This is a genomic window from Streptoalloteichus hindustanus, from assembly GCF_900129375.1.
Lineage (GTDB): Bacteria > Actinomycetota > Actinomycetes > Mycobacteriales > Pseudonocardiaceae > Streptoalloteichus > Streptoalloteichus hindustanus.
In genome coordinates this window covers 513,942-570,216 of the sequence record NZ_FQVN01000004.1, presented here as the reverse complement: position 1 = coordinate 570,216, position 56,275 = coordinate 513,942, and the positions used below count along the sequence as shown (strand labels likewise).

Below are 56,275 nucleotides of genomic sequence, written 5' to 3'. Positions count from 1 at the left end.
CGGGAAGGCCCCCGTCCGCGCCGGGGTTCCGCCATCCGGGAGCACACCGGGAGGGGACTCGGCCGGGGCGCGGCGGCACGGGACCCGGCCTGGCGCCCACCCCTTCAGGCCGCCCGCCGACGCCGGTCGACCACCCACCACACCACCGCGCCGAGGGCGACCACCACCAGCCCGGCCAGCACCGAGGAGACCGGCAGCGTGACCACCAGCGCCCCGCACCCGACCACACCCACCACGGGCACCCACCGCGGCGGACGCCCCTCCCCGCGCCGCAGCGTCATCGCCGCGACGTTGGCGACCGCGTAGTACAGCAACACCCCGAACGAGGAGAACCCGATCGCCCCGCGCAGGTCCACGGTCAGCACCAGCACGACCGCCGCCGCGCCCACCGCCAGCTCCGCCCGCCGCGGCACCCGGTACACCGGGTGCACCACCGCCAGGCCGCGGGGCAGCCACCCGTCGCGCGCCAGCGCCAGCACCGTGCGCGAGACCCCCAGCACCAACGCCAGCAACGCGCCCACCGACGCCACCGCCGCGCCCGCGGTCACCACCGGAGCCAGACCCGGGGCGCCGGCCGCCCGCACCACCTCCACCAGCGGCGCCGCCGCGCCCGCCAGCCCGGGCGCGCCCACCACCAGCACCGCGGCCGCCCCGACGGCGGCGTACACGACGAGCACCACACCCAACGCCAGCGGCACCGCCCGCCGGATCGTCCGCTCGGGGTCGACCACCTCCTCACCGAGGGTGGCGATGCGCGCGTAGCCGGCGAAGGCGAAGAACAACAGCCCCGCGCCCTGCGCCACCCCGTACACCGAGGTGTCCCGCGCCGGCGGCCACAGCCGGTCGAGCTCGGCGTGGCCGCCGGCGAGCGCCACCACGACGACCAGGGCCAACACCAGCAGCACCACGGCCACCAGCACCCGGCTCACCCGCGCCGAGCGCTGCACGCCGAAGCAGTTGACCGCCGTCAGGACCACCACCGCGGCCGCCGCCACGACCGGAGCGGCGCCGGGCGCCAGGTAGTGGCCGGCCGTCAACGCCATCGCCGCGCAGCTCGCGGTCTTGCCGACCACGAAGCACCAGCCGGCCAGGTACCCCCAGAACGCCCCCAGCCGCTCCCGCCCGTAGACGTAGGCGCCACCCGAGGTCGGATAGCGCGCCGCCAGCCGCGCCGAGGACGTGGCGTTGCAGAACGCCACCAACCCCGCCACCACCAGCGAGATCCCCACCCCGGTCCCGGCGGTGGCCGTGGCCGGGCCGAACCCGGCGAAGACCCCCGCCCCCAGCATCGCGCCCAGCCCCACCAGCACGGCATTCCCCGTGCCCAACCGCCGCGCCAGTCCCGGCCCCGCGCTCTCGCCCATCGGCGCACCTCGATTTCCCACACCGCCAGAACCGCACGATGATCGCGTGCTGGGCGCTGGGCGTCCGCCCAGCCCGGAGAGATCGGCCGCAACCGGCGAAGCGCCGGGCGCGCTCGGCCTGGCACGAATCCCTTCCCGCAACCGGCGACGCCATCGCCGCCGCGACCCCGCCCGTCCCTGCCGCCGAATCGCGTGGCGGAATCCGGCCGACCTCGTGCTGGTCAACGCCCACGTCCGCGCCACGGCCACACCCGCACCGGCCCTCGGCCAGGGCAGGCCATTGGTGCTGCCCGGCCTCAACAACGGTCGCCTGCACGCCTGCGTGCTGGGCTGGACGGCCGTCACTGGCCTCGGGTGTGTCCTTTCCCGCCGTGCGGTCGATCGGGGACGTGGCCGCCACCGTCGCCGAAGGCCGCCCACCCACCCGGGACGACCTCGGGTGGCCGCGGTCGGCCGCACGGGGCCAGACCGACGAGGAGTGCCAGCGGGAGCTGGTTGCGACGTTCTGCCTGGCCCAGCCCGCCATCCTGCGCGCGCTGGGCAAGGGGAGTTCGGCCGCAACCGTCGTCCCCGCCGTTCCGGACCAACGTCGACGACATCCCGCTGTGTGGCGACTCGACACCGTCGCTGGGCGGGACCGCGCCGGGGCCGGGGAAAAGGCACGATCGCCACTGGCGAGGTCGCCGCCGGGCGCGTTCTGGGCGCTCCGCTCAGGGCAGGCGCAGCACGCGGGTCGGTTTGACGTCGACGCCCTCCAGTTCCCGGGGGACCGGCACCCCGTAGCGGGCCAGTTCCTCGAACGCCTCCCCGGGCAGGTGGGCGCGGCCCGGGTCGCCCACCACCACCTCCGCGCCGGCGCGGCGGGCGCGCCGCAGGAACGGCAGCACCCGCGCGGCCATCGGCCGGTCGTAGAAGACGTCGCCGGCGAAGACCACCTGCGCCCCGTCGGCGTCACCGGTCAGCACATCGCCCACGACCACCCGCACCGGCACCCCGTTGGCCTCGGCGTTGAGGCCGATCGCCGCACCCGCCCACGGGTCGACGTCGTTGGCGGTGACCTCCGCCGCCCCAGCCAGGGCGGCGGCCACCGCCACCACCCCGCAGCCCGCGGCCAGGTCCCACACCCGCCGGCCGCGCACCAGCTCGGGGTGGTCCAGGACGTGCCGGGCCAGCGCCTGGCCGCCGGCCCAGGCGAACGCCCAGAACGGCGGCGCCAGCCCGGACCGGCCGACCTGCCGCTCGGTGGCCTCCCACACCGCGATCGCCTCCTCGGCCAGGTGCACCCGCACCTCGGGCACCAGCGGCGGGGCGCCCAGCCGGGTGTGCGCCCGCACGAACCCGGCGGCGCTGTCCGCGCTGTCCCTGCTGTCCGGTTCCGATCTCGTCATGCCCCCACCCAACCCGACAGGGCGTCCCCGGCCGCAACCAGGGCGGCGCCGCCGGCCCGTCGCGGATTTCCCTGACGGCGCAAGCACAAACCGGGGGCGCGTCGAGGTGTCGCGGAGCCGTGGCAAGATCAGCCGGGTGCGCTTCCACGCCGACCTGCACATCCACTCCAAGTACTCCCGGGCCTGCAGCAGGGACTGCGACCTGGAGCACCTGACGTGGTGGGCGCGGCGCAAGGGCATCACCCTGGTGGGCACCGGCGACTTCACCCACCCCGCCTGGTTCGACCACCTGCGGGAGAACCTCGTGCCGGCCGAGCCCGGCCTGTTCCGGCTGCGCCCCGAGCTCGACGCCGCGATCGGCCGCACCCTGCCGGCCAGTTGCGCGGGCGAGGTCCGGTTCCTGCTGTCGGTGGAGATCTCCACCATCTACAAGCGGGACGACCGCACCCGTAAGGTCCACCACCTGCTGTACGCGCCGGACCTGCAGGTCGCGGCGGCGATCAACGCGCGGCTGGCCCGCATCGGCAACCTCGGCGCCGACGGCCGCCCGATCCTGGGCCTGGACTCCCGGCACCTGCTGGAGATCACCCTGGAGGCCGGCGGCTACCTGGTGCCCGCCCACGTGTGGACGCCCTGGTTCGCGGTGCTGGGCTCCAAGTCCGGCTTCGACGCCGTCGAGGACTGCTACGCCGACCTGGCCGAGCACGTCTTCGCGGTGGAGACCGGCCTGTCCAGCGACCCCGCGATGAACTGGCGGGTCTCCGGCCTGGACCGCTACCGGCTGGTCAGCAACTCCGACGCGCACTCGCCGCCCATGCTGGGCCGGGAGACCACCGTCTTCGACACCGACCTGGACTACTTCGCGGTGCGCCGCGCCCTGGAGACCGGGCAGGGCTTCGCCGGCACCGTCGAGTTCTTCCCCGAGGAGGGCAAGTACCACCTCGACGGCCACCGCAAGTGCGACGTGCGGCTGGAGCCGGCCGACACCCGCGCCCGGGAGGGCCGCTGCCCGGAGTGCGGCAAACCCCTGACCGTGGGCGTGCTGCACCGCGTGGAGGAGCTGGCCGACCGGCCCGAGGGCGCGCGGCCGGCCGGGGCGGGGGAGTTCCGCAGTCTGGTGCCGCTGCCGGAGATCATGAGCGAGATCCTCGGCGTCGGCCCGCGCAGCAAGACCGTCCTCGGTGAGATCGCCACCCTGACCGCGGCCCTGGGGCCCGAGCTGGCCATCCTCGACCAGGTGCCGGTGGCCGACATCGCGCCGCACTCGGCGCCGCTGGCCGAGGCGGTGGCCCGGCTGCGTCGCGGGCAGGTGATCCGCGACGCCGGCTACGACGGCGAGTACGGCACCATCCGGCTCTTCGAGCCCGGCGAGCTGCGTCGCGCCACCCTGCACGCCGTGCCCAGCCTGTTCGACGACGAGGCGTTCCCGGACCCCACGCCGACCCCGGCCGCCCCGCAGGCCCCCACCCCTGCCGCCACCGCCAGTCCCGCCCCCGCCGGGCCGGAGGCGAGCACGGGGGAGCAGGGCATGCCGGAGGCGTCGCCCGACCCGACCGGCGGCGTGGCCGGGGACGACGAGGTCCCGCGCGCCAGCCTGTTGGACGGCCTGGACCCCGACCAGCGCGCCGCCGCCGCGACCACCACCGGCCCGCTGCTGATCATCGCCGGGCCCGGCACCGGCAAGACCCGCACCCTCACCCACCGGCTGGCCCACCTGGTGGCCACCGGGCAGGCCGCGCCCGAGCACTGCCTGGCCATCACCTTCACCCGCCGCGCGGCCGAGGAGATGTCCGAGCGGCTGGCCGCGCTCACCGACCGGGCCCGCCACCTGACCGTGGCCACCTTCCACTCCCTGGGCCTGCGGATCCTGCGGGAGCAGCACGCCCGCGCCGGGCTGTCCGCCGACTTCGGCGTGGCCGACGAGGCCCGCCGCCTGGCCCTGCTCACCGAGCTGACCGGCGACGAGCGGCAGGCCCGCCGCGCCGCCGCCGCCCTGTCCCGCCCCGGCGACGAGGCCGACCCGGAGCTGGCCGAGCTGCGCCAGCGGCACACCAAGGCCCTGCGCGAGCGGGACCTGGTCGACCTCGACGACCTGGTCCGCCTCCCCGTGGAGATCCTGACCGCCGATCCGGGCCTGACCGCGGCCTACCGCGACCGCTACCGCTGGATCTGCGTGGACGAGTACCAGGACGTCGACGACACCCAGTACCAGCTGCTGCGGCTGCTGGCCCCGCCCGACGGCAACATCACCGCCATCGGCGACCCCGACCAGGCCATCTACCGGTTCCGGGGCGCCGACGTCGGGTTCTTCCTCCGCTTCACCACCGACTTCCCCGGCGCCCGCACCGTCCAGCTCACCCGCAACTACCGCAGCACCCCGCCCATCCTGAGCGGCGCGCTGCAGGCCATCGCCCCCACCAGCCTGGTGCCCGACCGGGTGCTCACCCCCGCCGTCGAGCACCCCGACAGCCCGCCGCTGGGCCTGCACCAGGCCGCCGACGAGCAGGCCGAGGCGGCGTTCGTGGCCCGCACCATCGACCAGCTGCTGGGCGGCTCCTCGTTCCACTCGCTGGACAGCGGCCGGGCCGAGGGGCACGACGGCCACGAGCTGTCCTTCGCCGACATCGCGGTGCTCTACCGCACCGACAGCCAGGCCCGCGCCCTGCTCGACGCGCTGACCCGCGCCGGCGTGCCCGTCCAGAAGCGCTCCCACGACCGGCTGGCCGACCGGCCCGGCGTCCGCGACATCCTGCGCGAGCTCACCTTCCGCCCGGACACCAGCGGCGGCGAGCCGGTGGGGGAGCGGGTGGTCGACCGGGTGCGGCTCGCCGCCCGCGCCGCCCTGGCCCTGGCGCCGGAGCGGGACCGCGAGGCGCACGCCGCCGAGGTCCACTCCGCGCTGGACCTGCTCGGCCCGCTGGCCACCCGCTGCGGCCACGACCTGGACCGCTTCCACACCGAGCTGGTCACCGGCGCCGAGGTCGACACCTGGGACCCGCACGCCGACCTGGTGTCGCTGCTGACCCTGCACGCCGCCAAGGGGCTGGAGTTCCCGGTGGTCTTCCTCGTCGGCTGCGAGGACGGCCTGCTGCCGCTGCGCTGGCCCGGCGCCGAGGACACCGAGGCCGCCGAGGCGGTGCGGGAGGAACGCCGGCTGTTCTTCGTCGGCATGACCCGCGCGCGGCGGCACCTCTACCTCAGCCACGCCGCCCGCCGCGCCCGGCACGGCAGTGCCCGCCCCGCCGCGCCGTCCCCGTTCCTGGCCGACATCGACCCCGCCCTGTGCCAGCGGGTGGGGGACCCCGCGCCCCGGCGACGCCCCCGCTCCCAGCAGCTCCGCCTGCTGTAGGCGGGTGCGCCGCGGGCGAACACACCGCCGTCCGCCACCACGCCTACCCTCGACCCCGACACGACGCGACGTGGTGGAGGTGGGGGCGGACGATGAACGGTGAGTCCACAGTGGACAGCGGTGGTCCGGGGGCGCGCCGGGTCCTCGGCTCCCGCGCCGTCGTCGAGGAGCGGCCGGCGACGGGCCCCGCCGACCCGGCGGGACCCGTGACCGCCCACCACCCCACGCCCACGCGAGCCCTGTTCGACTCGCTGGTCGGGCAGTGGGCCCTGTCCCGCACGATCTCCGGGTTCGGGGTCTTCGACGGCACCGCGCGGTTCCGGCCGATCCAGGCCGACGTCCTGCGCTACCGGGAGGAGGGTGAGCTGGTGACCGCGACGGGCGAGCGCGGCCCCGCCTACCGCGAGTACTTCTACCTGCTGCGGGGCGAGCGCATCCTGGTCTGCTTCACCGACACCGAACCCGGGGGTCGCGTCCTGCACGATCTGCTGCCGGCCGGCTCCGGGGCGGGGCCGTTGTCGGCCAGCGCGGTCCACCACTGCGGCCGCGACGTCTACACCGGCCACTACGACTTCCGCGCCCCGGACCGGTTCGACGTGCGGATCGAGGTGCGCGGCCCGGCCAAGGACTACACCATCCGCAGCACCTACCGGCGGGCCTGAACCCGGCACTCGGTCGGCGGCGTGTCGGCGCCGGGTCGGGGCCGCCCGCCGGCGGCCGGGGCTCAGCCTCGACCTCAGCCGAGGGTGCGCAGCTCGCCCTCCACCGGCACGTCCGGGCGGGCCGCGTTGGCCACCAGCACCAGGTCCCAGCCGCTGTCGCGGCGCCGCCACTGGCCGCCGGCCAACGGCAGGCGCGCCACGTTCGGGGCCGGTCCCCGCGTCCAGTCCAGCCGGCCCGCGACCGTCTCCAGGCAGGTGGCGGCCAACGTCCGGGCCACCGCGTCGCGGTCCCGGGGGTCGGCCGTGGCCGTCACCGCGTGCACCGCCACCTCCACCAGCGCGTGCGCCAAACCGAGTGGTTGCAGCCACGGCCGTCCGGTGACCTTCTCGTAGCCGCGCGCCAGCTCCTCGGCGCTGCGGCCGCCCAGCGAGGAGCGCGTGGCGCCCCGGGGTGTCCACGACACCACCGTGGCCACGCCGTCGACGTCGGCCTGGGCGGCCCCGAAGGGGTAGGTCAGCCACCGCGACGAGGTCAGCAGGCGCAGCCGCAGTCCCGCCTCCGTGGTGGCCGCCCAGAACCGCGCCAGGTCCTGCGGGGTGCCCGCCGAGGTGACCACGTCGGCCCCGCTGGCGGCGAGGGCGGCCACCTGCTCGGCGAAGTCGGCCCGCGCCTCCCGGTAGGCGCCCAGGTCCACCAGCTCGACGCCGGCCGCCCGCGCGGTGGCCACGAACCCGCCGCCGGCCGAGCGCAGCGCCCGGCCCTGCACGTCGTCGTTCCACAGGCAGCCCACCCGGCTCGCCCCGGCCATGCGCCACATCTCCGCGAAGGCCCGCGCGATGTCGTCCAGCCCCCAGGCGAAGTGGAACGCCCGGTCCGGGCCGCCGCTCTGCTCCCGGAAGACCTGCCAGGGCAGCATCGTCGACACGGACGGCACCCCCGCCCGGGCGCAGGCCCGGGCCACCGCCGGCACCGTGTGCGAGCCGGCCAGGGTGATGACGACGCCGACCTCGGCGCGCCGCGCCAACTCCTCGGCGGCGGCCACCGCCCCCTCGGAGGTGGAGCCGCTGTCGAGCACGGCCAACGCCACCGGGTGGTCCGGCCCCCACCGGGCGAGGAGATCGTTGATCACGAACAGCAGGGCCTCGCCGAGCGAGCGCAGCCGCCCGGTGCGGTGGACGACGACACCCACGGTGGGGACACCGGACGCGGCGGGGGAGGAGTCGAGGGTCACTGCACGGACTACGGCCCCGCACGCCACGGCCACGATCGCCCATCCGGCTGACCACGGGGCGCCGGCCGTTCGCCGGTGCGCGTTGACCCGTTCAGGGGCAGGGGCCGTGCGGACCGCTCACCGCGGGTCGGGCAGGTGGGTCACCACCTCGCCGATCACCTCGGCGTAGCGGCGGAACAGGCCCGGGGTGGGGTCGGCGGCCGGGTGGTCCCGCAGCCGGGCCCAGCAGCGGGCGACCAGCTCCCGGGCCCGGGCGCCCGGCCAGGGGCGGGGCAGCAGTTCGGGGGGCAGCAGCGGGTCGGGCTCCGTGGCGCGGGTGAACTCCGCCGCCAGCTCGATCGCGATCGTCAGGAGCTCCGCGCGGCCCACGCGGGCGGGCTCGGTCAGCCGGTCCAGCCAGCCGGCGGCCAGGTCGGCGAGCTGGTCGTGGGCGCGGGCGAGCTCGGGCAGCGGCCACAGCCGCGCCGCCAGCGCCCGAGGCTCGGCCACGTCGCCCACGCGCAGGTCGGTGGTGGTCAGGGTGGTGACGCGGTCGGCGACGTCGAGTCGGGCGGCCTCGGCGGCCACCAGCTCCTCCCACGGGTGGGCCGAGACGTAGACGCCGCCCTGCAGCAGCGCGCCGCCCAGCCCGACCACGGTGTCGCGCAGGGCGTCGCGCGCGGCCCTGGCCGACTCCGGGACGGCGAAGGTGACCAGGTGCCACACCCCGTCCCAGGGCGCCTCGCCCCGGTCCTGGGCGTACATCAGGCGCACGAACTCCACGTCCGGGTCCAGCGCGTGGCCGCTGGCCCCGGCGGCCCGCAGCACCGCGCCGCGGCCCCGGCCCTGCTGGACGAACCTGCCCTCGGCGACCAGGCGCTTGACGCACAGCCGCACCTGTTGGTCGCTCATCCCGAGGGCGGCGGCGACCGGGTAGAGCTCGGTCGCGGCCACGGTGCCGTCCTCGCGGACCATGGCCTCCACCAGCGTCCGGGTGGTCAGTTCCGTCCGCTCGGCCCGCCTGGTCGACATGTCACCACCTCCCCACAGCGACGCTAGCACGTTCGTTCTGGTTACGATCGTTCCGTGAATGAACGAAACGAGGGGTGCGCGGCCACCCCGCACCGGCCCCGCCGCCGCCGCCGCCGTCGTCGTCGGCGCCCGCTGCTGCTCGGTGCGCTGCTGACCCTGCTCGCCCTGGTCCTGACCGCCGGCGCGGTGGTGGTCGTCGGCAACAGCTACGACCTGCGCGAGGAGCAGGTCACCATCACCGGCGGCCCCCAGCCGCTGACCGGCGTGCTCGCCCTGCCCGCCACCGGCTCCGGCCCGCACGGCCTCGTGGTGTTCGTCCACGGCGACGGCCCCCTCGACGCCACCCACGAGACCTTCTACCGGCCGCTGTGGGAGGCCTTCGCCCAGGCCGGCTACGCCTCGCTGTCCTGGCACAAACCCGGGGTGGCCGGCGCGCCGGGCGACTGGCTGGACCAGAGCATGGACGACCGCGCCGCCGAGACCGTCGCCGCGATCACCTGGGCGCGGACGCGACCCGAGATCGACCCGCGCCGGATCGGGCTGTGGGGCGCCAGCCAGGCCGGCTGGGTCATGCCCAAGGTCGCGGTGCGCCTGCCCGAGCTCCGCTTCGTCATCGCGGTCTCCCCGGCCATCAACTGGCAGCGCCAGGGCCGCTACAACCTGCTCGCCGAGCTCGCCGACCAGCAGGCCCCGCCGGAGCGGGTCCGCGCCGAACTGGAGCGCAGCGAGACGACCCTGCGGCTGCTGCGCGAGGGCGCCTCCTTCGAGCAGTACCGGGCCGCGGTCGGCGACCCCCGGGAGATGACCGCCCAGCGGTGGCGGTTCGTGGCCAGGAACTTCACCGCCGACGCCTCGGCCGACCTGGCCGCGCTGCGCGTGCCGGTCCTGCTGGTCCTGCCCGGCCACGACCGCAACGTCGACGTCGCCGACACCGAGGCCGGCTACCGCCGGCTGCTCCGCGACCCCGCGACGCTCCAGGTCCGGCACTACCCCGACACCACCCACTCCCTGCTGCCCCGACAGGTCGAGTCCTGCCCGGTCCGGGCGTTCCTGCTCGCCGTCGCCGCGCCCCGCGCGCTCTACGCCGACGGGGTCCTGGATGACCAACGCCAGTACCTGCGCGACGTCCACTGACCCCCGCCGAGCCCACCGAGCGCGGAATTCGACACCGGAGAGGAGCCACCGTGCGCGTACTGGCACTGGGCGGAGCAGGCGCCGTGGGCGCGGCGGCGGCCCGCCTCGCCGCGGCACTGCCCGGCGTGCGGCGGATCGAGGTGGCCGACCGCGACCTGGCCGCCGCCCACCGACTGGCCGGCCAGATCAGGGCGAACGGAACCCCGGCCCAGGCCCGGCGGGTCGACATCGGCGATCCCACCGCCCTGCGCGCCGCGCTGACCGACGCCGACGTCGTCCTGAACACCGCCGGCCCCTTCTACCGGCACGGACCCACCGTGCTGCGCGCCGCCATCGACACCGGCACCCACTACCTGGACGTCTGCGACGACGGGGAACCCACCCTCGACATGCTCGACCTGGACGGCGCGGCCCGCGCGGCCGGCGTGCGGGCCGTGGTCGGCGTGGGCGCCAGCCCCGGCCTCAGCAACCTGCTGGCCGCCCGCGCCGTCCGGGACCTCGACGCCGTCCACGACCTCCACACCGCCTGGCCGGTCGACGTCCCCCGCGCGCCGGGCCGGGCGGCCGGGACACCACTCGGCCCGCCCGCCCGGCCCGGCGCCGCGCTGCTGCACTGGATGCACCAGATCAGCGGAGAGATCCCCGTCGTCGAGGACGGCGTAGGGCGGCGGCGACCCCCGCTGCGGCCGGTCACCCTGAGGCTGCCGGGTGGGCGCCGGGGCACCGCCTACACCGTCGGCCACCCGGAACCGCTCACCCTCGGCCGCAGCTACCGGCCCACCGGCCACGCCACGACGCTCATGGTCGTCACCCCGACCACCGCGGCCTACCTGGACGTGTTGCGCCGCGACCTCGACGCCGGTCGACTCACCCCCGCCACCGCGGCGGCCGCCCTGGCCGCGCCGTCGGCGCGCCGCATGGCGCGTTCCCTGCGCCGCCTGCACCGCTTCGCCGGACCCCGCTCGCTGCCCCCGTTCTTCGCCGTGGCCACCGGGACGCGGCGGGGCCGGCGTCGCACCGTGCTGGCGCACCTGCCCGGCGCCTCCGCGTTCCTGGCCCACGACATGGCCACGGCCACCGCCGTCCCCCTGGCGCTCGGCCTCGCCCAACTGCTCGACGGCATCCCCGCCGCGCCGGGGGTGCGCCCGCCCGAGACCGCCCTGGACGTCGACCGGTTCCTCACCGACCTGGCCCGTCACGTCCCCGGGCGCGGCGGGGTGGTGGTCGAACACCGCGACGGGTAGCGCCCCCCCGGCCGGGGGGGCGCCGTCAGGTCAGGCGGTGGGGCGGGGGAGCAGCGCCTCGGCCAGCTCCCGCCACCGGGGCATCGCCGAGGCTCCGGGCTCGATGCCGATCACCTGGACGCCCACGTGGTCGGCGCCGGCCGCCAGGTGCTGGCGCAGCCGGCCGACGATGGTGTCCAGCTCGCCCCAGACCACCAGGTCGTCGACCAGCCGGTCACTGCCCCGGCCGCCGTCGATGTCGGCCTCGGTGTAGCCCAGGCGCAGGAACTTGGCGACGTTGAACTCCGTGGTGAGGTGCAGGTGCAGGTGCTCGCGTGCGATCTCCCGCGCCCGGTGCGGGTCGGTCTCGAACAGCACCGCCTGCTCCACCCCGAGGAACGGGGCGGCGCCCAGCACCTCCCGCGCCCGCGCGGTGTGCCCGACCGTCACGTGGTAGGTGTGGGCGCCGACAGCCCGCTCGCGGGCCAGCTCCAGCATCTTGGGCCCGTAGGCGGCCAGCAGGCGGCGCACCGGTGACCGGGGCGCGGGGTTGGGGCTGGTGGTGGCGTCCATGGCGTCCAGGTACTCGCTCATCGCGCGCAGCGGCCGCGTTCCGGGGCGCCCGCCGCCGACACCGAGACCGAGCAGGTGCCGGTCGGGGTAGGCGTCGGCCAGCAGCAGCGCCGCCCCTTGGGTCCAGCGCGGCTCGCGGGCCCAGATCTGGGCGATCCCGTTGACGACGCTGAGGCGCTCGGTGCAGGACAGCAGGAACCCGGCGTGCGTCATCGCCTCCCGACCGAGCAGCTCCGGAACCCAGATCGCCGGCCAGCCCAGCTCCTCCAGCTCCTGGGCGGAGTCCCGCACCAGGCTCGCCGGCTGGTCCTCGAAGTCGAACGTCCAGACCCCGAACCGGCCCAGATCCCTGCCCGTGACCTCACCCATGCCCACTCCTGACCCGCGCGGGGCGGTCCGCCCGCCCTCGTAGATCGAAGTATCGCATAAAGTCGATATGATGTTGGGGGGTGGGTCGACACCCGACACCGAGAGACCGGGCCGAGAGGCAGCCGATGGCTACAGCGAACGCCCAAGCACCTCGACCAGCCAGGCGATGCGGTCCTCGTCGCGGCGGTAGTGCGTCCACTTGCCGACACGGGTGGAGCGGACCAGCCCGGCGCGCTGGAGCGCGGCCATGTAGGCCGAGACCGTCGACTGGGCCAGACCCGTCTTGGCCTGGATGTGGCTCACACACACCCCGACCTCCCGCGGATCGGCCAACGCCTCCTCCACGGGGAAGTGCCGCCCGGGCTCACGCAACCACCGCAACACCTGCAGCCGCACGGGGTTGGCGAGCGCCTTGAACACCTCCAGCAACTGCTCGTCGGCGTCGGCGGGGGATCGCGGGTCGTCGTGGGCCATCAGGCCGAGTCTAGGGTCCGCTCCGACGATTCGAGGAACCTCGATCCCCCCGCCCGCGCCCCGTGCGAGTGCCACCACCAGGGACGGCCACCACCGGGTCGCTGTCTTCGCCCACCAACACGTTTGCCGACCACGACCAGGACCGGCAAGCATGCGTGCCGTGCGACTCGCCACGGCGCGACCCGGCCTGGAACTGCGCTCCCTGCTGCCCACCGACGGCGCGACCTACGCCGCACTGATGGCGGCCAACACCGCCCACCTCACCCGACACGGCGACTACACCGACATCGTGACCGCCTCACCCGCCGACCACACCGCCACCCTCGCCGCCAGCGACCCCCGACACCACTTCGGCATCCACGAAGCCGGCCACCTGGTGGGCAGCGCGACCCTCGTACCCCGAGATCCACCCCGCTACGGGCTGGGCTACCTGCTGGCCGAACACGCCTGCGGCCGGGGCATCGCCACCCTCGCCGTGCACGCCCTGGCCCGACACGCACGCGACAACCTGGCCGCCACCGACCTGTTCGCCGGCGTCACCCACGGCAACCTCCCCAGCGTCGCCCTGCTCCGCCGGCTCGGCTTCCACCGCGTCGCGACCTTCCCCACCCACGACCGCTACCACCTCGACCTCGCGGCACTGCCCGACGTCACCGCCTGACCCCGGCCACAGTCCGTACCGGCCGCCGCCGCGCGACCGGGTCCACTTCCCCGCACCCGGCTGATGACCCGACACCCCCGGCGTGGCGGCCGACCACCACCCTCCGGACAGCCCGATACTGCGCGCCTGCCACTCGGGCCGCAGGAAAGGGAACAACGGTCATGCACGGCACCACCACGGGCAACGCGCCGACCAGCGCGGCCCGCCCACGGGCGCGACGACCCCGCCACCGCAACGGCACCCGCTTCGGCTACACCCTGTCCTTCACCGTGGGCGGCCTGGAGGGCGAGCTGATCGCCAACACCCACGAGGACGGAACCCTGCGGGAAATCTTCATCTACGTCGGCAAACACGGCTCGACCCTGGCCGGGCTGCTGGACAACCTCGCCGCCGCGGTGTCCATCGGCCTGCGCAACGGGGTACCGCTGGAACGCTACGTCGACGAGTTCGCCGGCGTCGGGTTCTCACCCGCCGGCATGACCGACGACCCCGACGTCCGACGAGCCAGCTCCGTCATGGACTACGTCATGCGCCGGCTCGCCCGCGACTTCCTGCGCCAACCCGTCATCGTCCACGACGCCACCGTCGGCTGACCGCGCGCGGGGGCGTCGCCGACCCGACGCCCCCACACCCCCCACGGAAAGCCGGGGGACAAGCCCACCACGCCGAGCGTGGCGACCCACACCACCCGCGGCCACACCAGCGGGGGAGCGCCAGAACCCGCCACCCCCCGCAACATCACCCACCACAACAAGAGCCGCGTGACTACCAGTCACACCCACGTCACACAGCCCGACACGCCCACCACTCGGCCCGCCACCAACCGGCCGCAGCCACACGGGCTCGACCCGGCCACCCCCGCCACGCGAACGCGCCAACGAAACCCGGCGAACCGCGGCGGACGGCGAACCACAGCACCCCAAGAGCAGCTCCACCCCAGGAAGAGGGCACTGCCGACCCCGCCACCACCCGCGTCCCGACCTCTTTCCCCGGCCCAGCCAGTACCCCCAGACACCCCAACAGCACTGGGCGTTTTCGTCGGCAGCCTGAAAGAAGTCGCAACCCCCCAAACCATGATCGCTAGATTCCCCGACGCTGCAGCTCCACCACGCACACAGCACCACCCGACGACCACATCCACCCACCGCCGGCACGTGACGGCCACCGGCGCGCACGCCGCGCCCCGCCCGACCCACAACCGGCGGCACCTGGGGAAACTGGGGAACCAAGTGAACATTCGGCGCTGGCGCGCCACAGCCCTCCCGCTGTTGGTCGCGCTGTTCATCCCACTACTGGCCACCCCCGGAGAAGGCGCACAGCCCGACCGGCGCTACACCATCCCGGGACTCCACCAACCGGTCAACCTCATCGTCGACCGCTGGGGAGTGCCCCACATCTACGCCCGCAACACCGACGACCTCTTCCTGGCCCAGGGCTTCAACGCCGCCCGCACCAGAACCTTCCAACTCGACCTGTGGCTGCGCCGCGGCCTCGGCCGCCTCGCCGAGGCCTTCGGCCCCGACTACGCCGACCAGGACCGCGCCACCCGCCTGTTCCTCTACCGCGGCGACATGAAGAAGGAGTGGGACAGCTACGGCCCCGGCGCCCGCGCCGCCGCCACCCGCTTCGCCGACGGCGTCAACGCCTACCTCTCCTGGCTGGAGGACAACCCCAAGTCCCTGCCCGAGGAGTTCCAGCGCCTCGGCCACCGGCCCGCCCGCTGGACCGCCGAGGACGTCGTCCGCATCCGCAGCCACGGCCTGAGCCGCAACGTCGACTCCGAGGTCGCGCGCGCCCACATGTCCTGCGCCGCCGACCCCCGCACCGACAAGATCCGCACCCGCCTCCAGCCCGACGTAGACCCCGTCGTCCCCGCCGGCCTCGACCCCTGCGCCATCCCCGACGACGTCCTCGACGTCTACGACCTCGCCTCCCAGTCCGTCGACTTCAGCGACACCACCAAGACCCTCCGCCGCACCAAGCGGCGGCTCCCCGCCCGCGAGGGCAGCAACAACTGGGTCATCGGCCCCAACAAGACCACCACCGGCCGACCCATCGTCGCCAACGACCCGCACCGGGCCCAGGCCGCGCCCTCCCTGCGCTACCTCGCCCACCTCTCCGCCCCCGGCATCGACGCCATCGGCGCCGGCGAACCCGCCGCCCCCGGCATCAGCCTCGGCCACAACGACAAGGTCGCCTTCGGCCTCACCATCGCCGGCATCGACCAGGAAGACCTCTACGTCTACGACCTCGACCCCGCCGACCCCACCCGCTACCGCTACGGCAACGGCTGGGAGAAGATCACCGAGCACACCGAGAAGATCACCGTCGCCGGCGAGAAACCCCGCGAGGTGACCCTCGCCTTCACCCGGCACGGCCCCGTCATCAAGACCGACCCCACCAACCACAAGGCCTACGCCCTGCGCACGGTCTGGCTCCAGCCCGGCACCTCGCCCTACTTCGGCAGCATCGCCAACCTCCGCAGCGACACCGCCAAGGAGTTCGACGCCAACCTGCGCCACTGGGGCACGCCGTCGCTCAACCACGTCTACGCCGACACCAAGGGCAACTTCGGCTGGACCCTGGCCGGCCTCGCGCCGCGCCGCCCCAACCACGACGGCCTGCTGCCCGTCCCCGGCGACGGACGCTACGAGTGGGACGGCTTCCACCCCAGCTCCGACCTGCCCCGCACCAGCAACCCGGCCTCCGGCATCATCGCCACGGCCAACAACTACACCCTGCCCGCGGACTACCCCGCCAAGGAGCGCAAGCTCGGCTTCGAGTGGGAGGGCCCGGCCCGCCACGACCGGATCGTGGAAGTCCTCACCGCCAAACCCAAGACCTCCGTCGAGGACTCCACCAAGCTGCAGAACGACCGGGTCTCGCTGGTGGCCCGCCGACTCACCGCCCTGCTCGCCCCGCTGACCAGCAAGGACCCCGCCACCAGCGCCGCACTCCAGATGCTGCGCGGCTGGAACGGCGACGAGCACACCAACTCCACCCAGGCCACCCTCTTCGAGATCTGGTTCTCCCGCCACCTCAGCTCGGCCTTCGCCAAGGCCGTCCTCCCCGCCGACGCCGCCGAGCTCGTCTCCTACCCCGACTACACCGTCATGCTGGAAGCCCTGGAGAACCCGAAGTCCTGGTTCGGGGACGACGCCGTCGCCAAGCGCGACCAACTCCTGCTCACCACGCTGGGCCAGGCCCACGCCGACGCCACCAAGCTCCTCGGCGCCGACACCAGCAAGTGGAAGTGGGGCGACCTCAACAAGATGACCTTCCGGCACCCCGCCTCGGCCCGCCTCAGCTCCGCCAAGCCGTCCTTCGACGTCGGCCCGCTCCCGCACGGCGGCTCGTGGTACACCGTCAACCTGTCCGACTACGACCCGGACAGCTTCGACGGCGGCGCCGGCGCCTCCGTCCGAGTCGTGATGGACGTCGGCAACTGGGACGCCGCCCAGGCCATCAACGCCCCCGGGCAGTCCGGCGACCACCGCGACCCCAACTACCGCGACCTCGCCCCCAAGTGGAACAAGGGCGAGTACTTCCCCCTGCTCTACACCCGCTCCGCGATCGAGAAGAACGCCCAGTACCGCATCCAACTGAACCCCAAGAAGTGACCTGACACCAACAAAGTGGGGCCCCGGGCGGCGTCGCGCCCGGGGCCCCACCGTCGTCACACCACCGTCAAACCAGGGGAGAGGACCACACCCCCACCACGGTCACCACGCCGCCTCCCGCGTGAGGTCAGGACACCGCCACACCAGCCCCACCCCGACGACACGGACGATGATCACGCACATACGCCGCGGCGGCGAGCCCAGCACACACCTGCGCACCCACCAGAGAACGCACAGGAGAAGCCGGCGGCACCTCCCGCTCCAACCGAACCGCCTCCGCCTCGAACTCCGCGGCCACCTCAGCCCGAGCCCCGACCAACCCCGCCACCGCCGCACCAGCCGGCCGATCAGCCAACTCGACGTCCAACATGCGCACGAACATCCCCCGCACACGCTGCACCACCCCACGCAGGAACACGACACGGTGCCACTCCGCGACAGTGGCCACCTCGTCCCCATCCACCAGCGCCGCCAGAGCATCCCGTTGCTGCGCCGCCAGAAACCCGTACATCTCCAGGCTGTGCCGCACCGCCCGACGCAGACGCGTGTCCCGCCGCAACACCGGCTCGAACCCCGCGAACCGCTCAGCCAACACCGCCGAAGCACCCAACACCTCGACACACGCGGCGAGCACCTCCGCCCGCGTCACCGACGACAAGGACAGATCACCACTGCGCGGATCGTCGAACGGCGCCACCTCCGACAACAGGCAGAACGTCCCGAACCGCCGCAGATAGTCACTGATGAGACCACCGTGCCCGGCCAGCAGGGGAGCCGACGCCGGGTCCGCGACCCCACTCTCCGCCAGGAGGTCATACACACCCGTCATGCTCGGCAACGGCCCGATCCCCGGCGCGAACACCGAGTCACCCGGATTCGGCCCGGGCAACGGCGACAGATGCAGACCGAACCAGGACGGCAACTCCTGCAGCAACGAGTACAACGGCGCACACCGCTCACTGACGTAGTAGAAGGTCCCCCCGATCTCGGCGTTGTGCAGCGGATAGCAGAAGTCCGGCTCGGCCTCGTCGATCACCGCCATCAACGCCCGCGTCTCCGCCGGCGGACGGTCGAACACCAGACCCCGGTAGCTGATCGGGAAGTTCAGATCAGCCTCCTCCTCCATCGCCTCCCGGAAGAAGTGCCGGTGGTAGCTGGTCAACGTGATCGGCGGCGAGAGCCACCCCTCGTTCAACCGCAGCCCGTCGGGATCAGCCACCTTCACGAAGTGCCACGTGAAGTCCAACTCCGCCCGCAGCGACACGTCCTCGCACAGCCGCCGCGCCAGGTACTCGATCGTCAACGTGCCCACCGGCTCGTTCGAGTTGGGCACCCCGTACACCACCGCCGAGCGCGCCCCGTCGCCGACCGTGAGGCACTCGATGTCATCACCCGCGCTCGACCGCCCGACGGTCCGTAACCGGACCACGTCCGGGAACTCGGCGGCGAGCTCCCGACTCGACGCGGACAACTCGTCGAGCGAGGGATAACCGGAGTAGTCGGGAACGTCCGCGGCGATCGCACGAAGATCCATCAGAACTGCCCTCCCAGGCGTGGGGACGTGGCCCGGCCCCGCATCGCCCGGTCGCGGATCACCGCGACGGCCTCTCCGCACAGGCACCCGCGGCGCCCCAGATCGAATCGGACACTACGTTGCGTTTCGCACACCGTCAATTGATCTTGAGCTATTTCCGCCCCCGTAGAGCGGCTTTCGCGTAAATCGTTGCAATGACAGTGAACGTGGATGCAACGCCCAGGACCAAACCAGGGGAGAGGCGCGCACGACGGGAGACCGTCAGGCGGAAGAAACCTCCACCACCGGCTCCGACAGCAGGCAGAACTCGTTGCCCTCCGGATCGGCCAGGACAACCCAGTCCACATCGGACGGCTGGCCCACGTCGACCCGACGCGCTCCCAGCGCGAGCAGCCGATCGAGCTCGTCCGACGTCGACAGCCCATCGGCCCGCAGATCCAGGTGCAGGCGGTTCTTGACCGCCTTCGCCTCGGGCACGGCGTAGATGCCGATCGTCGGCCACGACGCCTCGGCGCCGCCGATGGTGAGGCCGTAGTGCTCCCGTTCGATGATGCTCCAGCCGAGCACCGCACACCAGAAATCGGCTACGGCCTCGGGGTTCACGGCACTGATCACGATCGTGGCTAGTCGGCTCGACATGGGGGCATTGTGGCGTCCCGGCCAGCACGTGGTCGACGGAAATTCCACCAGCGATCGGCGCCGCCAGCCGGCGCGGCAGGAAGGGAACTCGCGCACCGGCGGCACCACCTCGCACTCGGGGTCGCGGGTGGTGCCCCGGTGCCGTGACCGGGTCGCGGTCACGGCACCGGGCTCGCGGTCACTGGGGTTGGAAGGAGCGGATCTGGTAGCTGCCCTGGAGGTTGCCGCCCGCCAGGGACGGTGTCGAACCCACCCTGTTGTTGTAGTTGGTGCTGGTGTAGTACTGGACACGGTGGTTGGTGTTGTTCCACACCGAGCGGACTTTCTTACCCCGGCGGATGAACGAACAGTCGTCGGCGGTGTTGGCCACCTTCTTCTGCCTCCATTGGCAGCGAGTGCCGCCGCCGTCGTAATCGCTGTAGATGCAGAAGTAGCCGGCCGCGCAATTGAAGGCGCGTGGTGAGACGTCCGGCGACGCGGCGGCGTGGGCCGGAACGGTCAGGGACGCGGCGGCCAGGACAGCGGCGGCGGCCAGCGCTTTCGTGATGAACATGGGCGAATCCTCTGCTCGTTGACAGAATACGGACGTGTCTTCCGGTCTCCCGGACGACGACAACAGCCGTTGGGCATTGACCTGCCCGTGCCGATCCGGGTGAGTGCGTGTCAGTGGTGACTTCCGTACACGTTCACGATCCGTTCACGCGGTTCGTGCCCCATCGACCTTGTCGTTCACATCGGCGTCCGGCAACAGGGGCGGCATCTCCCGGACTGTCCGCACCTGTCCGGCCTGGAGCGGACGCCGTCCGGCCCCGCGTCCGGCCATTCCGGACGAGGTCCGACCGACGCCGGACGGCACTCGGACGGATGACGCGGCGCCGCAGCGGGCTGCGGCAGGGTTGACGACGTGAACGACAGCGGCGGAACTGTCTCACCACAGAATGTGCGCACTGCCGCAGACCTGGTGGAGTCGATGCGGCAGCTCAGGAAACAATCCGGGCTGAGTTATCGGGAACTGGAGAAACGTGCCGCCGCACGCGGCGACGTGTTGGCGCGCAGCAGTATCGCGGACGTGTTAAGCGGAAAAAGGCTTCCCCGCGCCGAATTGCTGACCGCGTTCGTGCTGGCCTGCGGGGACGACCGGGTGGAACCGTGGTTGCACGCCCTCGACAGGGCCGGCGCGCAAGAGACGTCCACGGACGCCTCTCCTGAACCACCTGCCCCTGGCCGAAAAATCCGCGCGTGGCACGTGCTGCTGATGTCGGCCGTGATCGTGATGGCGCTGGTCGCCGTGATCCGGTCGACCCTGTCGGGGAACGACACCGTCGACGGTCCGACGACGTCGACGGGCGCGGTCCGGCCGAGTCTTCCCACCGGCTGGATCCGTCTCCGCCCGATCACGGCCCCCCATCTGTGCCTGACCGACGGCCGGGTACGCGACGGACGCCACACCCCCCTGGTGGCTGTGCAACGCCCCTGTAACCGGGTGGCTCCCCAGCTCACCCGGTTGGAACCGGTGGGTGGCGACCTGTACCGGATCCAGTGGCACCACCCCGACCACGGCGTCGGTTGTCTGAAAGCCCTTTCGGAAGGACCCGGTGTCGGGCTGCTGGAACCCTGGGACGCGTGCGCGGAGAGCAGTCATTTCCACGTCGAGCCCTCCGGTGAACCGGCCGGGAACACCTACGTCCTGCGGGTCGAGGGACAGGGGTGCGTCGGCATCGCTGGCTCGGACACCACAGAGGGCGTCGAGGCCGTCGTGAGCCGCTGCCTCGGCAAAGGCGGACAGGTGTTCATCATCGAACCGCTACCTTGAGGCATTTGGCACGGTGGCAGGGGAGGGACGGTAGCCGCCGCAGTCGCGGCCGTCGTGTGCGTCGTCCGGATCGGTCACTGACATCTGGCGCGCGCCGTCACTGACAGTTCGCGTGCGCACGCGTTGACATGTTGCGGTGCGCCCAGCTCAAGCGCTGACAGTTCTGCTGCGCGTCACAGGCCACTGGTCAACTTCGCTGCGCCCTGCAACAGCCCGGACTAGGAAGGTGAGGGTGGGTGGGTGGGGAGCGGTCCAACCGGCTTACTTAACATAATGTACATTATCGGCAATGCGGTGACCTGCGGGAATGGTTCGAACGGGGTCTCTGTGGCAGTTGCTCCCGATCGCCGGTCCATGTGAGTCGCCGCGGCCCGCTGTCTGTGTGCGCTCGTCCGCCGTGATCAGCGCGGAGCCGACGGCCGAGGCCTGCCTGGCGCACGGCAGGCGGTCAGCCAGCAGACGAAGCGCGGCCGTGGCAGCTCGAAGGCGGCGCAGGGCTGGCCCGGGAACCGCACCCCTCGGGCAGGCTGGGTGGCTTCGGCGGTCCAGCGGCACCACCGATAAAACGTCACCGTGACGTAATGGCGTGGGCTCCCGTGGGTCTGGCGTGACAGGTCCGAGCAAGACGGTCTTGCGCCCTGGAAGCCCGTGACCGGCCTCTCGGTTCCATTCGCAGGCCGCCGTGTCCAGCACGTACGAGGCCGACCGGCGCAGCGCGAATCAGGCCGGCGCACCCAACGGAGTTGATCATGAGCGGAGCTGTCGCTGCCGAGCCGCGGTCAGCGCGACGACAACGTCAACGAAGTCGGGAACGGAGCCGAGAGTGGGCGCGGTCCCCCAGCGGAAGCGGAGCCGCCTCCACTCATGTTTCATGCATAATCCCAATTATGCATGAAACAGGAAGGTGAGAGTCCGGCACTGTTTCAGGCCGCCGTTCAGCGTTGTCGTGCGCGTCGCGGCGTACCCGTAGCTGCCGGGGCGCACAAGCACTGGACGAGTGATCAACGAGCGTTCTCCCTCGCCTCTCGCCCCTCCCCGGCGCCCTGGCTAGGCCGGAATCCCCGCGCTCTCCCGCTCCGGGGCCGTGAGGCGGGCGGCGTGGGCGAGGCGGCGGTAGGAGTCGAGCATCTCGGCGCGGTCGAAGGTGCTCATGGTGATCAGGAACTCGTCGACGCCACCCCGGGTGGCGAGGGTGTCCAGGGTGGCGATGACCTCGTCCTCGGTGCCGTGGACCTGGCCGGCCACGGCCTCCTCGAACAGGGCGCGCTCGCGGTCGCTCATGTCCAGCGCGAGGACGTCGTCGGCGGGCTGGAGGGGTGGGAACACGCCGTGGGTCCGGGAGTGGGCGGTGGACCAGGCCTCGGGGGCGAGCAGTCGGCGGGCCTGCTCGCGGGTCTCCCCCACCGCGACGGTGACGGCGGCGATGACCTCGGGGCGGGGTGACCAGGTCGAGGGTTGGAAGCGGGCGCGGTAGCGCTCGGCGACCTCGATCCAGCGGTCGCCGCCGAAGACCGCCAGGACCAGGGGAAGTCCGAGGTCGGCCGCGTGGTCGGCGGCGGCGCCGGTGGCCAGGACGAAGGGCGGGACGCGGAGTCCTTCGGCGGGGTGGGCGTGGACGCCGGGATAGCGGTCCTGGTCGCCGGTGAAGTAGCCGAGGAGTTCGGTGAGGTGGGTGTCGAACTGCTCGGCGTCGGCCTTGTCGGCGCCGAGGGCGCGGCGGATGCCGTTGGTGAAGCCGACGGAGCGGCCCAGGCCCATGTCGATGCGGTCGGGGTGGAGCGCGGCGAGGACGCCGAACTGCTCGGCCACGACGAGGGGGCGGTGGTTGGGCAGCATCACTCCCCCGGTGCCGACGCGGATGCGGGAGGTGGCGGCGGCGACGGCGGCGGCCAGGACGGTGGGCGCGGATCCGGCGACGCCGGGGACGCTGTGGTGCTCGGAGACCCAGAAGCGGTGGTAGCCGAGGGCTTCGGCGTGTTGGGCGAAGCGGACGGTGTCGCGCAGGCTCTGGGCTTCGCTCTGTCCCTGGCGGGTGAGGGAGCGGTCGAGGATGGAGAACCGGGTGGGGAGCACGTCAATGTCAACGCCCGGTTGGAGTGGTGATTCCCGGGTGGGTGTGGTGAGGGGTGCCACGCGGGGTGGCTGGTCGTGGGTGGGTTGGGTTGGTGGTTACTGGGCGGTGCCTTGGAGGAGCCAGCGGTCGATGGGGACTTCGAGGAGGACGCGGGGTCCGAACGGTTCGACTTCGGTCGCGGGGTCCCAGCCGTCGTACTTGGTGGAGATCGCGGCCAGGACGTCGTTCGGGAGTGTGTGGTGGTGGACGCGGGCTCGTCCTTCGGCGACGCAGGGGTTGTCGCCGTCTTCGAGTGCGAGGCTGACTCTGGGGTCGTGGGTGATGTTGCGGACCTTGAGGTTCCGGGCGCCGCTGCTGATCCAGAAGGTGTTGTCGCGGTGGACGAACCAGACGGGTGTGACGTGGGGTGATCCGTCCTTGCGGAGTGTGCAGAGCCAGATGTTGCGTTCTCGCTGGAGTCGGTTTGTCAGGGTGGGTTCTGGGGTCTGCATGTCGACAGCTTGCCGAAGTGTCTCGGGGTGTTGGTGTGCTGTTCGGGTCTGTGTTGGACGGTCGTGGGTGGTCGCTGGGTTGGCGCAGTGTCGGGGTGCTGTGGTGGGTTCGGGGTGACGGCCGGTAGTGGGGCCTCTCCCCCGGGCTGGGGTGTGGATGGTTCGGGGGTGGGACGTAGGCTTGGCGGACGTGACCGCTGCGCAGCTGATTTCCTTTGCCCGTGGTGCCCCGTCGTTGGACATTGTCGATGTGGATGGTCTGAAGGCGGCGGCTGTTCGCGCCTTCGAGGCTGATCCGGTGGGTGTCACCGCCTATGGTCCGTCCGCTGGCTATGCGCCGTTGCGGGAGTGGGTGGCGGAGAAGCACGGTGTGGCCGCTGATCAGGTGTTGGTGACGAACGGGTCGTTGCAGGCTGACGCGTTCCTGTTCGAGCACCTGGTGTCGGCGGGTGACCACGTGGTGGTCGAGAAGCCGACGTATGACCGGACGTTGCAGAACCTGCGCGCGATGGGCGCGGTGGTGCACCCGGTGACGGTGCGGGATGACGGCATCGACGTGGCGGAGCTGCGGGCGTTGTTGGAGTCGGGGGTGCGGCCGAGGTTGGCGCACGTCATCCCGAACTTCCAGAACCCGGCCGGGGTGACGTTGTCGCTGGAGAAGCGGCGGGTGTTGCTGGAGCTGGCCGGGGAGTTCGGGTTCACGATCTTCGAGGACGACCCGTACGTGGACATCCGGTTCCGGGGTGAGCCGGTGCCGTCGATGTTGGAGCTGGACGCGGGTGCGGGTCGGGTGGTGCACGCGTCGAGCTTCACGAAGACGGTGTGCCCGGGTGTTCGGGTCGGTTATCTGGTGGGTGCGGCGTCGTTGATCGGTGCGATCGCGGCGAAGGCGACGAGCCTGTACATCTCGCCGGGGATGGTGTCGCAGGCGGTGGTGCACCAGTTCTGCGTGTCGGGGGCGTTGGACGCTTCGATCAAGACGGTGCGGACGGCGTTGGCGGAGCGGGCGTCGGTGTTGGCGGGGTCGTTGCGGCGGCATCTGCCGGAGGCTCGGTTCACGGAGCCGGATGGTGGCTACTTCCTGTGGGTGGAGTTGCCGGAGGACGTGGATGCCGCGGCGTTGGTGCCGGTGGCGGCCGAGCGTGGGGTGGCTGTGGTGAAGGGCGGTGACTTCCTGGTGGAGGGGGGTCGCAGCGCGCTGCGGTTGGCGTTCTCGGCGGTGACGGTGGAGCAGATCGACGAGGGTGTGCGTCGGTTGGCGGAGGCGGTGTCGGTGGTGCGGGCCGCCGGCTGAGGTTCTGTTTTCCGGGTTGTGTGGGCGCCCCCGGTGGTGCGTGCGTGGGCACGTGTCGCCGGGGGCGTCGTGCATGATCGGGTGTGGTGGTCGGTTGGTTGTGCTGGGGGTGGCGTGGTGCGGTTGGTGGAGGCTGAGGAGGCGTTCTTCGTGGCGCGCCGGCCGCGGAAGGATTCGCCGCACACGACGGCGGCGTATCGGCGGGATGTGGCGGGTGTGCGGGCGCGGTTGGCGGAGGTGTTGGGTCGTGCTGGTGAGGAGTTGTTGCTGTCGGAGGTGACGGCGGAGGCGTTGCGGCGGGCGTTCGGGTTGTTCGCGGACACGCATGCGCGGAGTTCGGTGTCGCGGGCGTGGTCGACGTGGAACCAGTTGTTGACGTTCTGCGTGGTGGAGGGGTGGATTCCGGGGAATCCGATGGGGGCGGTGGCGCGGCCGAGGACGCCGGAGCACTCCCCCAAGCCGTTGCGGGGTGAGGACACGCCGGAGCGGTTGTTGGAGGCGGTGGCCTCGGGTGGGCGGCGGGCGCGTGATCCGTGGCCGGAGCGGGATTTGTTGGTGTTGGCGTTGGGGTTGTTGTGCGGGTTGCGCTCCAGCGAGATGTTGGCGTTGACGGTGGGGTGTGTGGTGGGGCGGCCCGGGGAGAAGCGGCTGCACGTGCGGGGGAAGGGGAGTCGGGATCGGTCGGTGCCGATCGAGCCGGCGATGGAGCGGGTGGTGGAGGCGTATCTGGTGTCGCGGCGGCGGCGGTTTCCGGGGGATCGGGTGGGTGGGTCGTCGCCGTTGTTGGTGGATCGGTCGGGTGCGGCGATGGGGCGGGGTGCGTTGCAGTACCTGGTGACGTCGTGTTACCGGTGGGCGGGGTTGCACGATCGGGTGCCGGCGGGGGCGAGTTTGCACGCGTTGCGGCACACGTTCGCGACGCGGTTGGCGGAGGACGGGGCGCACGCGGCGGAGATCATGCGGTTGTTGGGGCATGCGTCGTTGGCGTCGAGTCAGCACTACATCGAGTCGACGAGTCGGGAGCGTCGGTTGGCGGCGGCGGCGAACCGGACGTACCGGAAGTTGGGTGAGGTGGCGTTCGGCGGGGATTAGGGTGTGCCTCTTCGGGCTGGTGGGTGCGGTGACCGGGGCTGGCGCGGGGGCCGGTGGTTGTCGTCGTCGGCCGTCATCGGGGTCGTGGGCCGGGGTGTCTGGTGCGGGTGGTGGTGGGTCGTCATCGTCTGACTGGTTTTCGGGTGCAGGGTGTTCACAGTCCTGCGGTTCAGCGTGAGTTCGTGCGTCCCTGGCGGGGTCGTTCGCTGTCGTTGTGGGAGTCGCGGGAGGACGCCGAGCGCGCTGCCGGGTTGTGGAACACGGTTCGGGCCGAGCAGGCGGGTGTGCGTCAGCAGCGTCGTCGTGATCTCGTTGTTGTCCTGGGTGGGCTTGCCGGGCTGTACGCGTGGGTTGGGTTGCGGTATGCGGTTCCGAGGTTGGCCGTCGAGTTGTTCGGTAGTCCGCCGGATCTGACCGGCGTTGTGGGCGCTGTGCTGCGTGATCGGCGTGAGGTCGAGGTGGTCGGTGCTGTTCTGGTCCTGTTGGGCGTGGTGGTCGAGGATCTCGGGCCGGAAGCCGCTGATGAGGTTTACCGCGATCACCTGCGCTGGGGGGACGTGGTGACTGCCGCGGCCGCCGCACGTGACGTGCTGGCGCGTCCTTTCGAGGGTGTCGGGGGCTGAGGGCGCGGTCCGCGCTGGAGGGGTCGCCCGCGGGTGTGGGGTGAACCCGGTGTCGGGGTGAGGACGCCGGGGTTGTCGGTGTCGTGACGCAGAATGCCTGGTCGTGCAGGTGGTGGTGGCGCCGCGCCCGGACGGGGGTGGCCGGTTGCGGCCGGTGGGCGTGGACGGGGAGCCGCTGGGGCCGGTGGAGGAGGTCGACGACCTCGCCGGGCGGGTGGCGGAGTGGGAGCGGGTGGCGGGTCCGCGGTGGGTGTGGCCGGCCACGGCCGAGGTGTACCCGGAGTTGTTGCGGGCCGGGGTGCGGGTGCGGCGGTGTCACGACCTGGGGTTGGCCGAGGGGCTGTTGTTGGGGTGGGCCGGGCGGCACGGTGAGCCGCGCTGGTGGGGTGCGGCGTGGGCGCGGTCGCGGGGTGGGCCGGTGCCGGCGGATCCGCCGGCACCGCGGCGGGAAGAGTCGCAGCCGGCGTTGTTCGAGCCGGTGGCGGCGGGGACGCCGGATGTGGACCCGGTGGACGCGATGACGGCGGTGTGGGTGGACCAGGCGCGTCGGGTGGCGGGGGTCGATCGGCCGGAGTTGATGCGGTTGTTGGTGGCCGCGGAGTCGGCGGGGTCGTTGGCGGCGGCGGAGATGTCGCATCACGGGTTGCCGTGGCGGGTGGATGTGCACGACGCGTTGTTGACGGAGTTGTTGGGGCCGCGGCCGGCGGTGGGGGCGCGGCCGGGGCGGTTGGTGGAGTTGGCCGACCGGATCGGGGCGGCGTTCGGGGGGCGGGCGGTGAACCCGGACTCGCCGGCGGAGGTGGTGCGGGCCTTCGCCCATGACGGGGTGGCGGTGCCGTCGACGCGGTCGTGGGTGTTGCGGGGGGTGGATCACCCGGCGGTGGAGCCGTTGCTGCGTTACAAGGAGCTGTCCCGGTTGTTCTCGGCGCACGGGTGGTCGTGGCTGGAGTCGTGGGTGCGGGGTGGGCGGTTCCGGCCGGAGTACGTGGTGGGTGGGGTGGTGTCGGGGCGCTGGGCGAGCCGGGGTGGGGCGGCGTTGCAGTTGCCGAGGGTGGTGCGTCGGGCGGTGGTGGCCGATCCGGGGTGGGTGTTGGTGGTGGCGGACGCGGCGCAGGTGGAGCCGCGGGTGTTGGCGGCGTTGTCGGGTGATCGGCGGTTCGCGGAGGTCGCTGGGGAGGGTGACCTGTACGCGGGGGTGGCCGCGGAGGTCTTCGGTGGGGATCGGCAGCGGGCGAAGGTGGCGTTGTTGTCGGCGATGTACGGGGGTACCTCGGGTGGGGCGGGGCCGTTGCTGGCGGTGTTGCGGCAGCGGTTCCCGGAGGCGGTCGAGTTCGTGGAGGCGGCGGCGCGGGCGGGTGAGGAGGGGCGGATGGTGCGGTCGCGGTTGGGGCGTACCTCTCCCCCGCCGTCGGCGGGGTGGCGGGCGGTGGTCGAGCAGGGCGCGGATCCGGGGGCCGGGGAGGTCGAGGAGCGGCAGGCGCGGCGGGTGGCGCGGGGTTGGGGGCGGTTCACGCGGAACTTCGTGGTGCAGGCGAGCGCGGCGGAGTGGGCGTTGGTGTTGGTGGCGGTGTTGCGGGGGCGGTTGGCGCCGTGGGCGGGGTCGGCGGAGTTGGTGTTCTTCCAGCACGACGAGGTGGTGTTGCACTGTCGGCGGGAGGTCGCTGACCGGGTGCGGGAGGAGGTGCGGGCGGCCGGGGTGGAGGCGACGCGGTGGGTGTTCGGGGCGACGCCGGTGCGGTTTCCGCTGGGGGTGTCGGTGGTGGACTGCTACGTCGACGCCAAGTAGGCCCCGGGCGCGAGGAGGCTCGACGTCGAGTAGCTCCGAGGCGAGGTGGGCCCAGCCATCACGGGGGTGGCGTCGGGGGTCAGGGGTCGCGGTGGGCGCCGGGGGTGTGTCCGAAGGCGCGGCGGAAGACGTGGATGAACGCGCTGGCCGAGGACCAGCCGCAGGCGTGGGCGACGGTGGTGACCGGGGTGTGCTCGGCGAGCAGGGCCAGGGCGTGGTGGAGGCGGAGTTGGGTGCGCCACTGGGGGAAGGTCATGCCCAGGTCGGAGCGGAACAGGCGGGCGAGGGTGCGGTCGCTGGCGCCGACCTGTCGGCCCCAGGCGGCGAGGGTGCGGTTGTCGGCGGGGTCGGCGTGCAGTTGGGCGCACAGCGCGCGGAGTCGGGGGTCGGTGGGGGCGGGCAGGTGCGCGAGTTGCCGGGGTGAGGCGCGGAGCTGGTCGAGCAGGACGGCCCGCAGGCGTTGTCGGGCGGGGCTGTGGTCGTGGGGGTCGCGGGTGTAGGCGAGGATCAGTTCGCGCAGCAGGGGGCGCACGGTCAGGACGGTGGGGGTGTCCAGGCCGAGGGGGTTGTCGGTGGCGGGCAGGCCGACGAAGTGGAGTTCCAGGTCGCCGTGGGCCTGGTGGGCGTGCACGGTGCCGGCGGGGACCCAGATGGCGTGGGTGGTGGGGGCGATCCAGGTGCCGGCGTCGGTGGTGATGGCCAGGACGCCGCGGGCGGCGTAGACGATCTGGTGGTCGTCGTGGTGGTGCGCGTCGATGACGGCGCCGGGTGCGAGCCACTGGGCGCGGGTGGGCGCGACCGGTTCGTGGCGGGTTTTCGTCATTGGATGGCAGCTTAGCGAAAGCACGACGGGTGCCTGAGCGGCGAGCATGGCCGGGTGTCGAGAAACAGAACGGTCGTCCTGCTGTCGGTGGGGCATGCCTGTGTGGACGTCTACCAGGGCGCGGTGGCCGCGCTGGTCCCGCTCTTCGTCGCCGAGCGCGCCTACACCTATGCCGCGGTGTCGGGGATCGTGTTGGCGGCGTCGCTGCTGTCGTCGGTGGCGCAGCCGGTGTTCGGGGCGTTGACCGATCGGTGGGCGATGCCCTGGTTGTTGCCGGTGAGCACGTTGCTGGGCGGGGTGGGGATCGCGGCCAGCGGGGTCGCGGGATCGTACGCGTGGACGCTGGTGTTCGTGGCGGTCTCCGGGATCGGGGTGGCGGCCTACCACCCGGAGTCCGCGCGGGCGGCGCGGGTGGCCAGCCGGGGCAGTCACCAGGCGATGGGTTGGTTCTCCCTGGGCGGCAACATCGGGTTCGCCGCCGCGCCGGTCGTGGTGGCCGGGGTGGGTGCCCTGGGTGGTGTGCGGTTCTCGCCGGTGCTGGTGCTGCCGGCCCTGGTGGGCAGCGTGTTGTGCCTGCCGGTGCTGCGGGCGCTGACAGGACGGGCGCAGGGAGGTTCCCGTGCCGGCGCCTCGGCGGGGGTCGACGACTGGCGCTCGTTCATCAGGTTGACGCTGGGGGTGGTGTGCCGGTCGATCGTCTTCATCGGGTTGAGCACGTTCATCGCGCTCTACGCCCAGCAGCGCACCGGGGCGGGTCCGGTGGGCGGCACGGTCGCGTTGTTCGTGCTCTACCTGGGTGGAGCGGTGGGCACCGTGGTGGGCGGGCACCTGGCCAGCCGCTGGGACCGGGTCACCGTGGTGCGCTGGTCCTACCTGCTCACGGTGGTCACCGTCGCCGGGATCGTGGTCGTGCCCGGCCCGGTGTTCTACCTGTTCGTGGCGTTGACCTCGGCCGGCCTCTACGTCCCGTTCTCGTTGCAGGTCACCCTCGGCCAGGACTACCTGCCCAGCCGGGTAGGCACGGCCAGCGGCATCACGTTGGGGTTGGCGGTGAGCGTGGGTGGGCTGGCCAGCCCGGTGATCGGGAGTGTGGCCGACGCGTTCTCGCTGCAGGCGGCCCTGGCCCCGTTGGTCGTGTTGCCGGCGCTGGGGTGGCTGCTGTTCCGGACCCTGCCCGAGCCGGCCGCGCCCCGGGTCGCGGCGCCGTCGGAGGCCGCCCCCGCCCGCTGACGCCGAGGTGGGCCAGGTCGAGTGCGTGTCGGGCGCGACAGTCAAGCCCGACACGCACTCGTGTGGGTGACGCGAGCGTGCGGGTGTGCTCCATCCGAGGTACCCAGGGGGGCATGCGGGCGATGTGGAAGGGCGCGATCTCCTTCGGCCTGGTCACCATCGGGGTGAAGCTGTTCGCCGCGACCGAGGAGCACGACTTCCGGTTCCACCAGGTGCACCGGACCGACAACGGCCGGATCCGCTACCAGCGGGTGTGCACGGTCTGCGGCGAGGAGGTCGCCTACGCCGACATCGTCAAGGGCTACGAGCTGGAGGACGGCCGCATGGTCGTCCTGGACACCGAGGACTTCGACAAGCTGCCCGTCTCCACCGACCGGGCCATCGAGGTCGTGGAGTTCGTGCCCGCCGAGGAGGTCGACCCGATCTACTTCCAGAAGAGCTACTACCTGGAGCCGGAGAAACCGGCGGTGCGGCCCTACGTGCTGCTGCGCCAGGCCCTGGAGCGGGTGGACCGGCTGGCGCTGGTGAAGGTCACGCTGCGGCAGCGGGAGACGCTGGCGATCCTGCGCGCCCGGGAGGACGTGCTGGTGCTGCACACCATGCTCTGGCCCGACGAGATCCGCACCCCCGACTTCGGGTTCCTGGAGTCCGACACCACGGTGCGGCCGCAGGAGCTGGAGATGGCCCGCTCGCTGATCGAGAACATGGCCGGCGAGTTCACCCCCGAGGAGTTCCACGACGACTACCGCGAGGCCGTGGCCGCGTTGATCGAGGCCAAGGCCGAGGGCGCCGAGCTGCCCGAGCGGGCCGAGCCGGAGCCGGCCGGCGAGGTGATCGACCTGATGACCGCGTTGGAGCGCAGCGTGGAGGCGGCGCGCTCCTCCCGCGGCGGGGGCCGCGCGGCGTCGAAGGAGGGCGCGCAGCGCGCCAGCGGGCGGAGCAGGGCGGCCAAGACCGGCGCGAAGGAGAAGAAGGAGGAGGCCAAGCCGGCCCGCGCGCGCACCGCGACACCGCGCAAGACCAGCGGCAAGAAGCGACCGGCCTGAGCGCGGCCCGCGCGGGGACCGGGGGCCGCGGCCATGGGTGATCTCAGCGAGTACCGACGCAGACGCGACCCTCGCCGCACGCCCGAGCCGGTGCCGGCCGAGCCCGTGCGGCCCGGCCGTGACGAGCTGTTCGTCATCCAGGAGCACCACGCCCGCCGGCTGCACTGGGACGTGCGGCTGGAACGCGGGGGCGTGCTGGTGTCCTGGGCGGTGCCCAAGGGACTGCCGCCGGACCCGGAGGCGGTGCGGCTGGCGGTGCGCACCGAGGACCACCCGCTGGAGTACGCCGACTTCGAGGGAACGATCCCGGCCGGCGAGTACGGGGCCGGCCGCATGCTCATCTGGGACCGGGGCCGCTACGAGACGGTGAAGTGGGGTCGCGACGAGGTCTCGGTCGTGCTGCACGGCGACCGGGTGCGCGGCCGGTACGTGTTCCTCCGCCGGACGCGCGGCGGCGGGGAGCGGGAGGAGTGGCTGGTGCGGCGTGCCGACCCGCCGCAGGAGCCGGACTGGGAGCCGCTGCCGGCCTCGGTGGCGCCGATGTTGGCCACCGCCGGCGGCCTGCCGCCCGCCGAGCAGGACCCGCAGTGGGCGTACGAGTTCAAGTGGGACGGGGCGCGGGCGCTGGTGCGGGTGGAGGGCGGTCGGGTGACGATCACCTCCCGGTTGGGCAACGACGTCACGCGCAGCTACCCGGAGCTGCGGGCGTTGGGCGAGAGCCTGGGCGCCACCCAGGTGGTGCTGGACGGGGAGATCGTGGCCTTTGCCGGCGGGCGGCCCTCGTTCTCGGCGTTGCAGCGGCGGATGCACGTCACCGGTGAGGCGCAGGCCCGGCGGCTGGCCACCGCGCAGCCGGTCACCTACCTGGTGTTCGACCTGCTGCACCTGGACGGCCGGTCCTGCCTGGAGCTGCCCTACAGCCAGCGGCGTCGGCTGCTGGAGGGGCTGGAGCTGGCCGGGCCGCGCTGGCAGACCCCGCCGTCGTTTCCCGGGCAGGGCGCGGCGGTGCTGCGGGCCAGCCGCGAGCAGGGGCTGGAGGGCGTGGTCGCCAAGCGGTTGTCCTCCCGCTACCAGCCCGGTCGCCGCTCCCCCGACTGGATCAAGATCGCGCACGTGCGGACCCAGGAGGTCGTGGTCGGCGGGTGGCGGCCCGGCCAGGGCCGGCGCGCCGAGACGGTGGGGGCGTTGCTGTGCGGGGTGCCGGTGGCCGAGGGGCTGCGGTTCGTGGGTTCGGTCGGCACCGGGTTCACCGACGCCGACCTGGCGCGCCTGGCGGGGCTGCTGGCGCGCCGCGCCCGCGCGTCCTCGCCGTTCGCCGAGCCGCTGCCGGCCGAGCTGCGGCGCCAGGCCCGCTGGGTCTGCCCCACGCTGGTGGGTGAGGTGGTGTTCCGCGAGTGGACGCGGGACGGGCGGATGCGGGCGCCGTCCTGGCGGGGGCTGCGCCCGGACAAGTCGCCGCGGGAGGTGGCCCTGGATGAGTCCTGACACGGTGGTCACCACGCAGGTGCAGGGGCGTCGCCTGAAGCTGTCGAACCTGGAGAAGGTGCTCTACCCGCAGGAGGGGTTCACCAAGGCCGAGGTGCTCGACTACTACGTGCGGATCGCGCCGGTGCTGCTGCCCTACCTGCGGGCGCGGCCGCTGACCCTGCGCCGCTACCCCGACGGCGTGGACGCGGCGTCGTTCTTCGAGAAGGACGTCTCCCGGCACGCCCCCGCCTGGGTCCGCACCGTGCGGGTGCCCACCCCGGGCAGCGGCAAGGGCGCGGAGGCCGCCGACTTCGCCGTGATCGAGGACCTGCCGACGCTGGTGTGGGTGGCCAACCTGGCGTCGCTGGAGCTGCACGTCCCCCAGTGGACGGTGGGGCCGCGCGGGGCGCGCCGCGACCCCGACCTGCTGGTGTTCGACCTGGACCCCGGCGCGCCGGCCACCGTGGTGGAGTGCTGCCGGGTCGCCGAGCGCCTGCGCGAGCTGCTGACCGCCGACGGCCTGTCGGTGTGGCCCAAGACCAGCGGCTCCAAGGGGCTGCAGCTGTACGTGCCGGTGGCGGTGCCCGGGCCGGAGCGCACCAGCGAGTACGCGCGCGCCGCCGCGGAGTTGCTGGCCCGGCAGACGCCCCGGCAGGTGGTGGCGACGATGGCCAAGCAGGCCCGGCACGGCAAGGTGTTCATCGACTGGAGCCAGAACAACCCGAAGAAGACCACGGTGGCGCCCTACTCGCTGCGGGCCCGACCCCGCCCGACCGTGTCCACCCCGGTGACCTGGGCGGAGGTCGTCGACTGCGCGGGCCCGGAGGACCTGGTGTTCACCGCGCCGCGGGTGCTGGAGCGCGTCGAGGAGTTCGGTGACCTGTTCGACGGGGTGCTCTCCGACGCCACCCGGGAACGCCTGCCCGCCCGGCCCGGTGCCGTCTGACCCGGCGCCGTCTGACCCTCTGGGGGTCACCCGGACGGATGGGCGCGGCCGATGGTGGGCCGTGGTGGGGGCGGGCCGGTGGCACGATGCGGTCTGATGCGAACCAACGGGGCTTGCCGGCTGGCCCGCCCCGGTCCTGTCCAGCGACATCCGCGCGTCCCCGGCGAGGAGCCGGCGGACGAGTTAGGAGGGGTCGTGGCCACCTCCTCCCCCGGGCCCGCCTGGCACGCGGTGCGGCCCATGGACGTCTACCAGGAGCCGTCGACCCGGTGGGGCTGGCACGGCGTGTTCCCCCGGGGCACCCAGGTCGCCGGGTGGGGCACCGTGGTCGTCCTGCTGTTGATGATCTTCACGCTCCAGCGCGGCACCAGCGACTGGCCCGACCTGTGGATGGGCGCCCTCGCCCTGGTCATGGCGATCCTGCTGATCCGCGACCTGGTGCGCCGGCACCGCCTGAACAAGCTGTGACCCCACCAGGTTGTGACCCACCCACCGGTCACCGGCCGATCCGGTGACTCGCTGACCCGATGGTGGGCCGCCGGGGGGCATGCGGCAGGGTGTGCGCATGGTAGGACTTCTTGCTTCCCGCCGCGCCCGACGCTGGTTCGTCGGCGTGGCCAGCGTGCTCGTCTTAGTCACCGCGGCCGGCCTGACACTGTCCCGGGTCGCCAACTCCCGGACGTTCCAGTTCTTCGGCGAGATCGTCGACCGGGTCGACACCGACCAGAAGCTGGTCGCCCTGACCTTCGACGACGGCCCCGACCCCGCCGGCACCCGGGCCGTCCTGGACACCCTGGCCGCCCGGGGCGTGCCGGCGACGTTCTTCCTCATCGGCCGCGACCTCGCCGCGCACCCGGACCTGGGCCGCGCGATCGCGGCGGCCGGCCACGAGATCGGCAACCACAGCTACTCCCACGAGCGCATGGTCGGCGTGACCCCGGGCTGGGTGTCCCGTGAGATCGAGTCCACCGACACCCTCATCCGCGGCACCGGCTACACCGGGGAGATCCACTTCCGGCCGCCCAACGGCAAGAAGCTGCTGGTCCTGCCGCACTACCTGGGCGAACACCAGCGCAAGACGATCACCTGGGACGTCGAGCCGGACTCCGCCTCCCCCAACCAGAACGCCGAAGCGCTCACCACGCAGGTCGTCGAGCGCGTGCGCCCCGGCTCGATCGTGCTGCTGCACCCCATGTACCCGGCCCGCGAGCAGACCAGAGCCGCCCTCGGCCCGATGGTCGACCAGCTCCTCCAGCGCGGCTACCGCTTCGTCACCGTCTCCCAGCTGCTGACCCACGCCCGCCGCTGAGCGGCGCTCCCCGCGCGGGTCGTGAGCGCACACGTTCACGACGACGCCCCGTCCCCCCACCCGGGGGGTGTGGTGGGCGCCGCCCACCACACCCCCCGGGATGTCCTGCCCCCTCAAACAGCGGTCGTCAGAAATGAACGGCCGTCACGCGCCTGGTCCCCTACCCCGCCGTCACCTTGCGGGGATGCCACTTCTGGTCGTCTGGTCCACCCGCCCACACAATGACCGCCGTCCCGTCATGCTTGCTTGACCCGGCGACGCCCATCCAGGTTTCCGTGAACAAATTGTGGAAAGCCAGTCTTCCGTCAGGCTCGGTATGCGTGTACCACCACTGGGACGCTTCGTTCCGACAGGTGTCCTGCAGCACGCGGGCACCGTTACTGGGGCGGTTCGTCTCCACGGACAGACACTTCTCGCTGTGCTTGGCGACGATTTTCACGTAGGTGAAATCACCAATAACTGTCTTGTCTTTGAATGAGAACATCTGGTTGTACGCCCATGGCGTGCAACGCCACTGGATGAGTGGGGTCCGGTCCTCCACCCTGCCGTGCTCCACGTCCAGACACTTGTCGCTGACGTGGTTGACGAGCCGCACGGCGTCGGCCAGCTCCACCTGGTTCGGTGGGGGAACAGGGGTCGCGACATCCGGAGCGGCGGATGCCGACGAGCCCAACAACGACAAGGTCAGGACAACCGCGGCCAGCGAGCTCAACGCCATCCTCGTGGCAGTACGTGCCTTCATGACTCCCCTTTCAAGTTCGCTGCGAAAAGACAGGAGTCAGGACCCGGTGAGATCCTCGGCAAACGCGGCGTCGGACCCTGCCCGATCATCTGACCACATTGCCGCACTCGAACCGCGCCGGGTGTCCTCCCCCGTTCTTCGGCGCGTTTCCACCGTCTCGATGACCCCCGCGGCGATATTAGGCGGAGCTCTGCCGGGTCCAGGTAGAGGCCAATGGAGTGAAGGCTGGAATCTTCCCGCAGTGCGGACCGGATACGGTCCGTTGGGACGTTTCGCGGAGCGACGAGCAGGCTAGACCGAAAAGGGCAGCACAAAACCTGCTGACGGCCGGCAACCTTTCCCGGCGGGGACGTGGATCACAATGCGCGACCTGGCACGGGGCGGTGATTGAGGAGAGCCGGGTCGTGTCGAGGAGTCGGTGCGGTCGCAGGCCCACCCCGAACTGGCCACAGCCGCGACCACTGAGCGCACCCCGCTCCGAGGCCCTGCCGGGGCCGCCGCCCAGGTGAGCGCCGGCCCCAGGAAAAAGGGGGACGGGGAATGCGACGAAAACACGTCCCTGTTCCGCGGGTCGACCGGGTGCTGCGTTCCGGGGAATCGGGACGTGCACGGCGGGGCTGGGGCCGCGCGGCGCAAAGCGATGTTGCGTGAACGACGTTCGCGGCACTAGGGTTCACGTCGTGACTGCCGGGTCTGCCTTCGGGCACACACGAGAGAGTCGCCCGGCCGCCGAGTGAGCGCCGGGCGGCCGAGAGCGCCGCCCCCGTCGGGATTTCCGCGCGATCCGCGCGACGTTGCCCCTGGCTGACGGTGCCCTCCACCCCCGCCACACGAGCACGTCCCCACCGACCCGCGACCGCGTTGTCGCGCGCGGTCGGATATTCGGACGTGTCTTCCCCACACCGGGCTCGCCACCACGCGCGCCTGATTTCCACGCTCTCACCGGGCGGGTTTCCGCATGCGGCGAAAACCGGCCCGGGACAGACCACGAACCGGAGACGAAACAAAGCATGCCCAGCGATTTCAACCAGCGTGTCATCGACGAGTTCCGCGCCAACAACGGCCGGGTCGGGCCGCCCTTCGACGGTGGCCGGCTGCTCCTGCTGACCACCACCGGAGCGCGCTCGGGGAAGGAGCACACCACCCCCGTCGCCTACCTGCCCGACGGCGACCGGGTCCTGGTCATCGCCTCGGCCGGCGGAGCGCCCAACCACCCGGCCTGGTACCACAACCTGGTCGCCCACCCCCGGGTCACCGTCGAGGACGGCGTCTTCACCTACGAGGCCCAGGCCACCGTCCTGGAGGGCGCCGAACGCGACGCCGCCTTCGCCCGCGCCGTCGAGGTCGACCCCGCCTGGGCCGACTACCAGGTCAGGACCTCCCGGGTCCTTCCCGTGGTCGCCCTGGAGCAGGTCGCGGGCGGGCCGCCCAACGCCTCCTCGCCGGGCGCGGGGCTCAAGCTGGTCCACGACGCGTTCCGGCGCGAGCTCGCCCTGATCCGCGCCGAGGTCGCCCGGTCCGGGCCGCGCCTGGGCGCCCAGCTCCGGGTGAACTGCCTGACCCTGTGCCAGGGGCTGCACCACCACCACACGATGGAGGACACCGGCATGTTCCCGTACCTGGCCCAGCACCACCCCGAGCTCGCCCCGGTGCTGCGCCGGCTGGACGAGGAGCACAAGACGGTCGCCACCCTCCTGGCCGACCTGCAGAAGGTCATCTCCGCCGAGGGCGCCGACACCGCGCTGGTGCTGTCCGAGGTCGAGCGCCTGACCAAGGAGCTGGAGGACCACCTGACCTACGAGGAGCAGCAGCTGATCCCCATCCTCGACGCCTGACCCGCCGCACGGCGGTCTGGGGGGAGATCACGGTGGGGCGCCCGCGTCGGCGCCCCACCACCGCAGGACACACCGCGCGGCGGCGTTCCGGTGGCGCTACCGCGCCTGGGCGGCCCAGTCGGCCCGCAGCAGCTCGTACTCGACCTCGCCGTGCTCGGTGCCCGGCAACGGGTCGTCGAAGTGCGGGTGGAAGGTCCGCACGTGGCGCAGGCCGGCCTTCTCCATCACCCGGCGGGAGGCGAGGTTGACCGCCATCGTCTGCGCCCACACCCGCCGCACACCCAGCTCGGCGAACGCCATCCGGACCAGCGCGCGGGAGCCCTCGGTGGCATACCCCCGACCCCACACCGACGCCTTGAGGCGGTAGCCCAGCTCCACCTCCTCCACCCCGCCGTCCTCGGCAGGCCGCAGCGCCAACCACCCCAGGAACTCCCCGCCGTGGCGGTGGTGGGCCGCCCAGCGCCCCGCCGGCCCACGCCGGTAGTCGCGCAGGATCGCGGGCAGCACCTCGTCCTCGATCTCGGCGCGCGGCGTCGGCTCTCCGGTGAGGAACCGCATCACCTCGGGATCGCTGTCCAGGTCCACGAGGTTGTCCACATCGGACTCGGTGAACCGACGCAGCACCAACCGCTCCGTCTCCAGGACGACCAGCACCGCGCTCCCCCTCCGACGCCGTGGTTTCCGCGCATCCTGCCGGAACCCCGCGTCCGCCCGCCCCGAGTTTTCCCGCCGGCCACGCTCACCCTCCGGGCAGGGCTCCGGGCAGGGCTCCGGGCAGCCCCGGGTTGGCTGGGGTGAGCCTCCGAACGGGGTGCCACCCACACGGGTTCCTGGCTTCGGCGCGAGGGTCACTCACAGGTGCGGTGGGTTCTCTCGTTCCGGCGGCGGTGGTTTGCGCCTCAGGTCGTCGGGCAAGCCGCGTGGCGGCGCGTCCCGGGGACGCGCCGCCACTGGGTGGAGGTGAAACCCGTGAACCTGTTCGAAGAGATCACGCCGCGTGAACCGGAGATCGTTCCCCAGACCATCTGCATCTGTCTCGTCGGCGTGGACGTCGACGACGAGAACGAGGAGTGAGGAGTCGGACCGCCGGTGGCCGGCGGCGGGGTCGCGGGTGGGTCACCACCCGCGACCCCCACCTGGCTCAGGGCCGCGCCGCCACAGCCGTGGAAGAGATCGAAGAGATCGGGACTACCGGCCGGCCTGGCTGTCGAGGGCGGCGACGACCGCGTCCATGACGCGCTGCCAGTGCTCCCGCTGCCGCTCCCGTTCGGCGGCGTCGGCCAGCCGCTCCTGGTGGAAGCGCAGCACCGTCCGCTCGTCGCCGCTGACCGTGAGCTGCACCGTCGTCTCGTGGTCCCAGTCCGCCGGCTGCCAGGTCAGCCGCACCCGGTCGTGCTCGCGCAGGCTCCGGACCTGCCCCACGGTGCCCTCGGCGGTCCGGTAGGCCGCGCCCCTGTCCGCCGACAGGCGGGCGCCCTCGCCCAACCACACCGCCAGCCCCGCCGCGCTGGTCACGAACTCCCACACCCGCTCCCGCGGGTGCGGCAGGGTGCGGGACACCCCGATCTGGAAGCCGGCGTCCCGGGTCTGGCCCACCACGTGCGTCATGGTGTGCAGTGTGCACGGGACCCCGACAGAAACCGGCGCGGGGTCAGCGGACGCCGATCGTGGTGGCGTCCCTGGCGTGCAGCGTGCCGCCCCAGCCCGGCGGGCGCTCCAGCAGCGTGCACACCGCGCCGTCAGGGTCGGCGACCACGCACACCCGGCCGATCGGGGCCGTCACCGGCGCCACCACCACCTGACCGCCCAGCTCGGCGCAGCGGTGGGCCGCCGCCCCGGCGTCGGCCACCGAGAAGTAGCACATCCAGCCGGAGTCGAGGAGCTCCCGCTGCTGCGGCTCGGGCACCATCCTTCCGGTCACGGCCCGCTCGCCCAGCCGGTAGACCGCGTAGGGCTCCAGGGAGCCGTCGGCCCCGCCGGCCTGGACCTCCCAGCCCAGCGCCCCCGCCCAGAACCCGTCGGAGGCGTGGGCGTCGGGGCCGCCGCGGGCCACCCGCAGCTCCACCCAACACGGCTCGCCGGTGCGGGGCGCCGGGGCCCACGGGCCGTGCTGGACCCGCCCGGAGTCGTAGTCGGCCACCACCCCGACCGGCCCGGCCAGCGACCGCCGTTGTCGGCGGGGGCCGCCCCCGCTGCCGAACACCACGTGCCAGCCGGGTTGTTCGCCCTCGTCGGGGCGGCGGCAGGTGGCCACCTGCCGTTCACCCACCCAGCAGGCCACCTCCGGCCCGACCGGGGAGAGCACCACCCAGCCGAGCAGGTCGGACCAGAACCGGGCCGCGTCGGCCGGGTCGTCGGTGAGCAGGTCGATACGGCGCAGGCCGCGCACGGGCGCCTCAGCGGTCACGAGCACTCCGGAGTGGACGTCACGGAAAGACAACGGACGGTCATCGATCCTGCTGCGTACCGGTGGGTGTGGACAATGCTCCGTTCGGCGGCACGAGCAGCGTCCGCAGCGGTCGGGCGCGGCCGAGGTGGAAGCCCTGGGCGACGGTCACCCCCAGCCGGCGCAGCGCCTCCACCTGCGAGGGGCGCTCCACCCACTCGGCCACCGCCGACAGACCCAGCCCCCGCGCGATCTCGATCATGCCGGTGACCAGCACCGCGTCCCGGTGCCCGTCGTCGATGCCGCGCACGAACTCGCCGTCGATCTTCAGGCCGGTGATCGGCAGGTGCTTGAGGTGCACGAAGGAGCCGAAGCCGGAGCCGAAGTCGTCCAGGGTGATCCGGCAGCCCGCGGCGCGCAGCCGGCGGGCCAGCACCTGGGCGGCCTCCAGGTTGGTCACCGCCGCGGTCTCGGTGATCTCCAGGCCCAGCCGGCCCGGCGTCACCCCGGCGTGGGCCAGCCGGTCCAGCACGAAACAGGCGAAGTCCGGGTCCTCCAGGGTGCGGCCGGAGACGTTGACGTCGAAGCGCAGCTCCGGGTCGGGGTGGGCGACCAGGGCGTCGATGGCCTGGCCCAGCACCCAGCGGTCGATCTCCAGCACCAGGTCGGAGCGCTCGGCGGCGGGCAGGAACTCGGCGGGCCCCGGGGCGGGCACCTGCCCGTCCTCCAGCCGCAGCAGCAGCTCGTGGCCCACGACCCGGCCGTCGCGCAGGTCCACCATCGGCATCGCGTGCAGCGCCAGCCCGCCGTTCTCCAGCGCCGCGCGCACCCGGTCCAGCACCGACACGCGCTTGGCGGTGTCGTCGTAGTAGCCGCTCTCGTAGACGGTGACCCGGTTGCGGCCGGCCGACTTCGACGCGTACAGGGCGAGGTCGGCGTTGGCCAGCACGCCCTCCCAGCCGTCGCCCCGGCTGTACTGGGCCACCCCGACGCTGACAGTCATCCGGGTGGTGGCGCCGGCGGCGGCCACCGGCAGGGCGGCCACGGCGGTGGACAGGTTCTCGGCGGCCTCCTTGCCCTCGGCGACGCTGGCGCCGGGCAGCACGACGGCGAACTCGTCGCCGCCCAGGCGGGCGATCATCTGGTCGGCGGCCAGGTGCTCCCGCAGCGTGCTGGCCAGCAGCCGCATCACCCGGTCGCCGACGGCGTGGCCGCGCAGGTCGTTGACGTCCTTGAAGTTGTCCAGGTCCAGCAGCAGCAGCGTGCCGTGGCCGCCGGTGGCCAGCTGCCGCTCCAGCTCCCTGGTCAGGGCCCGCCGGTTGGGCAGGCCGGTCAGCGGGTCCTCCTCGGCCATGCGCAGCAGCTCGGCGTGCAGCCGGTAGGCCTGGGTGATGTCGTGGGCGGTGCCCAGCATCCGCACCGGCACGCCGTCGCCGTCGGCGATGACCTCGCCGTAGCACTCGAAGATGCGTTCGGTGCGGCGGTCGGCCATGAGCATGCGGTGGGTGTAGGTGAAGCGTTCCCCGGTGCGCAGCGACCGCTGCAGGGAGTCCTCGACGACGGTGAAGTCCTCGGGGTGGATCAGGGTGGTGTAGCTGGCGTAGTCCAGCTCGGTGCCGGGCGGGAAGCCCAGCATCTCCAGCAGCGCGTCCGACCACACCACGCGGTCCTCGGCGATGAACCACTCCCAGTTGCCCATGCGGCCCAGCACCTGGGCGCGGTGCAGCGACTGGGCCTGCTGGGAGGCCTCCAGCTCCCGGTCCCGCCACGCGGTGACGTCCACCGCCGTGTAGAGCAGGCCGTCGGGCCCCAGCCGGGAGCAGCCGATCTCCAGCCAGCGGTGGCCGTCCTCGCCGTTGGTGGGGGCCAGCACCGCGGTGGCCTCGTGCGGCCCGTCGGGCACGCCGGGCAGCAGCGCGGGCAGCGACCGGCCCACGACCTGCTCCAACGGCAGGCGCAGCAGGCCGGCCAACGCGGGGTTGGCCCACTGGAGCCGGCCGAGCGGGTCGGTGACGCCGAAGCCGATGTCGGTGCACTGCAGCACGTGGTGCGGCAGCGCGGGGTCCTCGCTCCAGCCCACCGGGTCGTGGTGCACGACCTGGGGGCAGCTGTTGTCGCGCAGGTCTGGCGCGTCGGTCACCTGCTGCTCCTCCTCGCCGCCGGCGACATCGTCGCCGGCCGGCGCGGCCATGGGCAAGCCGCGGACTGCGGCCGTCCCGCCGCCCATCCCGTCTACCGCAGCCGTTCCAGCCGGTGCGCCGCCTCGGCGAGCCCGGCGGCCATGTGGCGCAGCTCGTCGCGGCCGACGCCGTCCTCGGCGGCGGTGACCACGTCCTCGGCCGCGCAGCGGAGCTGGAACACCCGGTCCTGCAGGTCGGCCAGCTCCTCGGCGGAGAGCACGACCGCGTCCTCGGGCAGGCCGCCGCGGTGGACCGCGGCGCGTTGCTCGTAGGCGCGTTGTCGGCAGGGCTGCCCGCAGTAGCGGCGGGGGCGCCCCACCCGGGTGCCGTGCGGGAGCCGTTGCCCGCACCACGCGCAGTGCCGGGCCTGCCGGCGAGTCGACGGGAACGTCGTGTCGGCCGCCACATCCATGGGGCGCGACGTTATCCGGCTACCCGCCGGTCACGGGAACGCCACGCCACCACCCAGGTGGTTGATCTTGAGGGGAGAACGCGGAGGATCACCGGTTCGGGCAGACTGGTTCACCGTGCCGACCCGCCACCCCTACCTCGACGGACCGCACCCCCGTGCCTTCGCCCACCGCGGCTGGCACGTCGATGACCTGGCGGGCATGGAGAACGCGTTGAGCGCGTTCCGGCGCGCCGCCGCCGAGGGGTACCACTACCTGGAGACCGACGTCCACGCGACCGCGGACGGGGTCGTGGTGGTGCACCACGACGCGTCGCTGGACCGCACGACCGACGGGCGGGGCGCGGTGGCCGGCCTGTCGTGGAAGGCGGTGTCGAGGGCGCGCATCGCCGGTCGGGAGCCGGTGTGCCGGCTGGTGGACCTGCTGGAGGAGCTGCCGGAGGCGCGCCTGAACGTTGACGTGAAGTCCGACGCGGCGGTGGAGCCGGTGCTGGCGGCGCTGCGCCGGGCCAACGCGTGGGACCGGGTGTGCCTGGCGTCCTTCGACGAGCGGCGGCTGGCCCGGCTGCGGCGGCTGGGCGGGCCGAGGCTGCTGACGTCGCTGGGGCCGCGGTCGGCGGGCGCGTTGTGGGCCGGCGCCAGGGTTCCGGGGCTGCCGCTGCGCCGGGCCGTGCGCGGCGCGCTGGCCCAGCTCCCGCGCCGGCACGGCCGGTTGACGGTGGTGGACCGGCCGTTGGTGCGGCTGGCCCACCGCTGGGGGCTGGAGGTCCACGTGTGGACCGTCGACGACGAGGCGGAGATGGTGGAGCTGCTGGGCCTGGGCGTGGACGGGCTGGTGACCGACCGCCCGGACCTGTTGCGCGCGGTGCTGCGCGCCCGGGGGTCCTGGCCGGCGGCGGTGTGAGTCGGGCGCGGTCGGCAAGTGGGGTGTGCCCGCCGGCCACGCCGCCCGGTTGTTTTGTCGTGCGTCCGGGTGAGGCTCGGGCCGGTCGCCGCGCGTTTCCGTCGCCGCCGGTGAGGTCCGCCGGGAGCAGCTGCTCGGTGAGCAGTCGGCGGACCCGCTCGACGCGGTCGGGGGCGTCGAGCCAGGAGTCCAGCAGCCGCCAGCCGTGGAAGTAGTCGAGCACGGACAGGCCATGCCGGTGGCCCGCAGCGAGCCCAGCACGCCGGCGGTCTGGGCGTCGGACAGCAGGGCCCAGTGCGAGAGGTAGGCGGCCCGCTCCGCGTCCGGTCGGCCCTCGGCGGCCATCAACGAGGCGTTGGCCCAGACCCCGAAACGGTGCCGCCAGGGTTCTCGGTCATCCGCCGGTTGACGCGCAGCGCCAGGAACGCGTAGTCGCGTAACCACTGCTCCGGGGTCATGGCCACGGAAGTCCTCCTGTTCGGCCCTTGGTGTGGAGTGCGCCGTGGGCGGCTACAGCTCCGAGTCGCCCCAGGCGGTGACGGTGAGCTGGTCGCCGAGGGAGATCTTGCCGGGTCGCAGCACGGCGAACTTGACGCCGAGGGCGACGCCGCCCTGGGCGGCGCGGCGGTAGGTGGCCAGGGTGCGCAGGGGTTCGGGGCCGGCCTTGGCGGCGGTGTCCTGGTCGACCAGGGTCACCGCGCAGCGGATGGCGAGCTTGCTGTAGCCCAGCTCGACGTCGCCGACGGTGAGGCGGCGCAGTCGGTCCTCGGCGTGGTCGGCCCACCCGTCGACGACGATGTTGGGGCGGAAGCGGCTCATCGGCACCGGGTGGCCGCCTCCGGCGGTGATCCGCTCGTTGAGCGCGGCCCAGGAGGCCGCGGTCATCAGGTGGAGGGGGCTGCTGTCGGCGTAGCCGGAGGTGCCGGGCGTGTGGCCGTCGACGACGCGGTCGTGCTCGGGGGGCACCCGCACCAGCCGGCTGGGCGTGCCCAGCACCTCGGTCAGCCACGCGGCCACCGGCTCGCCCTGGTCGATGCCCCGCATCGGAGCGCCGAACAGGTCCACCTCGCGGCGGGCCGAGGTGAGGTCCACGTCCACGCGCAGCGGCTCGACGCCGGGTGCGTGCAGGGTCAGGGTCCGGCCGTCGTCGCCGATCCGGGGCTGGACGAGCGCCAGGCGCCGGTCGCGGCGTTGGGTGCGGAACACGCCGTGGGCGTCGACGACCATGAAGGAGCGGTCGTGGGCCAGTCCGGCCGGGGTCACCGTCGCGTCCGCCGTCGGGGTGCCCGCGCATCCCTTGACGGGGTAGGAGTGCAGTTCGAGTACCTTGGCCACGCCGGTGATCCTTCCGGCTCGACGCCGGGATGTGGTGGGGGTTTTGCCGGGACGGGGTGGAGCGCGGCAGGCCCCGCCTCGCGGTCGGGTGGGAGCGCGCCGCACCGGGGCGACGCGGATGCGACCGATCTCCCCTCCATCACCCGATCGGGTCAGTACAGTCCGCCCGGACGGCGAGGAGGCGGGATGACTGCGGTGGCCGAGGGCCCACACCCGACGCGCGACCCGGCGCGGCGGCGGCACGAGCAGCGCGGCTGGGTCTGGTACGACTGGGCGAACTCGGTGTTTCCCACCTCGGTGGTCACCGTGTTCCTGTCGCTGTACCTGACCTCGGTGGCGCAGAGCGCCGCCCGGGCCGACACCGCGCGCAACGGCGTGGACCCCTGCCCGGGCGGGGACGCCCTGCGGTCCTGCGACATCTCGGTGTTCGGGTTCGCCTTCCCCGCCGGGTCGCTGTGGGGTTACCTGCTGTCGCTGGCCACGGTGGTGCAGGTGCTGGTGCTGCCGGTCACCGGGGCGATCGCCGACCGCACCCAGAACAAGCGGCGGATGCTGGGGGTCTTCGCGTTCGTCGGGGCCGCGGCCACCGCCCTGCTGGGCCTGGTCGCCGGCGCGGACTGGCAGCTCGGCGTGGTGCTGTTCGTGCTGGCCAACATCTGCTTCGGCGCCTCGGTGGTGGTCTACTACGCGTTCCTGCCCGAGATCGCCACGCCCGACGAGCGCGACGCGGTGTCCTCCCGGGGCTGGGCGTTCGGCTACCTCGGCGGCGGGGTGGCGCTGGCGCTGCAACTGGCGCTGTATCTGGCCCACTCCTCGCTCGGGCTGGGCCAGTCCGACGCGGTGCGGATCATCTTCGTGACCACCGGGCTGTGGTGGGCCGCGTTCACGCTGGTTCCCCTGGCGCGGCTGCGCCGCCACCAGGCGCCGCACGGCGGGGAGCGGGGCGTCTCGGCGCTGGGCGCGGGGTTCCGCGAGCTGGCCGGCACCCTGCGCGAGGCGCGGCGGTTCCCGCTGACGCTGGCGTTCCTGGGCGCCTACCTGATCTACACCGACGGCATCTCCACGGTGGCCAACGTGGCCGGCCAGTACGGCAAGTTCGAGTTGCGGCTGGCCGAGGACGCCCTGATCACCACGATCCTGATCGTGCAGTTCATCGCGTTCGTCGGCGGGGTGCTGCACGGGGTGGCCGCGCGGCGCTTCGGCGCGCGGCGCACGATCCTGGGCAGCCTGCTGGTGTGGATCGTGGTGGTGGGGGCCGCCTACTTCGTGCAGGCCGGCCAGCAGTTGCAGTTCTACGGCCTGGCGGTGGGCATCGGTCTGGTGCTGGGCGGCACCAACGCGTTGTCGCGGTCGCTGTTCTCGCAGATGGTGCCGCCGGGGCGGGAGGCGCAGTACTTCTCGCTCTACGAGGTGGGCGAGCGCTCCACCTCCTGGCTGGGGCCGCTGGTGTTCGCCGGGGTGGGGCAGGCCACCGGCTCCTACCGGCTGGCGATCATCTCCATGGTGGCGTTCTTCGTGGTCGGGTTCGCGCTGGTGTCGCTGGTGCCGGTGCGGCGGGCGATCCGCGCGGTGGGCAACCCCGAACCCCGCGTGCTGTAGGCGGCGCGCGGGGGCGGGTCAGCGCGGGGTGAAGCGGATCGGCAGGTGCTTGACGCCGTTCTGGAAGCAGGAGCGCAACCGCACCACCTGCCCGGCCAGCTCGACCTCGGCCCACTGGTCGAGCACGGCGGCGAACAGGGCCCGCATCTGCACCCGGGCCAGGTGGGCGCCCAGGCAGAAGTGCGGGCCGTAGCCGAAGGTCAGGTGGTCGTTGGGGTGGCGGGCCGGATCGAAGGCATCGGGGTCGGCGAACACGCGCTCGTCGCGGTTGGCCGAGGAGAACCACACCACGACCTTGTCCCCGGCGCGGACGCGCGCCCCGCCCAGCTCCACGTCCCGGGTGGCGGTGCGCCGGAAGTGCATCACCGGCGTCCACCAGCGCAGCATCTCCTCCACCGCGGTGGGCAGCAGGGCGCGGTCGGCCCGCAGGCGCGCCAGCGCCTCGGGGTGGGCCAGCAGCGCCAGCAACCCGCCGGGCAGCCCGTTGCGCAGCGTCTCGTTGCCGGCCACGGAGAACAACCAGAACAGGTTCTCGAACTCCTCGACGCCGACCCGGCCGCCTTCGGCGTCGACCTGCCGCATCAGCGCGCTCATCACGTCGTCGCCGGGGTGGCGCCGCTTGTGCTCGCCCAGCTCGTGCGCGTAGGCGTACAGGTCGGGCATGCCGGCGCGGGTGCGGGGGTCGGGCAGTTGGCCGCCGGGGTCGGGGCGGGGGCGCAGCGCGAGCGCGGCGCGGGCCATCGGGGTCGCGTCGGTGGCGTCGAACGCGGCGCTGGCGGCGTACTCCCGGTCCTGGTAGCCGATGACCCGGTTGCTCCAGTCGTACATCAGCCACCGGTCGGACTCGGGCACGCCGAAGACGTCGGCGAGGGTGGCCAGGGGCAGGTCGGCGGCGACCTCGGTGGCGAAGTCGCACGTCCCGCGTTCGGTGACCGCGCGCACCAGCTGCTGGGCGCGGCGGTGGATCCGGTGTTCCAGCCGCGCGAGGGCGCGGGGGGTGAACGCCGCGGTGAGCAGACCCCGGAGCCGGGTGTGCTCGGGGGGATCGAGGTTGAGCATCATCCGCCGCACGTAGGCCAGGTCGGCGGGGGTGGCCGGGTCGCGGATCTGGGTGGCCCCGGCCTGGGAGGAGAACACGGCGGGGGTGCGCAGCACGGTGCGGGCCTCGGCGTGCCGCAGCACCGCCCAGAAGCCGGGGCCCGCCGGCCAGGAGTCGATCGGCGGCTCGGGGAACCACGTCACCGGCGCCCGGGCGCGCAGCGCGGCCAGAGCGGTGTGCGGCACGCCGCGCACGTAGGTGTCGGGGTCGACGACCAGGCGAGTCAGCTCGTCCATCCGGCTACCGCCCCAGGAACTCCTCGACGCCGCTCAACAACCCGATCGGGGTTTCCTCCATCGGGTAGTGGCCGGCGCCGGCCAGCAGGCACAGCTCGGCGTCGGGGTAGTGCGCCAGCCAGGTGGCGCGCATGAGCTCCACGGTCAGCGCCGGGTCGTGCACGCCGACGAACACCCCGACCGGCAGGCGGCTGCCGCGGATGGTCGCGGCGAAGTCGGCCCGCGCCCACCGCGGCAGGTAGGCGGCGACGGCCTCGGGTCGGGAGGACTCCAGGGAGGTCCGCACCATCCGGTCCAGCCAGCGGCCCGACAGGCGCCCCCCGGTGGTGAAGTCAATGATCGCCCGGCGCTTGTCGGGGTCGGCGGCGGCGCCGGAGAACAGCGCCCACCCCTGCTCGTCCAGCGGCACCCCGCTGGCCGGCACCGGGTTCACGCCCACCAGGCGGCGCACCCGCTCGGGCGCCACGGCCAGCACCCGCTGCGCCGCCACCGCCCCCATCGAGTGGCCCACGAGGCTGAACCGGTCCCAGCCCAGGTGGTCGGCCAGCGCCAGCACGTCGGCGGCGATCTCCTCCAGGGTGTACTCCCCCGGCAGGTCGCGGTTGCCGCCGTAGCCGCGGTAGTCGGGGAAGGCCCAGGTGAACCGGTCGGGGTCCAGGTCCGGCCACAGCGGCGCGAAGCTGCGGTGGTCGCCGAACCACCCGTGCAGCGCGATCACCCGGTGCGCGCCCTCGCCGAGCAGGTGGTGACTGGTGACCATGTCGGCAACGTAGCCCGTCCGGGGCCGTGGGACAGCCGCGCGAACGGGTGGTGCCGGCGGTGGGGGCGAGCGGGACCACCCGATGGGGTCGTGCCGCCGGTCGCGGCCACCCACCCGGGTGCCCCCGGCGTTACCGTCGGTGGCGGGGGAACCGGGGGTGACCAGCATGAACGGGCCACGGGACGAGCCGGGCGCCACCGACACCGAGCGGGGGTACGCCACGGTGCTGGGCCACCACATCCCGACCGAGGCCGAACGGCTGCGCGCGTTGGAGGCGGTGTTCGACCCGACCACGGTCACGGTGCTGACCGGGTTGGCGGTCGGCCCCGGCTGGCGGTGTCTGGAGTTGGGCGCGGGCGGCGGGTCGGTGGCCCGGTGGCTGCGCGACCGGTGCGGGCCGGGCGCGGTGGTGGTCACCGACGTCGACACCCGGCTGCTGGCGGGCCTGGGCGAGGGGGTCGAGGTGCTGCGCCACGACCTGACCAGCGACGACTTCCCGGACCGCCGGTTCGACCTGGTGCACGTCCGGGCGGTGCTGCTGCACCTGCCCGATCCGCGCCGTCAGCTCGGGCGGATCGCCCGGTGGGTGGCTCCCGGGGGCTGGCTGGTGGTGGAGGACCCGGTGTTCAGCCTCGCCGAGACCTCCCCCGACCCCGACTACCGCCGGATGGTCGGGGCGCTGCGGGAGTGCATGCGGCGCGTGGTCGGCACCGACCTGTCCTGGGCGCGTTCGCTGCCGACGGCCTTCGCCGAACTCGGGCTGGTGGACCTGCGGCTCACCCCGACGGTCACCGTCGTCGGGATGGGTGGGGCCAACGACCACATGTGGCGGCTGCTGGTGGAGCAGATCGCCGGCCCCCTGGCCGCGCGGGGGCTGGCCACCGAACCCGAGGCGCGCGCCTGGGTGGACCGGTTCGACGACCCGGCGTTCGTGGAGCTGAGCCTGACCATGCTCTCGATGGCCGGCCGCCGCCCACCGGACCGGTGAGGGCCGCGGGGTCGGCGGGGTCGGCGGGAAGTCGTGTCGATCCGGACGCCGGCCGCGCCCGGCCCGAGGTGCGTCCGCTCTCAGGCGCGCGGCTTGGCCTTCTCCAGCGCGGCGATGGCACCCACCGCGACCGCGATCAGCAGCAGCGGCACCAGGTAGGCCGACACGCCGCCGCGGGCGCCGAACACCCACTCGAACAACCCGCCGTGCCGGTCGGTGGCCACCCACCGCACCAGCGGGATCACCCCGATCGTGATGCCGACGATCGCGCACGCGCCCTGCAGTCCGTCGATGGTCCTGCGCGTCACTGTCCCCACCTCTCCCCGTGGCAATGCGATCGCATCGTAAGAACCGGCGCACCGCGATGTCAATGCGATCGCATTGCTAAGCTGGCGGCATGCCCCGCAGGGTCGACACCGAACAGCAGAGGACCGACATCGCCCACGCGGTGTGGCGCCTGGCCGCGCGGGCCGGACTGGAGGCGGTCAGCCTGCGCGAGGTCGCGGCCGAGGCCGGGGTGTCGATGGGGCGCGTGCAGCACTACTTCCGCACCAAGGAGGAGATGCTGCTCCACGGCCTGCGACTCGCCCTGGGGCGCATGGAGGACCGCATCTCGGGGCGCCTGCGCCACCGGTCGTCGGCCGACGCCGAGGACGTCCTGCGGTCGGCGCTGGAGGAGATGGTGGGCGGCGACCAGGACACCCGGCAGGCGATCCGGGTCTGCGTCGCCTTCTACCCGAGGGCGCTGGAGGACCCGCACGTCGCCGACCTCCTCTTCGGTGACGACGACGTCCTCCACGCGCTGGCCGCCGACGTCGTCCGCGCCGCCCAGGCCGACCACCGCGCCGCGCCGGAGCTCGACCCCGACCAGGAGGCCCGCGTCCTGTGGTCGGTGGTGAACCACCTCGGCACGGAGGTCGCGTTCCACCGACTCCCTCCCGACCAGGCGCGAGCCACGCTGCGCTACCACCTCGACCGGGTTCTCGGCCCTCGACCGGACACCGCACCCGCCTGAGGGGTTCCCCGGTGGGGCGACACCAGTCGGGCGCGACCCGGCGCGCCGACCTAGTCTCGAATCCACGGTGCGTGCCACCGGCGACGGCCTCGGCCCGGCCCCTCCGCCACACCCCCACGCGGCGCTCGCCGACCTCCTGCCGCACCGCTGGCGGCGTACCGGTGAAGGAGCCGACCATGGCCAGCACCCAGCGCGTCCTGATCGTCGTCACCAGCGTCGGCCAGTACGAGAAGGTCGGCTACCGCACCGGCCTGTGGCTGGGCGAGCTGACCCACTTCGTCGACGTGGTCGACCAGGCCGGGGTCGAACCGGTGATCACCAGCATCGGCGGCGGGCTGGTCCCGCTGGACCCGGAGAGCCTGTCCCACGACTTCCTCGCCGAACTGGGCACCGACAGGCGCTACGCCGACCGGGAGTTCATGGACAAGCTGGACAACACCCCGTCGGTGGCCGAGGTCGACGCCGCCGGCCACGACGCGATCTACCTCACCGGCGGGCACGGCGTGATGTTCGACTTCCGGCAGAGCGACCGGCTGGCCCAGCTCGTCCGCGAGTTCCACGAGTCCGACAGGATCGTCTCGGCGGTCTGCCACGGGCCGTGCGGCCTGCTCGACGTCCGGCTGGGCAACGGCGCGCACCTCGTCGACGGCCGGAACGTCACCGGGTTCTCCTGGCGGGAGGAGGAACTGGCCCAGCGCGACCGGGCCGTGCCCTACAACCTGCAGGACGAGCTGACGCGACGCGGCGCCCGCTACTCGCTGGCCGACACGCCCTTCGCCAGCCACGTCGTGGTGGACGGCCGCCTGATCACCGGGCAGAACCCCGGCAGCGCCCGGGCCGTGGCCGAGGCGGTGGTCCGGCACCTCCGCTGACGAGAGAACACGCGACGAGGTTTCGTCACCGTGACGTTGCTCTGCTGGTGTGAGAGACCGGGGCCGATCAGGTGAGAGTGGACCACTTCGGACGCCGACGACGGGGTGGGGCCGGCGGGGAACCCCGTGATCACCACCCGATCGTGAGCCCGGCATGCCCGAACGCCTGACCGGCCACGCCGAGCAAGGGTCATCAGGGCTGGTCCGGGAGCTGACCCACCGCCCGATCCCCCGCAGCCCCTGCGTGGTTCGGGGCCAGCCACCGCGGGGATGGCCGGCCCCGGACCACGGAAACAGGGAAACAGGTCAGAGACCCAGTTCCTCCTCCACCGTCACCGACGGGGTGACGAGCACGCCGTCGAACGCCTCGGGCAGCGGCGCGTGCATGTAGGCGGTCTGCGTGCGGATGCGGTCCAGCGCCCCGCCCAGCTCGCCCGGAGCCCGGCGCAGGTTCACCAGGCCCAGCCCGAGCCCGGCTCCGAGGACCGCCGCCTCCACGCTGCCCGGTTCGGGAGCGGGCAGCGGCGTGTCCACCACGGTGAACCCGACCGCCGCGGACTCGTCCAACCGCATCTCCGGCACGTGGTCGTCGGTGCTGGTGACCGCGATGGCCCGGTAGTCCTCCCCGAGCGCGCGGTCCAGGTACCCACCCATCGTCAGGCCGACGAGCTGACCGCCGAAGGTCGCCGGGGTCTTCTGGATGTGGTTGTTGTGCGCGACCAGCGCGATCCGGGTTCCCGGCGCGGAGTGCTCCAGGTGCCAGCGCACCGTCTCGGCCATGTACAGGTCCCGCACCGAGGGATCGCCGGCCAGCCCGGTGCCGGCGAACAGACCCGACATCGCGCGGAACATGTAGTCCGCGTGGAACGCCGCCTCCACCTGCCGCAGGGCGACGTCGTAGCGGTCCTGGCCGCCCCGCGAGACGTACAGCGGCTCCAGGGCGCGCATCCGCAGGAGCAGCCGCGTCAGCGTCGCGGTCAGCGCGTCCTGGTCGGCGGCGGGCAGCGCCGCCCACCGCGGGGCCGCCGACGCGCCCGACCCGCCCGCGCACCGCTCGGCGATCCCGATCGCGGTCTCCAGCAGGGCGACCACGTCGGGGTCGACGTCCCGGAGGTAGTCCGCGAGCGGGGCGAGCGCGGGCAGCAGTGAGCCCCCGGCCTGCGGGATGTCGATGCCCACGAACCGCACCGGATGGCCCGAGGTGGTGTTGTGCCGGCGCACGAAGCGCGCCAGACCGCCCAGACCCCAGGTCAGGGCGTACGGGCTGACCTGGGCGAGCTCGTCCTCGGCGCCCTCGCCCCACACCCACGGGGCCAGGGCCAGCCCCTCGCTGAAGCCGAACTCCAGCGCGAGCACGGAGAACCCGCAGCGTTCGGCCAGGAAGCGCACGACGCGCTGTCGGGCCAGGGAGAACTCGTGGACGAAGTGGGCGCCCTCGCCGACCGCGACGACGCGGGCATCACCCACCAGCTCACGCAGCGGCTCCAGGTCGTCCAGGGGCGCGTCCGGGTCGAGCGTGGACAGGGAGGTCGCGTGCTCGCGGACCCACGCGGCGAGGGGATCGTGCCCGGAAGCGGCAGCAGACATGCTTCAACAGCTCGTTTCTGGTCCGAAGGTCGTGACGTCGCCGATCAACCGGACGAAGACTACGCGCGCCCACCCCGAACCCGACCGTCCACTCAGGACGCCGCGCGGGGTGGGACGCCCTGGTCGACACCTAGGCGAAGGTGTCCAGCCCGGTCAGCTCGCTGGAGAACGTCCAGAGCCGGGCGGCCTGCTCCGGGTCGACGGCCCAGGGTTTGACCCCGCCGACCAGCATGTCGTCGGTGGTGGCCGGCTCGGCGACGTCGCAGTCCTGGCAGTAGACCCCACCACGTGCTTCCAACAACGGCGAGGTGGCCGCCCACACGGCCGTCGCGGCGCCCTGTTCCGGGGTCTTGAACCCCGCCGCCGGCGCCCCGTCTGCCGTCATCCAGCCCTGGGCGATCTGCTCGTCCCGGGGGACGTGGCGCTGCAACGGGGTGAGGATGCTGCCCGGGTGCAGGGCGAAGGCGTGCACGCCGCCGCTGGCGCCGAGGGCGTCCAGGTGCACGGCGAACAGGGCGTTGGCCGTCTTGGACTGCGCGTAGGCCAACCACCTGTCGTAGCCCCGGTCGAACTGCGGGTCGTCCCAGCGGATGCCGGAGAGGAAGTGCCCGGACGAGGCCACCGACACCACCCGCGCACCCGGGGACAACGCCGGGCGCAGCCGGTTGACCAGCGCGAAGTGGCCGAGGTGGTTGATCGCGAAGTGCGCCTCCCACCCCGGCCCGACGCGGGTCTCCGGGCAGGCCATCACCCCCGCGCCGGCGATGATCACATCCAGGGCGCGGCCGGTGTCCAGGAACCGCTCGCAGAACAGGCGCACGCTCTCCAGGTCGCCCAGGTCGAGCGCGTGGGTCTCGGTCCTCGGCACACCCCGCAGGGCCTGCTCGGCCACCGCCGGCCGCCGCGCCGGGACGACCACGTGCGCCCCGGCGGCGCTGAGGGCGCGGGTGGTCTCCAGCCCGAGCCCGGAGTATCCGCCGGTGACCAGGACGGTTCTGCCCGCCAGGTCGACGCCCCGCACCACCTCCTCGGCCGTGCTCCGGGCGCCGAACCCGCTTCCGATCCCGCGTTGCTTCGTCATCACGGGCGGCAACGCTAGGAACTAGAGTGCGGTCTAGGTCAACATATGCTCCCCGGCATGAGCACGGGATCGGGTGGCCTGTCCATCGGGGACGTCGCCGAGGCGACCGGGATGAGCGTTCACGCGCTGCGGTTCTTCGAACGCGAGGGACTCTTCCTGCGCCCGATTCCCCGGTCCGGCGGCGGGCACCGGGTCTACGAGGCCGCCGACGTCGAATGGCTCCTGCTGTGTGACCGGTTCCGCGCCTCCGGGATGCCGATCGCCACGATCAGGAGGTTCGCCGAGCTCGTCCGGTCGGGCCCCGGCAACGAACAGGACCGGCTCGCGCTGCTGCGGGACCACGAGCGGTCCGTCCGCGCCCGGATCGCCGAGCTGACCGCGTGCCTTGAGGTCATTCGCGGCAAGGTCGTCGCCTACGAGGAGCACGTGCGGGAGGGAACCGCCGCCGGGGTCTGGGCGCCGACGCCGTCTCCGTGATCCGTCTCCCGCGTCCCTCTCCCGTCCCCTGTTCGCGCCGCCCGAATTTTCGGTTTCGTCCCGCGTGTGTGAGTGGGAGGGTGCGCCTGCGGAGTGTCGTCGCGGATCTGGGCGGAGAGGCGGGGGTGTGGTGGTCGATGCGGTGGCTCGGGTGCCGGGGTGGATGCGCGCCTGGGAGTTGCCGGCGGCGCGGGTGGTCGAGGAGCTGACCGATCTCGGTGACCGGGCGCGGGTGTGGCGGGTCCGGTCGGGTGACCGCGACTACGTCGCGAAGCTGACGTTCGACGCGCCCCGGTTCGTCGAACCGGGCCTGCGGATCGCGGCGACGCTGGACCGGGCGGGCATCGTGACCGGGGCGCCGGTTCCCACTCGCGCGGGCGGGCTGTGTCGTCGGGTCGGGTGGTGGCGCGGCGGGTGGACGCTGGCCGTGCTGGAGCACGTGGCAGGACACCCGCTGGACTGGTCGGCGCCGGAGGCGCCCGAGGTGTGCGGGGACCTCCTCGGGCAGGTGCACCACATCCTCACCAGCACCGACGAGCCTGTGGAGCCAGCGGGCCGACTGCTCGACTTCTACGCCGAGGAGGCGACGCGCGTCGGTGGGCAGCACGGCGACGCGCTCGCCGAGGCTGTCGCCGCGGTGCGCGCCTTCGACCGCCGCGTGGGGCTGACCCAGGGAGTGCTCTACGGCGATCCGGCGCCGGAGGTGCTGCGCGTGGCCGGTGGCGACGCCCTGGCGCTGATCGACTGGGGCACACCCAGCTGGGGACCGGTGCTGCACGACGTGGTCAGCTGGCAGCTCTTCGCCCAGCGGCACCGTCCCACCGACCCCACGGCCGGGCCACGACTCCTGGCCGCCTACCGCGCGCGGATGCCGGTCGCCGACGCCGAGTTGGCCGGGCTGGAGCTGGTCGTCGTGCTGCACCGGGCGATCCAGGCGGCCTGGGAGCCGACCCGCGCCGGGGACGACGCGCGATGACCGGTCCCGGGGTGCGGATGCCCGCCGAGACCGCCCCGCACCTGCGGTGCTGGATGGCCTGGCCGGCGCGCCGCGGCATCTGGGGCGGCCTCCTGCCGCACGTGCGCACCGAGATCGCCCAGCTCGCGCGGGTCATCGCGGAGTTCGAGCCGGTCGTCATGCTCGCCGCGCCCCGACAGGTCGAGCAGGCGCGCCGCGCGCTGGGCGGCGGCGTGGCGGTCGTCCCGATGCCGGTGGACGACGTGTGGATCCGCGACACCGGCCCGATCTTCGTGCACGACGCGCACGGCCGGGTGGCCGGCGTCGACCTGGCGTTCAACGGGTGGGGCGGGCGGCAGCGGCACCGCAGGGACCGGCACGTGGCCCGCCGGCTCCTGGACCGCCTCGGCCTGCCGAGGGCGTCCTCGCGCCTGGTGATCGAGCCGGGCGGCTTCGAGTCGGACGGGGACGGCACCGCGCTGGCCACCCGCAGCTGCCTGCTCCACCCCGCGCGCAACCGGGACGCCTCCCCGGGCGAGGTGGAACGGGAGCTCGCCACCCTGCTCGGAGTCCGCGAGGTCGTCTGGC

The 56,275-nt window shown here is 73.2% G+C and carries 51 protein-coding genes (1 of these 51 running past the window's edge); 27 read left to right on the top strand and 24 right to left on the bottom strand.

Features of this window, described 5'->3' with window-relative positions:
- Positions 1-104 precede the first annotated feature (104 nt).
- A complete protein-coding gene (locus BUE43_RS15445) occupies positions 105-1,364 on the bottom strand; it encodes an APC family permease (protein WP_073483600.1) in 1,260 nt (419 codons plus the stop codon).
- A gap of 710 nt (positions 1,365-2,074) precedes the next feature.
- Complete coding sequence (locus BUE43_RS15440; RefSeq protein WP_073483598.1) at positions 2,075-2,752, bottom strand: class I SAM-dependent methyltransferase; 678 nt, start codon at positions 2,750-2,752, stop codon at positions 2,075-2,077.
- A gap of 106 nt (positions 2,753-2,858) precedes the next feature.
- Here BUE43_RS15440 and BUE43_RS15435 point away from each other — a divergent pair, with 106 nt between their 5' ends.
- Positions 2,859-6,101: a UvrD-helicase domain-containing protein gene (locus BUE43_RS15435; protein ID WP_234995739.1), complete on the top strand. Its 3,243-nt coding sequence runs from the start codon at positions 2,859-2,861 to the stop codon at positions 6,099-6,101.
- Positions 6,102-6,193: 92 nt separating this feature from the next.
- Positions 6,194-6,763: a DUF6314 family protein gene (locus tag BUE43_RS15430; protein WP_073483597.1), complete on the top strand. Its 570-nt coding sequence runs from the start codon at positions 6,194-6,196 to the stop codon at positions 6,761-6,763.
- A gap of 74 nt (positions 6,764-6,837) precedes the next feature.
- On the opposite strand, the gene BUE43_RS15425 is transcribed toward BUE43_RS15430, so the two are convergent.
- Together BUE43_RS15425 and BUE43_RS15420 are read right to left on the bottom strand one after the other, a co-directional pair.
- Positions 6,838-7,995, bottom strand: a complete 1,158-nt coding sequence (locus BUE43_RS15425) for an ABC transporter substrate-binding protein (protein ID WP_200797524.1) — start codon at positions 7,993-7,995, stop codon at positions 6,838-6,840.
- A gap of 117 nt (positions 7,996-8,112) precedes the next feature.
- Complete coding sequence (locus BUE43_RS15420; protein ID WP_073483595.1) at positions 8,113-9,006, bottom strand: PaaX family transcriptional regulator C-terminal domain-containing protein; 894 nt, start codon at positions 9,004-9,006, stop codon at positions 8,113-8,115.
- A gap of 54 nt (positions 9,007-9,060) precedes the next feature.
- Here BUE43_RS15420 and BUE43_RS15415 point away from each other — a divergent pair, with 54 nt between their 5' ends.
- Positions 9,061-10,140: an alpha/beta hydrolase family protein gene (locus BUE43_RS15415; RefSeq protein ID WP_234995738.1), complete on the top strand. Its 1,080-nt coding sequence runs from the start codon at positions 9,061-9,063 to the stop codon at positions 10,138-10,140.
- 50 nt (positions 10,141-10,190) lie between these two features.
- Positions 10,191-11,384 carry a saccharopine dehydrogenase family protein gene (locus tag BUE43_RS15410; RefSeq protein ID WP_073483593.1) on the top strand — a complete coding sequence of 398 codons (1,194 nt, stop codon included), beginning with the start codon at positions 10,191-10,193 and terminating at the stop codon, positions 11,382-11,384.
- 30 nt (positions 11,385-11,414) lie between these two features.
- Here the strand turns inward: BUE43_RS15410 and BUE43_RS15405 are convergent, their stop codons facing one another.
- Together BUE43_RS15405 and BUE43_RS15400 are read right to left on the bottom strand one after the other, a co-directional pair.
- On the bottom strand, positions 11,415-12,305 hold the full coding sequence (locus tag BUE43_RS15405) for a TIGR03620 family F420-dependent LLM class oxidoreductase (protein WP_073483591.1): 891 nt from the start codon (positions 12,303-12,305) through the stop codon (positions 11,415-11,417).
- A gap of 129 nt (positions 12,306-12,434) precedes the next feature.
- A complete protein-coding gene (locus BUE43_RS15400; RefSeq protein ID WP_073483589.1) occupies positions 12,435-12,779 on the bottom strand; it encodes an ArsR/SmtB family transcription factor in 345 nt (114 codons plus the stop codon).
- Positions 12,780-12,930: 151 nt separating this feature from the next.
- On the opposite strand from BUE43_RS15400, the gene BUE43_RS15395 reads away from it, so the two are divergent.
- The 3 genes from BUE43_RS15395 to BUE43_RS15385 all read left to right on the top strand — a co-directional run bounded on the left by BUE43_RS15395 (position 12,931) and on the right by BUE43_RS15385 (position 17,060).
- Complete coding sequence (locus BUE43_RS15395) at positions 12,931-13,440, top strand: GNAT family N-acetyltransferase (protein WP_073483587.1); 510 nt, start codon at positions 12,931-12,933, stop codon at positions 13,438-13,440.
- A 161-nt stretch (positions 13,441-13,601) separates the two neighbouring features.
- Positions 13,602-14,033, top strand: a complete 432-nt coding sequence (locus BUE43_RS15390) for a TSCPD domain-containing protein (RefSeq protein WP_073483585.1) — start codon at positions 13,602-13,604, stop codon at positions 14,031-14,033.
- 636 nt (positions 14,034-14,669) lie between these two features.
- Entirely contained in the window at positions 14,670-17,060 is a 2,391-nt protein-coding gene (locus BUE43_RS15385) for a penicillin acylase family protein (protein WP_073483931.1), read from the top strand.
- A gap of 127 nt (positions 17,061-17,187) precedes the next feature.
- On the opposite strand, the gene BUE43_RS35605 is transcribed toward BUE43_RS15385, so the two are convergent.
- From BUE43_RS35605 to BUE43_RS15370, 3 genes are all read right to left on the bottom strand, one after another.
- On the bottom strand, positions 17,188-18,594 hold the full coding sequence (locus BUE43_RS35605) for a M14 family zinc carboxypeptidase (protein ID WP_073483582.1): 1,407 nt from the start codon (positions 18,592-18,594) through the stop codon (positions 17,188-17,190).
- A gap of 261 nt (positions 18,595-18,855) precedes the next feature.
- Positions 18,856-19,395, bottom strand: a complete 540-nt coding sequence (locus tag BUE43_RS15375) for a VOC family protein (RefSeq protein WP_234995737.1) — start codon at positions 19,393-19,395, stop codon at positions 18,856-18,858.
- Positions 19,396-19,411: 16 nt separating this feature from the next.
- On the bottom strand, positions 19,412-19,786 hold the full coding sequence (locus BUE43_RS15370) for a peptidase inhibitor family I36 protein (RefSeq protein WP_073483578.1): 375 nt from the start codon (positions 19,784-19,786) through the stop codon (positions 19,412-19,414).
- A 351-nt stretch (positions 19,787-20,137) separates the two neighbouring features.
- On the opposite strand from BUE43_RS15370, the gene BUE43_RS15365 reads away from it, so the two are divergent.
- Positions 20,138-21,046, top strand: a complete 909-nt coding sequence (locus BUE43_RS15365) for a helix-turn-helix domain-containing protein (RefSeq protein WP_234995736.1) — start codon at positions 20,138-20,140, stop codon at positions 21,044-21,046.
- 1,047 nt (positions 21,047-22,093) lie between these two features.
- Here BUE43_RS15365 and BUE43_RS15360 read toward each other — a convergent pair.
- Positions 22,094-23,119, bottom strand: a complete 1,026-nt coding sequence (locus BUE43_RS15360) for an MsnO8 family LLM class oxidoreductase (protein WP_073483576.1) — start codon at positions 23,117-23,119, stop codon at positions 22,094-22,096.
- 96 nt (positions 23,120-23,215) lie between these two features.
- Positions 23,216-23,611 carry a pyridoxamine 5'-phosphate oxidase family protein gene (locus tag BUE43_RS15355; protein WP_073483574.1) on the bottom strand — a complete coding sequence of 132 codons (396 nt, stop codon included), beginning with the start codon at positions 23,609-23,611 and terminating at the stop codon, positions 23,216-23,218.
- A gap of 157 nt (positions 23,612-23,768) precedes the next feature.
- Between BUE43_RS15355 and BUE43_RS15350 the strand changes: the two genes are divergently transcribed.
- The 4 genes from BUE43_RS15350 (at position 23,769) to BUE43_RS15335 (ending at position 28,406) form a co-directional block, all read left to right on the top strand.
- Positions 23,769-24,905 (top strand): aminotransferase-like domain-containing protein, encoded by a 1,137-nt coding sequence (locus BUE43_RS15350; RefSeq protein ID WP_268844427.1) that lies wholly within the window; start codon positions 23,769-23,771, stop codon positions 24,903-24,905.
- A 114-nt stretch (positions 24,906-25,019) separates the two neighbouring features.
- Positions 25,020-25,997: a tyrosine-type recombinase/integrase gene (locus tag BUE43_RS15345; protein WP_073483571.1), complete on the top strand. Its 978-nt coding sequence runs from the start codon at positions 25,020-25,022 to the stop codon at positions 25,995-25,997.
- A gap of 101 nt (positions 25,998-26,098) precedes the next feature.
- Positions 26,099-26,620 (top strand): SCO4402 family protein, encoded by a 522-nt coding sequence (locus BUE43_RS15340; protein ID WP_143174176.1) that lies wholly within the window; start codon positions 26,099-26,101, stop codon positions 26,618-26,620.
- A 103-nt stretch (positions 26,621-26,723) separates the two neighbouring features.
- On the top strand, positions 26,724-28,406 hold the full coding sequence (locus BUE43_RS15335) for a bifunctional 3'-5' exonuclease/DNA polymerase (protein WP_200797523.1): 1,683 nt from the start codon (positions 26,724-26,726) through the stop codon (positions 28,404-28,406).
- A 79-nt stretch (positions 28,407-28,485) separates the two neighbouring features.
- On the opposite strand, the gene BUE43_RS15330 is transcribed toward BUE43_RS15335, so the two are convergent.
- Positions 28,486-29,229, bottom strand: coding sequence for an AraC family transcriptional regulator (locus BUE43_RS15330; protein WP_073483567.1), 744 nt, complete (start codon positions 29,227-29,229; stop codon positions 28,486-28,488).
- A 54-nt stretch (positions 29,230-29,283) separates the two neighbouring features.
- Here BUE43_RS15330 and BUE43_RS15325 point away from each other — a divergent pair, with 54 nt between their 5' ends.
- The 6 genes from BUE43_RS15325 to BUE43_RS15300 all read left to right on the top strand — a co-directional run bounded on the left by BUE43_RS15325 (position 29,284) and on the right by BUE43_RS15300 (position 35,227).
- Complete coding sequence (locus tag BUE43_RS15325) at positions 29,284-30,459, top strand: MFS transporter (RefSeq protein WP_073483565.1); 1,176 nt, start codon at positions 29,284-29,286, stop codon at positions 30,457-30,459.
- Positions 30,460-30,572: 113 nt separating this feature from the next.
- Positions 30,573-31,505: a non-homologous end joining protein Ku gene (gene ku / locus BUE43_RS15320; protein ID WP_073483563.1), complete on the top strand. Its 933-nt coding sequence runs from the start codon at positions 30,573-30,575 to the stop codon at positions 31,503-31,505.
- A gap of 33 nt (positions 31,506-31,538) precedes the next feature.
- Positions 31,539-32,990 (top strand): non-homologous end-joining DNA ligase, encoded by a 1,452-nt coding sequence (gene ligD / locus BUE43_RS15315; protein WP_073483561.1) that lies wholly within the window; start codon positions 31,539-31,541, stop codon positions 32,988-32,990.
- Entirely contained in the window at positions 32,980-33,918 is a 939-nt protein-coding gene (gene ligD, locus BUE43_RS15310) for a non-homologous end-joining DNA ligase (protein WP_073483559.1), read from the top strand. The genes ligD (BUE43_RS15315) and ligD (BUE43_RS15310) overlap by 11 nt, the downstream gene beginning before the upstream one ends.
- Before the next feature lie 195 nt (positions 33,919-34,113).
- Positions 34,114-34,386, top strand: a complete 273-nt coding sequence (locus BUE43_RS32760; protein ID WP_159447737.1) for a DUF2631 domain-containing protein — start codon at positions 34,114-34,116, stop codon at positions 34,384-34,386.
- A gap of 97 nt (positions 34,387-34,483) precedes the next feature.
- Entirely contained in the window at positions 34,484-35,227 is a 744-nt protein-coding gene (locus BUE43_RS15300; protein WP_073483922.1) for a polysaccharide deacetylase family protein, read from the top strand.
- 160 nt (positions 35,228-35,387) lie between these two features.
- On the opposite strand, the gene BUE43_RS15295 is transcribed toward BUE43_RS15300, so the two are convergent.
- Positions 35,388-35,945 (bottom strand): RICIN domain-containing protein, encoded by a 558-nt coding sequence (locus tag BUE43_RS15295; RefSeq protein ID WP_073483557.1) that lies wholly within the window; start codon positions 35,943-35,945, stop codon positions 35,388-35,390.
- Between the two features lie 1,034 nt (positions 35,946-36,979).
- Here BUE43_RS15295 and BUE43_RS15290 point away from each other — a divergent pair.
- Positions 36,980-37,804, top strand: coding sequence for a nitroreductase/quinone reductase family protein (locus BUE43_RS15290; RefSeq protein ID WP_073483555.1), 825 nt, complete (start codon positions 36,980-36,982; stop codon positions 37,802-37,804).
- A gap of 96 nt (positions 37,805-37,900) precedes the next feature.
- On the opposite strand, the gene BUE43_RS15285 is transcribed toward BUE43_RS15290, so the two are convergent.
- The 5 genes from BUE43_RS15285 to BUE43_RS15265 all read right to left on the bottom strand — a co-directional run bounded on the left by BUE43_RS15285 (position 37,901) and on the right by BUE43_RS15265 (position 42,782).
- Positions 37,901-38,458 (bottom strand): GNAT family N-acetyltransferase, encoded by a 558-nt coding sequence (locus tag BUE43_RS15285; RefSeq protein WP_073483553.1) that lies wholly within the window; start codon positions 38,456-38,458, stop codon positions 37,901-37,903.
- A gap of 534 nt (positions 38,459-38,992) precedes the next feature.
- Positions 38,993-39,412, bottom strand: coding sequence for an SRPBCC family protein (locus BUE43_RS15280; RefSeq protein WP_073483551.1), 420 nt, complete (start codon positions 39,410-39,412; stop codon positions 38,993-38,995).
- Between the two features lie 43 nt (positions 39,413-39,455).
- On the bottom strand, positions 39,456-40,211 hold the full coding sequence (locus BUE43_RS15275; RefSeq protein ID WP_073483919.1) for a VOC family protein: 756 nt from the start codon (positions 40,209-40,211) through the stop codon (positions 39,456-39,458).
- A gap of 40 nt (positions 40,212-40,251) precedes the next feature.
- The gene (locus BUE43_RS15270) at positions 40,252-42,330 is read right to left on the bottom strand and encodes a putative bifunctional diguanylate cyclase/phosphodiesterase (protein WP_234995734.1); all 2,079 of its coding nucleotides are present in this window, start codon (positions 42,328-42,330) and stop codon (positions 40,252-40,254) included.
- A 92-nt stretch (positions 42,331-42,422) separates the two neighbouring features.
- Entirely contained in the window at positions 42,423-42,782 is a 360-nt protein-coding gene (locus BUE43_RS15265; RefSeq protein WP_073483549.1) for a hypothetical protein, read from the bottom strand.
- A 115-nt stretch (positions 42,783-42,897) separates the two neighbouring features.
- Between BUE43_RS15265 and BUE43_RS15260 the strand changes: the two genes are divergently transcribed.
- A complete protein-coding gene (locus BUE43_RS15260) occupies positions 42,898-43,683 on the top strand; it encodes a glycerophosphodiester phosphodiesterase family protein (RefSeq protein ID WP_073483547.1) in 786 nt (261 codons plus the stop codon).
- 510 nt (positions 43,684-44,193) lie between these two features.
- On the opposite strand, the gene BUE43_RS15255 is transcribed toward BUE43_RS15260, so the two are convergent.
- Positions 44,194-45,018: an MOSC domain-containing protein gene (locus BUE43_RS15255; protein ID WP_073483545.1), complete on the bottom strand. Its 825-nt coding sequence runs from the start codon at positions 45,016-45,018 to the stop codon at positions 44,194-44,196.
- A gap of 186 nt (positions 45,019-45,204) precedes the next feature.
- Between BUE43_RS15255 and BUE43_RS15250 the strand changes: the two genes are divergently transcribed.
- The gene (locus BUE43_RS15250; RefSeq protein ID WP_073483543.1) at positions 45,205-46,617 is read left to right on the top strand and encodes an MFS transporter; all 1,413 of its coding nucleotides are present in this window, start codon (positions 45,205-45,207) and stop codon (positions 46,615-46,617) included.
- Between the two features lie 18 nt (positions 46,618-46,635).
- Here the strand turns inward: BUE43_RS15250 and BUE43_RS15245 are convergent, their stop codons facing one another.
- Both BUE43_RS15245 and BUE43_RS15240 read right to left on the bottom strand, forming a co-directional pair.
- Positions 46,636-47,952: a cytochrome P450 gene (locus BUE43_RS15245; protein WP_073483541.1), complete on the bottom strand. Its 1,317-nt coding sequence runs from the start codon at positions 47,950-47,952 to the stop codon at positions 46,636-46,638.
- Positions 47,953-47,956: 4 nt separating this feature from the next.
- A complete protein-coding gene (locus tag BUE43_RS15240) occupies positions 47,957-48,712 on the bottom strand; it encodes an alpha/beta fold hydrolase (protein WP_073483539.1) in 756 nt (251 codons plus the stop codon).
- A 166-nt stretch (positions 48,713-48,878) separates the two neighbouring features.
- Between BUE43_RS15240 and BUE43_RS15235 the strand changes: the two genes are divergently transcribed.
- Positions 48,879-49,700, top strand: coding sequence for a methyltransferase domain-containing protein (locus BUE43_RS15235; RefSeq protein WP_073483915.1), 822 nt, complete (start codon positions 48,879-48,881; stop codon positions 49,698-49,700).
- An 80-nt stretch (positions 49,701-49,780) separates the two neighbouring features.
- Here the strand turns inward: BUE43_RS15235 and BUE43_RS15230 are convergent, their stop codons facing one another.
- Positions 49,781-50,008 carry a hypothetical protein gene (locus tag BUE43_RS15230; protein ID WP_073483537.1) on the bottom strand — a complete coding sequence of 76 codons (228 nt, stop codon included), beginning with the start codon at positions 50,006-50,008 and terminating at the stop codon, positions 49,781-49,783.
- An 89-nt stretch (positions 50,009-50,097) separates the two neighbouring features.
- Between BUE43_RS15230 and BUE43_RS15225 the strand changes: the two genes are divergently transcribed.
- Entirely contained in the window at positions 50,098-50,715 is a 618-nt protein-coding gene (locus BUE43_RS15225) for a TetR/AcrR family transcriptional regulator (RefSeq protein ID WP_073483535.1), read from the top strand.
- Between the two features lie 176 nt (positions 50,716-50,891).
- The gene (locus BUE43_RS15220; protein ID WP_073483533.1) at positions 50,892-51,587 is read left to right on the top strand and encodes a type 1 glutamine amidotransferase domain-containing protein; all 696 of its coding nucleotides are present in this window, start codon (positions 50,892-50,894) and stop codon (positions 51,585-51,587) included.
- A 306-nt stretch (positions 51,588-51,893) separates the two neighbouring features.
- Here the strand turns inward: BUE43_RS15220 and BUE43_RS15215 are convergent, their stop codons facing one another.
- Together BUE43_RS15215 and BUE43_RS15210 are read right to left on the bottom strand one after the other, a co-directional pair.
- Positions 51,894-53,174 carry an erythromycin esterase family protein gene (locus BUE43_RS15215; RefSeq protein ID WP_073483532.1) on the bottom strand — a complete coding sequence of 427 codons (1,281 nt, stop codon included), beginning with the start codon at positions 53,172-53,174 and terminating at the stop codon, positions 51,894-51,896.
- Positions 53,175-53,304: 130 nt separating this feature from the next.
- Positions 53,305-54,258: an SDR family NAD(P)-dependent oxidoreductase gene (locus BUE43_RS15210; protein ID WP_407697121.1), complete on the bottom strand. Its 954-nt coding sequence runs from the start codon at positions 54,256-54,258 to the stop codon at positions 53,305-53,307.
- Positions 54,259-54,312: 54 nt separating this feature from the next.
- On the opposite strand from BUE43_RS15210, the gene BUE43_RS15205 reads away from it, so the two are divergent.
- The 3 genes from BUE43_RS15205 to BUE43_RS15195 all read left to right on the top strand — a co-directional run.
- Positions 54,313-54,732 carry a MerR family transcriptional regulator gene (locus BUE43_RS15205; RefSeq protein ID WP_073483911.1) on the top strand — a complete coding sequence of 140 codons (420 nt, stop codon included), beginning with the start codon at positions 54,313-54,315 and terminating at the stop codon, positions 54,730-54,732.
- 163 nt (positions 54,733-54,895) lie between these two features.
- Positions 54,896-55,708, top strand: coding sequence for a phosphotransferase enzyme family protein (locus BUE43_RS15200; protein ID WP_143174175.1), 813 nt, complete (start codon positions 54,896-54,898; stop codon positions 55,706-55,708).
- Positions 55,705-56,275, top strand: partial view of an agmatine deiminase family protein gene (locus BUE43_RS15195; protein WP_073483528.1) — the 5' portion only. Its footprint extends 467 nt past the window's final position; the window shows 571 of its 1,038 coding nt (coding positions 1-571); the start codon lies at positions 55,705-55,707; its stop codon lies off the right edge, out of view. The genes BUE43_RS15200 and BUE43_RS15195 overlap by 4 nt, the downstream gene beginning before the upstream one ends.

Excerpts from the sequence above, each read along its gene's own strand:
- BUE43_RS15445 (WP_073483600.1), bottom strand. The coding sequence starts at position 1,364 with ATGGGCGAGAGCGCGGGGCCGGGACTGGCGCGGCGGTTGGGCACGGGG.
- BUE43_RS15440 (WP_073483598.1), bottom strand. The coding sequence starts at position 2,752 with ATGACGAGATCGGAACCGGACAGCAGGGACAGCGCGGACAGCGCCGCC.
- BUE43_RS15430 (WP_073483597.1), top strand. The coding sequence starts at position 6,194 with ATGAACGGTGAGTCCACAGTGGACAGCGGTGGTCCGGGGGCGCGCCGG.
- BUE43_RS15420 (WP_073483595.1), bottom strand. The coding sequence starts at position 9,006 with ATGTCGACCAGGCGGGCCGAGCGGACGGAACTGACCACCCGGACGCTG.
- BUE43_RS15405 (WP_073483591.1), bottom strand. The coding sequence starts at position 12,305 with ATGGGTGAGGTCACGGGCAGGGATCTGGGCCGGTTCGGGGTCTGGACG.
- BUE43_RS15400 (WP_073483589.1), bottom strand. The coding sequence starts at position 12,779 with ATGGCCCACGACGACCCGCGATCCCCCGCCGACGCCGACGAGCAGTTG.
- BUE43_RS15395 (WP_073483587.1), top strand. The coding sequence starts at position 12,931 with ATGCGTGCCGTGCGACTCGCCACGGCGCGACCCGGCCTGGAACTGCGC.
- BUE43_RS15390 (WP_073483585.1), top strand. The coding sequence starts at position 13,602 with ATGCACGGCACCACCACGGGCAACGCGCCGACCAGCGCGGCCCGCCCA.
- BUE43_RS35605 (WP_073483582.1), bottom strand. The coding sequence starts at position 18,594 with ATGGATCTTCGTGCGATCGCCGCGGACGTTCCCGACTACTCCGGTTAT.
- BUE43_RS15370 (WP_073483578.1), bottom strand. The coding sequence starts at position 19,786 with ATGTTCATCACGAAAGCGCTGGCCGCCGCCGCTGTCCTGGCCGCCGCG.
- BUE43_RS15355 (WP_073483574.1), bottom strand. The coding sequence starts at position 23,611 with ATGCAGACCCCAGAACCCACCCTGACAAACCGACTCCAGCGAGAACGC.
- BUE43_RS15350 (WP_268844427.1), top strand. The coding sequence starts at position 23,769 with ATGGTTCGGGGGTGGGACGTAGGCTTGGCGGACGTGACCGCTGCGCAG.
- BUE43_RS15330 (WP_073483567.1), bottom strand. The coding sequence starts at position 29,229 with ATGACGAAAACCCGCCACGAACCGGTCGCGCCCACCCGCGCCCAGTGG.
- ku (WP_073483563.1), top strand. The coding sequence starts at position 30,573 with ATGCGGGCGATGTGGAAGGGCGCGATCTCCTTCGGCCTGGTCACCATC.
- ligD (WP_073483561.1), top strand. The coding sequence starts at position 31,539 with ATGGGTGATCTCAGCGAGTACCGACGCAGACGCGACCCTCGCCGCACG.
- ligD (WP_073483559.1), top strand. The coding sequence starts at position 32,980 with ATGAGTCCTGACACGGTGGTCACCACGCAGGTGCAGGGGCGTCGCCTG.
- BUE43_RS15300 (WP_073483922.1), top strand. The coding sequence starts at position 34,484 with ATGGTAGGACTTCTTGCTTCCCGCCGCGCCCGACGCTGGTTCGTCGGC.
- BUE43_RS15295 (WP_073483557.1), bottom strand. The coding sequence starts at position 35,945 with ATGGCGTTGAGCTCGCTGGCCGCGGTTGTCCTGACCTTGTCGTTGTTG.
- BUE43_RS15290 (WP_073483555.1), top strand. The coding sequence starts at position 36,980 with ATGCCCAGCGATTTCAACCAGCGTGTCATCGACGAGTTCCGCGCCAAC.
- BUE43_RS15280 (WP_073483551.1), bottom strand. The coding sequence starts at position 39,412 with ATGACGCACGTGGTGGGCCAGACCCGGGACGCCGGCTTCCAGATCGGG.
- BUE43_RS15265 (WP_073483549.1), bottom strand. The coding sequence starts at position 42,782 with ATGGATGTGGCGGCCGACACGACGTTCCCGTCGACTCGCCGGCAGGCC.
- BUE43_RS15250 (WP_073483543.1), top strand. The coding sequence starts at position 45,205 with ATGACTGCGGTGGCCGAGGGCCCACACCCGACGCGCGACCCGGCGCGG.
- BUE43_RS15245 (WP_073483541.1), bottom strand. The coding sequence starts at position 47,952 with ATGGACGAGCTGACTCGCCTGGTCGTCGACCCCGACACCTACGTGCGC.
- BUE43_RS15240 (WP_073483539.1), bottom strand. The coding sequence starts at position 48,712 with ATGGTCACCAGTCACCACCTGCTCGGCGAGGGCGCGCACCGGGTGATC.
- BUE43_RS15235 (WP_073483915.1), top strand. The coding sequence starts at position 48,879 with ATGAACGGGCCACGGGACGAGCCGGGCGCCACCGACACCGAGCGGGGG.
- BUE43_RS15225 (WP_073483535.1), top strand. The coding sequence starts at position 50,098 with ATGCCCCGCAGGGTCGACACCGAACAGCAGAGGACCGACATCGCCCAC.
- BUE43_RS15220 (WP_073483533.1), top strand. The coding sequence starts at position 50,892 with ATGGCCAGCACCCAGCGCGTCCTGATCGTCGTCACCAGCGTCGGCCAG.
- BUE43_RS15215 (WP_073483532.1), bottom strand. The coding sequence starts at position 53,174 with ATGTCTGCTGCCGCTTCCGGGCACGATCCCCTCGCCGCGTGGGTCCGC.
- BUE43_RS15205 (WP_073483911.1), top strand. The coding sequence starts at position 54,313 with ATGAGCACGGGATCGGGTGGCCTGTCCATCGGGGACGTCGCCGAGGCG.
- BUE43_RS15200 (WP_143174175.1), top strand. The coding sequence starts at position 54,896 with ATGCGCGCCTGGGAGTTGCCGGCGGCGCGGGTGGTCGAGGAGCTGACC.